This is a genomic window from Pseudomonas sp. S12(2018) (genome assembly GCF_024355235.1).
Lineage (GTDB): Bacteria > Pseudomonadota > Gammaproteobacteria > Pseudomonadales > Pseudomonadaceae > Aquipseudomonas > Aquipseudomonas palmensis.
In genome coordinates this window covers 212,401-268,963 of sequence record NZ_QLAD01000002.1, presented here as the reverse complement: position 1 = coordinate 268,963, position 56,563 = coordinate 212,401, and the positions used below count along the sequence as shown (strand labels likewise).

Here is a 56,563-nt window from a genome sequence, read left to right as displayed (position 1 = left end):
GCCGGGCGGGCCCACCAGCTGCGGCACGATGAAATCGCCCAGGGTCAGCGAGAAGGTGAAGATGGAGCCGGCGGCGATGCCCGGCACCGCCAGCGGCAGGGTCACCTGCACGAACGTCTGGCGCGGGCGTGCGCCAAGGTCGGCCGAGGCGTGCAGCAGCGAGGGCGGCAGGCGCTCCAGCGCGGCCTGGATCGGCAGGATCATGAACGGCAGCCAGATGTACACGAACACCATAAAGCGCCCCAGGTGCGAGGTCGACAGGGTGCTGCCGCCCACCCCGGGAATGCCGAGCAGCCATTGCAGCAGTGGCTCCAGGTTCAGCTGCTGGACGAACCACTGGGCCACCCCGCCCTTGGCCAGCAGCAGGGTCCAGGCATAGGCCTTGACGATGTAGCTGGCCCACATCGGCATCATCACCGCGATGTAGAAGAACGCCTTGGTGCTGCCGCGGGTGTAGCGGGCCATGTAGTAGGCGATGGGAAACGCCAGCACCGCGCTGGCGATCGACACCGCCACCGCCATGCCCAGGGTACGCAGGATGATGTCGAAGTTGGATGGCTGCAGCAGCGCGGCAAAGTTGGCCAGGGTCAGCTCGGGCGTCACCGCCATGGTGAAGTCGTCGAAGGTGTAGAAACCTTGCCACAGCAGCGCCAGCAGCGAGCCCAGGTAGATCGCGCCGAACCAGATCAGCGGCGGTATCAACAGCATCGCCAGGTACAGGTTGGGGCGACGGTAGAGCAGGGTGGCCAGGCGCCGCATCATCTCAGCGGCCCTCGTCGAGCACGGTTTCGCGCAGCGCGGTCATGGCCTCGCGCGGCCAGTGGGCGTGCAGGCGCTGGCCGGGCTGCCAGGGGGCGGCGTCGGCATGCCACTGGCTGTTGGCCTGGCTCACCGCCAGCAACTGGCCGTTGTCCAGCTGCAGTTCGTAACGGGTGGTGCTGCCCTGGTACTGGATATCGTGCAGCACGCCGCTGAGCTGGAGGACGTCGCCCGGGATGGCCGACGCGCTCAGGCGAATGTGTTCCGGGCGGATCGAGAACGGCTGCGGGCTGGCCACCAGGTGTTGGGCCAGCTCGCCGCGCAGCACGTTGGAAGTGCCGACGAACTCGGCAACGAAGGGGGTGGCCGGTTGCATGTAGAGGTTGCGCGGCGTGTCGACCTGTTCGATGCGCCCGCGGTTGAACACCGCCACGCGGTCGGACATCGACAGCGCCTCGGTCTGGTCGTGGGTGACGAAAATGAAGGTGATGCCCAGCTGGCGCTGGAGCTTCTTCAGCTCGCCCTGCATCTGCTCGCGCAGCTTGAGGTCCAGCGCGCCGAGGGGCTCGTCCAGCAGCAGTACCCGGGGACGATTGACCAGCGCGCGGGCCAGGGCCACGCGCTGGCGCTGCCCGCCGGACAACTGCACCGGCTTGCGCTCGCCGTAGCCGGCCAGGGCCACCATGCCCAGGGCCTCTTCGGCGCGGGCATGGCGCTGGGCCTTGGCCACGCCCTTGACCTTGAGCCCGTAGGCCACGTTGTCGCGCACGTTCATGTGCGGGAACAGCGCGTAGTCCTGGAAGACCGTGTTGACGTCGCGCTGGTAGGGCGGCAGGCCGGCGGCTTCCACGCCGTGGATGCGAATCGAGCCGTGGCTGGGTTGTTCGAACCCGGCGATCAGGCGCAGGCAGGTGGTCTTGCCCGAGCCCGAAGGGCCGAGCATGGAGAAGAACTCGCCGTCTTCGATGTCGATGCAGACCCGGTCGACGGCCTTGAACTCGCCGAACAGGCGGGACACTTGGGTGAACTGTACGGCTGGGGGCATGCGAGGTACTCCACGGTTCTGCGAGGGCGGTGCGCTCGCTTCGCCGTCAAGGCCGGCCCCTGCAGGTGTGCGAGTCGCCTGCAGGGGCCGGCCTTGACGGCGAAGAGGCCCTAACGGCCGCCCATGATCGCGATGTAGTCCTGGGTCCAGCGGCTATAGGGCACGAACTTGCCCCCTTGCGCCTGCGGCGTGCGCCAGAACGCGATCTTGTCGAACAGGTCGAAACCGTTGGCCTTGCACCCGTCGGCCCCCAGCAGTTCGCTGCCCGAACACGCCGCCGGCACCACCGGCAACGAGCCGAACCACGCCGCCACGTCGCCCTGCACCTTGGGCTGCAGCGACCAGTCCATCCATTTGTAGGCGCAATTGGGGTGCTTGGCCTCGGCGTGCAGCATGGTGGTATCGGCCCAGCCGGTGGCGCCCTCCCTGGGGATGGTCGAGGCCACCGGCTGCTTGTCGGCCTTGAGCCCGTTGACCATGTAGCCCCAGGAGCTGGAAGCCGCCACGCCTTCGTTCTTGACGTCGCTCATCTGCACGGTTGCGTCATGCCAGTAGCGGTGAATCAGGGGGCGTTGCTGGCGCAACAGGTCGAGCACCGCCTTGTACTGGGTTTCGTTGAGCTCGTAGGGGTTGTCGATGCCCAGTTCCGGCTTGGCCGTCTTCAGGTACAGCGCCGCATCGGCGATGTAGATCGGCCCGTCATAGGCCTGCACACGGCCCTTGTTCGGCTTGCCGTCCGGCAGGTCCTGCGGCTCGAACACCACGCCCCAGCTGGTGGGCGCCTGCTTGAACACCTCGGTGTTGTACAGCAGCACGTTCGGCCCCCACTGGTACGGCGTGCCGTAGACCTTGGCGTCGACCACGTACCAGGGGCCGTCCTTCAGGCGCGGGTCGAGGTGCTTCCAGTTGGGTATCAGGTCGGTGTTGATCGCCTGCACACGCTTGCCGGCAATCAGGCGCAGCGAGGCATCGCCCGACGCGGTCACCAGGTCGTAGCCGCCCTTGGTCATCAGGCTGACCATCTCGTCGGAGGTGGCGGCAGTCTTGACGCTCACCCTGCAGCCGGTGTCCTGCTCGAAACCGCTGACCCAGTCGTAGGCCTTGTCGCTCTCGCCGCGCTCGATGTAGCCGGGCCAGGCCACGATGTCCAGTTGCCCTTCGCCGGCACCCACGGCCTTGAGCGGCTCGGCGGCCTGCAGGCTGGCGCTGGCGAGGATCCCGGCGCCCAGGGCGCCAAGCAATGCGGTGGTGTGCACAAGCATGATGTTCCCTCTTTTATTGGAATTGTGCAGGGGCAGTGATGACGGTGCTGCAGCGGTGCATTCCCTACTAGCGTAGTGCGTTCCCGCGAATGCAACATCCAGAAGCAAATGCGCAGCGTGACGACGCAGGTCAGGCTTTACTCTGGCGTTTCATTTCCTTGTTGAGGACGTTCAGATGAACACCCGAGGTTTGCTCGACCAGTTGCTAAAGTCCGGTCAGGAGCTGCTGCAGAACCAGGCCGGCAAAGGTGCCAGCGCCAAGCCAGGGGGCAGTGGCGGGCTGGGTGGGTTGCTCGGCGGCGCCGGTGGCGGTGGCCTGGGCGGGCTGCTCTCCGGTGCCGGCGGTGGTGCGCTGGCGGCGGGCGCGATGGGCCTGCTGCTGGGCAACAAGAAGGCGCGCAGCCTGGGGGGCAAGGCGCTCACCTATGGTGGCCTGGCCGCCCTCGGTGTGCTGGCCTACAAGGCCTACGGCAACTGGCAGGCCCAGCAGGGCAGTGCGCCGCAGCGCGAACCGCAGACCCTCGATCGCCTGCCTGCCGCCCAGGTCGAATTGCACAGCCAGGCCATCCTCAAGGCGCTGGTGGCTGCGGCCAAGGCCGACGGGCATGTCGACGAGCGCGAGAAGGCGCTGATCGAAGGCGAGTTCGTCAAGCTCGACAACGACCACGAGCTGCAACAGTGGCTGCATGCCGAACTCAACCGACCGCTGGACCCGGCCGACGTCGCCCGCGCTGCCACAACGCCGGAAATGGCGGCCGAGATGTACATCGCCAGCGTCATGCTGGTGGACGAGGAACACTTCATGGAGCGCGCCTACCTCGACGAGCTGGCCAAGCAGCTCAAGCTCGACCCGGCCCTCAAGGCCGAGCTGGAAAAACAGGTTCGCCAGGCCTGAGTCAGCAAATGCGGGCATATGGCCATCGCGCAGGCCATTTTGCCCGAGCCGTCTTGATCCAGAGCGCGTGCAGATAAGGTGCGTGGGCTATAATCTGCGCATTTTTCTGCTCGCGTAGAATCCTTGAGGGCTGACTGTGAAGAACTGGACATTGCGCCAACGCATCCTGGCGAGCTTCGCCATGATCATTGCCATCATGCTGTTGATGGTGGTCGCTGCCTACTCGCGCCTGGTGGCGATCGAGTCCAGCGAGGAGGCGGTGCGTTCGGACAGCATCCCTGGCGTGTACTACAGCTCGATGATCCGCAGCGCCTGGGTCGACAGCTACGTCAACACCCAGCAGTTGCTCGGCCTGAGCAACCACCGCGAGCTGACCAATGCCGACGCCGAGCTGTACAAGAGCTTCGAGGATCGCCTCAAGCAGAACATGGCCGATTACCAGAAGACCATCCAGTCCTCCGAAGACCAGTCCAGCTACGAGGAGTTCGTGCGCCTGGAGCAGGGCTACCTGAAGCTGCTCGACAGCGTGCTGGAGGCCTACCGGCAGAAGAACTACGCCGAGGCCCAGCGCCTGCTGCAGGACAGCATGACCCCGGCCTGGAACGAGGGCCGCAAGCACCTGAACACGGTGATCGAAGGCAACCGGGTGTCGGCCGAGCAGGCCACCGGTGCCATCGTCAGCGCGGTGACCACGGCCAAGGTCAGCATGATGATCTCGCTGGTGCTGGCGATCATTGCAGCCGGCATCTGCGGCCTGATGCTGATGCGCGCCATCACCGGCCCCATGCAACTGATCGTGCGGGCGCTGGACAAGCTGCGCGGCGGTGACCTCAGCGTGCGCCTGAGCCTGGACCGCAAGGATGAATTCGGCGCGGTGGAAACCGGCTTCAACGAAATGATGAGCGAGCTGACCACGCTGGTGTCCCAGGCCCAGCGCTCGTCGGTGCAGGTCACCACCTCGGTGACCGAGATTGCCGCCACCTCCAAGCAGCAGCAGGCCACCGCCACCGAAACGGCCGCCACCACCACCGAAATCGGTGCCACCTCGCGGGAAATCGCCGCCACCTCCCGGGACCTGGTGCGCACCATGACCGAGGTCACCAGCGCCGCCGACCAGGCCTCGGTACTGGCCGGCTCCGGCCAGCAGGGCCTGGCGCGCATGGAAGAGACCATGCACCAGGTGATGGGCGCGGCCGACCTGGTCAACAACAAGCTGGCGATCCTCAACGAGAAGGCCGGCAACATCAACCAGGTGGTGGTCACCATCGTCAAGGTCGCCGACCAGACCAACCTGCTGTCGCTCAACGCCGCCATCGAGGCCGAGAAGGCCGGCGAATATGGCCGCGGCTTTGCCGTGGTGGCCACTGAGGTGCGCCGCCTGGCCGACCAGACCGCCGTGGCCACCTACGATATCGAACAGATGGTGCGCGAGATCCAGTCGGCGGTGTCGGCCGGGGTGATGGGCATGGACAAGTTTTCCGAGGAAGTGCGTCGCGGCATGGCCGAGGTGCAGCAGGTGGGCGAGCAACTGACCCAGATCATCCACCAGGTGCAGGCGCTGGCGCCACGGGTGCTGATGGTCAACGAAGGCATGCAGGCCCAGGCCACCGGTGCCGAGCAGATCAACCATGCACTGGCGCAGCTGGGCGATGCCAGCAGCCAGACCGTGGAGTCGCTGCGCCAGGCCAGTTTCGCCATCGACGAGCTGAGCCAGGTAGCGGTCGGCCTTCGTGGTGGTGTGTCGCGGTTCAAAGTCTGAAGCCCCGATGAGCGACCTTCAGTCACGCCGCGACACTTCGGTGCCTACGCCAGGGCGCCTGTTCCTGGTATTTCGTATCGGCGAGCAGCGCTTTGCCCTGGACACCCATGAGGTAGTGGAGGTGCTGCCGCGCCTGACACTCAAGCCCATCGCCCACACCCCGCGCTGGGTGGCGGGGGTGCTGGCGCATCGCGGTGCGCTGGTACCGGTGATCGACGTGGGCGACCTGGGGTTCGGCACCCCGGCGCCGCTGCGTACCAGCACCCGGCTGGTGCTGGTGCACTACCGGGGCCAGGCGCAGGCCGAGCCGCAGTTGCTGGGCCTGATCCTGCAGCAGGCCAGCGACACCCTGCGTTGCCACCCCGACGAGTTTCGCCCCTATGGCGTCGACAACCTCCAGGCCCCCTACCTGGGGCCGGTGCGCGAAGATGCCCAGGGCCTGATGCAACGCATCAGCGTCCAGGACCTGCTGACCGACCAGGCCCGCGCCTTGCTGTACCCGCCCGTGGAGGTGCAGCCATGAGCGACGAGCAGCGGTTCTTTCGTTTCTTGCAGGAGCGTATCGGCCTGGATGTCGCCTCGGTTGGCGCGCCGATGGTCGAGCGGGCCCTGCGCCAGCGCTGTGCTGCCCTGCAGGCCCGCGACCTGGACGACTACTGGGTGCGCCTGCAGCAGTCGACCCCGGAGCAGCAGGCGCTGATCGAAGCGGTGATCGTGCCTGAAACCTGGTTCTTCCGTTATCCCGAGTCGTTCAGCGCGCTGGCCGGGCTTGCCCTCAGGCGCCTGGCCGAGCTCAATGGCACCCGGCCGCTGCGGGTGCTCAGCCTGCCGTGTTCGACTGGTGAAGAGCCCTATTCGATTGCCATGGCCCTGCTCGATGCCGGTATCGCCGGCCCCGGGTTTCGCGTCGACGGCATCGACATCAGCCCCAACTCGATCGCCCGCGCCGAACAGGCGGTGTATGGCCGCAACTCCTTTCGCGGCAGTGACATCGCCTTCCGCCAGCGCCACTTCAGCGAGGTGGAGCAGGGCCATCGCCTCGACGAGCGGGTTCGCCAGCAGGTCGAGCTGCAGGTGGGCAACGTGCTCGACCCGGCGCTGCGCACCCGCAGGGGCAGCTACGACTTCGTCTTCTGCCGCAACCTGCTGATCTATTTCGATGTACCCACCCAGCAACGGGTGTTCGACGTACTGAAAAGCCTCACCCATGAAGACGGCGTACTGTTCATCGGCCCGGCCGAAGGCAGCCTGCTGGCACGCATGGGCATGCGCCCGCTGGGTATCGCGCAGTCGTTCGCCTATGTACGGCATATCCCGCAGGAGCCGCCCCCAGTGCTTTCGCCGCCGCCCCCGATGCCTGCACCCAGTCCACGGCGGGCGCCTGCGCCGTTGGCGCGCCGTGCGCCAGCCCCGGCACCGCAGCCTGCCCGGGTTGCGCCCCCAGCCGCCGGCAAGCCCGGCGCCGAACAGCTGCTAGCGCAGATCGCCACGCTGGCCAACGAGGGCCGCAGCGACGAGGCACGCGCGGCCTGCGAACGCTACCTGCAGCAGCATGCACCGGATGCGCAGGTGTATTACTGGCTGGGCCTGCTCAGCGATACCGCCGGCGATGCGGCCCAGGCCGTGAGCCACTACCGCAAGGTGCTGTACCTGCAACCCCAGCACCCCGAGGCCCTGGCGCACCTGGCGGCGCTGCTGGCGTCCCAGGGCGATGAGGTGGGCGCCCGGCGCCTGCAGGAGCGTGCGGCGCGCCGAGAGCGCAGCGAGCGGGAGCCTGAACGATGAGCGGCCAGGCAGAGCTGGGCGTGATGGCCGCCACGGTCGAGGCCATCGACGATTGCTGGAACCGTATCGGTGTGCACGGCGACAAGAGCTGCCCGTTGCTGGCCGAGCATATTCACTGTCGCAACTGCCAGGTGTACGCGGCAGCGGCCACGCGCCTGCTGGACCGCTATGCGCTGGCCCAGGACGCCCATGCGCAGATGCATGTGCAGGCACCGGTGAGTGTCGGGCGCTCGCTGTTGCTGTTTCGCCTGGGCGAGGAATGGCTGGCCCTGGCGACCCGCTGCCTGGTCGAGGTGGCGCCGCTGCAGCCGGTGCACTCCTTGCCGCACCAGCGCTCGCGGGTGCTGCAGGGGGTGGCCAATGTGCGCGGTGCGCTGGTGCCGTGCCTGTCGCTGGGCGACCTGCTGGGGCTCGAGCCCGGCAGCCCGGTGGCGGTGTCGGCGCGGGTCATGCCGCGCATGCTGATCCTGGGTGCCAGCGGCGGCGCCGTGGTGCTGCCGGTGGACGAAGTGGACGGTATCCATGCCCTCGACCCCGGGCAGCCGGCCAGCGACACCGCCACCGATGCACGCTTCACCGAAGCGGTATTGCAGTGGCGCGGTCGCAGCGTGCGGGTGCTGGATGAAGAACAGCTGTTGTCTGCCGTGAACCGGAGCCTGTCATGACCCCAGAGCAAATGCGCGACGCTTCGCTGCTCGAGCTGTTCAGCCTGGAGGCCGAGGCGCAGACCCAGGTGCTCAGCGCCGGCCTGCTGGCCCTGGAACGCAACCCTACCCAGGGTGACCAGCTCGAAGCCTGCATGCGCGCCGCCCACTCGCTCAAGGGCGCGGCGCGCATCGTGGGGATCGACGCCGGGGTCAGCGTCGCCCACGTGATGGAAGACTGCCTGGTCGAGGCCCAGGAAGGCCGCCTGCGCCTGCGCCCCGAGCACATCGATGCGCTGCTGCAGGGCACCGACCTGCTGATGCGCATCGCCACCCTGGGCGGTGCGGCCACCGAGGCGGCGGTCCAGGCCTTCGTGGTGCAGATGGCCGTGCTGCTCGATCCGGCCAGTGCGCTGATGGCGACGGGGCCGGCAATCGGCGACGCGCCCGAGCCGACGCAGAATCCTGAACCCGCACCGGCTGCGCCGCAGCTGGTGCCCCCGGCGCCCGAGCCTGAGGCGCTCGCGCAACCGGAGGCGTCTGCCGAGCCCGTGGCCCTTGCGCCGGGCAAGCGCAGCGAAGGCGGCGAGCGGGTGCTGCGGGTCACGGCCGAGCGCCTGAACAGCCTGCTCGACCTGTCCAGCAAGTCGCTGGTCGAAACCCAGCGCCTGAAGCCCTACCTGGCCACCCTGCAGCGCCTCAAGCGCATGCACGGCCAGAGCATTCGCGCCCTCGATACGCTCAAGGCCGAGCTGGACACCGGCGGCCAGCGACCGGAGGTGCAGGAAGCGCTGGCGCAGGCCCAGCGCCTGCTCGGCGAAACCCGCGAGATGCTGCAGCAGCAGGCCGCCGACCTGGACGAGTTCGGCTGGCAGGCCAGCCAGCGCGCGCAACTGCTGTACGACACCGCGCTGGCCTGCCGCATGCGCCCGTTCGCCGACGTGCTCAACGGGCAGAGCCGCATGGTTCGCGACCTGGGGCGGTCGCTGGGCAAGCAGGTGCGCCTGGAGATCGAGGGCGAAAAGACCCAGGTCGACCGTGACGTGCTGGAAAAACTCGAGGCGCCGCTCACCCACCTTCTGCGCAACGCCGTGGACCACGGTATCGAACTGCCCGAGCAACGCCTGCTGGCAGGCAAGCCGGCCGAGGGCCTGATCCGCCTGCGCGCCTCGCACCAGGCCGGCCTGCTGGTGCTGGAACTGAGCGATGACGGTGGCGGCGTCGACCTGCAACGCCTGCGCCACAGCATCGTCGAGCGCCAGTTGTCGCCGGCCGACACCGTGGCGCAGATGAGCGAAGCCGAACTGCTGACGTTTCTGTTCCTGCCGGGGTTCAGCCTGCGCGACAAGGTCACCGAGGTTTCCGGGCGCGGCGTGGGGCTCGATGCGGTGCAGCACAGCGTGCGCCAGTTGCGCGGCTTCATCGACCTCAGCCAGCACAGCGGGCAGGGCAGCCGCTTTCACCTGGAGGTGCCGCTGACCCTGTCGGTGGTGCGTAGCCTGGTGGTCGAGGTGGGGGGCGAGGCCTACGCCTTCCCGCTGGCGCATATCGAACGCACCCTGGACCTGCCCGCCGAGGCCATCGTGCAGATCGAGGGGCGCCAGCATTTCTGGCATGAAGGCCGGCACATCGGCCTGGTGGCCGCCTCCCAGTTGCTCAACCGGCCGCCCAGCCAGGCGGCGGAACAGGCCATCAAGGTGGTGGTCATCCGTGAGCGCGACACCCTGTATGGCGTGGCCGTCGAGCGTCTGATCGGCGAGCGCGTGCTGGTGGTGATGCCGCTGGACGCGCGGCTGGGCAAGGTGCAGGACATCTCGGCCGGGGCCCTGCTCGATGACGGCTCGGTGGTGCTGATCGTGGACGTCGAGGACCTGCTGCGCTCGGTCGAGAAGCTGCTCAGCACCGGCCGCCTGGAACGTATCGAGCGCGGCCAGCGCGCCGCCCGCGAAGCGACGCGCAAGCGCGTGCTGGTGGTGGATGACTCGTTGACCGTGCGCGAGTTGCAGCGCAAGCTGCTGACCAACCGCGGTTACGAAGTGGCCGTCGCGGTGGACGGCATGGATGGCTGGAACGCCTTGCGCAGCGAGGATTTCGACCTGCTGATCACCGACATCGACATGCCGCGCATGGACGGCATCGAACTGGTCACGCTGCTGCGCCGCGACAGCCGGTTGCAGTCTTTGCCGGTGATGGTGGTGTCGTACAAGGACCGCGAGGAAGATCGTCGTCGTGGACTGGACGCCGGGGCCGACTACTATTTGGCCAAGGCCAGTTTTCATGATGATGCCTTGCTGGAAGCCGTGGTGGAGCTTATCGGGGGAGCCCAGGGATGAAGATCGCCATCGTCAACGACATGCCCCTGGCCGTGGAGGCCCTGCGCCGGGCATTGGCGTTCGAGCCGCAGCACGAGGTGATCTGGGTGGCCGGCAATGGCGCCGAGGCGGTGCAGCGCTGCGCCGAGCACACCCCCGACCTGATCCTGATGGACCTGATCATGCCGGTCATGGACGGCGTGGAGGCCACGCGCCAGATCATGGCCCGGACTCCTTGCGCCATCGTGATCGTCACGGTCGACCGCCAGCAGAACGTGCACCGCGTGTTCGAGGCCATGGGCCACGGCGCCCTGGACGTGGTCGACACCCCGGCGGTAGGCGCCGGCAACCCGCGTGAGGCGGCCGCGCCGCTGTTGCGCAAGATCCTCAATATCAGCTGGCTGATCGGCCAGCACGGCAGCAACCGTGTGCGGGCAGTGGCAGCCCCTCAGCGCCAGGGGGCACAACGTCAGCGCCTGGTGGCGATCGGTTCCTCGGCCGGTGGCCCGGCGGCGCTTGAGGTGCTGCTCAAGAGCCTGGAGCAGGATTTCAACGCGGCCATCGTGCTGGTCCAGCACGTCGACCAGGTGTTCGCCGCCGGCATGGCCGAGTGGCTGAGCAGCGCCTCCGGCCTGCCGGTACGCCTGGCCCGCGAGGGCGAAGCACCCCAGCCCGGGCAGGTGCTGCTGGCCGGCACCAACCACCATATCCGTCTGTTGAAGGACGGCACCCTGGCCTACACCGCCGAACCGGTCAACGCGATCTACCGCCCTTCGATCGATGTGTTCTTCGAGAGCGTGGCGCGCTTCTGGCAGGGCGATGCGGTGGGCGTACTGCTGACCGGCATGGGCCGCGATGGCGCACAGGGGCTCAAGCTGATGCGCGAGCAGGGCTTTCTGACCATCGCCCAGGACCAGCAGAGCAGTGCGGTCTACGGCATGCCCAAGGCGGCTGCGGCCATCGATGCCGCCGTCGAGATACGTGCGCTGGAGCGCATTGCGCCGCGCCTGATGGAGATTTTTTCGAAATGACGATGTGTAATGAACCAAACCGGTCGTTCGCCAGGGAGCAGGGCGCGCATGAATGATCTACCGCTCGTGGGGTTCCCGACCACCAATGAAAACTCGGCGATGGTGCTGCTGGTCGACGACCAGGCGATGATCGGCGAAGCCGTGCGTCGCGGCCTGGCCAACGAGGCCAACATCGACTTTCACTTCTGCGCCGACCCGCATCAGGCCGTCGCGCAGGCGATCCGGATCAAGCCCACGGTGATCCTGCAGGACCTGGTCATGCCCGGCCTCGATGGCCTGAGCCTGGTGCGCGAGTACCGCAGCAACCCGGCCACCCAGGACATCCCGATCATCGTGCTGTCGTCCAAGGAAGACGCGCTGGTCAAGAGCGCCGCGTTCGCCGCCGGGGCCAACGACTACCTGGTCAAGCTGCCCGACAACATCGAGCTGGTCGCGCGCATCCTGTACCACTCGCGCTCCTACCTCACCCTGCTGCAGCGTGACGAAGCCTACCGGGCGCTGCGGGTCAGCCAGCAGCAGTTGCTGGACACCAACCTGGTGCTGCAGCGGCTGATGAACTCCGACGGCCTGACGGGGCTGTCCAACCGCCGGCATTTCGACGAGTACCTGGAACTGGAATGGCGCCGGGCCATGCGTGACCAGTCGCAGCTGTCGTTGCTGATGATCGACGTCGACTATTTCAAGGCCTTCAACGACTCGTTCGGCCACCTGGCCGGGGACGAGGCGCTGCGCCAGGTGGCCGAGGCGATTCGTGCCTCGTGCAGCCGCCCCAGCGACCTGCCGGCACGCTACGGTGGCGAGGAATTCGCCCTGGTGCTGCCCAACACTTCGCCGGGCGGGGCGCGGCTGGTGGCCGAGAAGCTGCGCCAGACCGTGGTGGGCCTGGCCATCTCGCACAACATGCCGCAGGCGGGCAGCGTGCTGACCATCAGCATCGGCCTGGCCACCCACACGCCGGCAGTCGGCAGCCATTGCCGACAGTTGATCTCGGCGGCGGACAAGGGCCTGTACCAGGCCAAGAATGGCGGGCGCAATCAGGTCGGGGTGGCCTGACAGACCGCCATCGCGGGTCAAGCCCGCTCCCACGGGCATCGTGCCGCCCTTGTGGGGGCGGCTGATCCGCGATCAGGCGCCGGCTTCTCCAAAGGCCGCCCGACGGGCTGCCGCGCACCTGCAGACTCGTTTATACTCTCCGGCTTTTCACAGAATACGCACGAGAGCTGCCCGCCCATGGAAATCCAACCGATCCTGAACACCATCAAGGACCTGACCGAGCGCTCCGAATCCATTCGGGGGTATCTTTGACTACGATCACAAGCATGACCGCCTGATCGAAGTCAACCGCGAGCTCGAAGACCCGAACGTCTGGAACAAGCCCGAGTACGCCCAGGAACTGGGCCGCGAACGCGCCATGCTGGCGCAGATCGTCGACACCCTGGACGAACTGTCCGGCGGCCTGGTCGACGCCCGCGAGCTGCTCGACATGGCTGTCGAGGAGAACGACGAAGGCGCCGTCAATGACGTCGTCGAAGTGCTCCAGGGCCTGGAAGACTCCCTGGCCCAGCTCGAATTCCGTCGCATGTTCAGCGGCGAGATGGACATGAACAACGCCTACCTGGACATCCAGGCCGGTTCCGGCGGCACCGAGGCCCAGGACTGGGCCAACATCCTGCTGCGCATGTACCTGCGCTGGGCGTCCAAGCGTGGTTTCGACGCCACCATCATGGAACTGTCCGAAGGCGATGTGGCCGGCATCAAGGGCGCCACCGTGCACATCAAGGGCGAGTACGCCTTTGGCTGGCTGCGCACCGAGATCGGTGTGCACCGTCTGGTGCGCAAGAGCCCGTTCGACTCCGGCGCACGCCGCCATACTTCGTTCTCGGCGGTGTTCGTGTCCCCCGAGATCGACGACAAGGTCGAAATCGAGATCAACCCGTCCGACCTGCGTATCGACACCTACCGCTCCTCGGGTGCCGGCGGCCAGCACGTGAACACCACCGACTCGGCGGTGCGTATCACCCACGTGCCGACCAACACCGTGGTCAGCTGCCAGAACGAACGTTCCCAGCACGCCAACAAGGACACCGCCATGAAGATGCTGCGGGCCAAGTTGTACGAGCTGGAGATGCAGAAGCGCAACGCCGCGTCGCAGGCCCTGGAAGACAGCAAGTCGGACATCGGCTGGGGTCACCAGATCCGTTCGTACGTGCTCGACGCCTCGCGGATCAAGGATCTGCGCACCAACGTCGAACGCAGCGACTGCGACAAGGTGCTCGACGGCGATATCGACGAGTACCTGGAAGCCAGCCTCAAGCAGGGGCTGTAAGTTTCGCGACCCGCTACAAGACCCTCGCCTGCGGGCGGGGGCAATGAACCCCTGATGGAAAATGTGACCACATGAGCGACCTCAAACTCGACCCGCAAGACCTGCAACAGGAAGAAAACACCCTGATTGCCCTGCGCAAGGAAAAGCTTGCCGCAGAGCGCGCCAAGGGCAACGCCTTCCCCAACGACTTCCGCCGTGACAGCTACTGCAACGACCTGCAGAAACAGTATGTCGACAAGACCAAGGAAGAGCTGGAAGCTGCAGCGATCCCGGTCAAGGTTGCCGGTCGCATCATGCTCAACCGTGGCTCGTTCATGGTGATCCAGGACATGACCGGGCGCATCCAGGTCTACGTCAACCGCAAGACCCTGCCCGAGGAAACCCTGGCAGCGGTCAAGACCTGGGACCTGGGCGACATCATCAGCGCCGAAGGCACCCTGGCCCGTTCGGGCAAGGGCGACCTGTACGTCGAGATGACCAACGTGCGCCTGCTGACCAAGTCGCTGCGCCCGCTGCCGGACAAGCACCACGGCCTGACCGACACCGAGCAGCGCTATCGCCAGCGCTACGTCGACCTGATGGTCAACGAGGAAACCCGCCACACCTTCCGTGTGCGCTCGCAGGTCATCAACCATATTCGCAACTTCCTCATCCAGCGCGACTTCCTGGAAGTGGAAACGCCGATGCTGCAGACCATCCCCGGTGGCGCTGCGGCCAAGCCGTTCGAAACCCACCACAACGCGCTGGACATGCCGATGTTCCTGCGCATCGCGCCGGAGCTGTACCTCAAGCGTCTGGTGGTCGGTGGTTTCGAGAAGGTCTTCGAGATCAACCGCAACTTCCGTAACGAAGGCGTCTCGACCCGGCACAACCCCGAGTTCACCATGCTCGAATTCTACCAGGCCTACGCCGACTACGAAGACAACATGGACCTCACCGAAGAGCTGTTCCGCGAGCTGGCGCAGCTGGTGCTGGGCAGCACCGACGTGCCGTACGGCGACAAGGTGTTCCACTTCGGCGAGCCGTTCGTGCGCCTGTCGGTGTTCGACTCGATCCTCAAGTACAACCCCGAGCTGACCGCCGACGACCTCAACGACATCGACAAGGCCCGCGCCATCGCCAAGCAGGCCGGCGCCAAGGTGCTGGGCTTCGAAGGCCTGGGCAAGCTGCAGGTGATGATTTTCGAAGAGCTGGTCGAGCACAAGCTGGAGCAGCCGCACTTCATCACCCAGTACCCGTTCGAAGTGTCGCCGCTGGCCCGTCGCAATGACCAGAACCCGAACGTCACCGACCGCTTCGAACTGTTCATCGGCGGCCGCGAGATCGCCAACGCCTACTCCGAGCTCAACGATGCCGAGGACCAGGCCGAGCGCTTCATGGCCCAGGTGGCCGACAAGGACGCCGGCGACGACGAGGCCATGCACTACGATGCCGACTTCGTGCGCGCCCTGGAGTACGGCATGCCGCCCACTGCCGGTGAGGGCATCGGTATCGACCGCCTGGTGATGCTGCTGACCAACTCGCCGTCGATCCGCGACGTGATCCTGTTCCCGCACATGCGCCCGCAGGCCTGAGTGTCTTGAACAAGCCGCCTCTAGGGGCGGCTTTTTCATGTCTGCGACAAGCTGATCGATCAGTCAGCATTCAACGAGGTAGACCCCAGTGACGACTGCAATGGCTCAACAAGGTGCTGCTGGCGTGGCCACAGCGGTAGCCGAAAGTGTTCAGTACCAGGGGCGCAAGGCCAGCCGCCAGGGCAGCGAGCAGCGCCGTCAGCAGATCCTCGACGCGGCCATGCGCATCATCGTGCGTGATGGCGTGCGCGGCGTGCGCCACCGTGCGGTGGCCGCCGAGGCCGGTGTGCCGCTGTCGGCCACCACCTACTATTTCAAGGACATCGAAGACCTGCTCACCGACACCTTCGCCCAGTATGTCGAACGCAGCGCGGCCTACATGGCCAAGCTGTGGGAAAACACCGAGGTGTTGTTGCGCCAGCTGATCGCCAAGGGCGACGGCAGCCCCGGCGCCCGCGCGCAGCTGGCCGACGAAGTGGCGAAGATGGGCGCCGAGTACGTGCAGCGCCAGTTGCACAACCGCCGCGACTTTCTGATGGCCGAGCAGGCGTTTCGCCAGGAAGCGCTGCTGTGCCCGCGGCTGGCCGAACTGGTGCGCCTGCATGCGCAGATCCTGCTGCGCGGCACCTGCCAGCTGTTGCAGGTGGTGGGTTCGCGCCAGCCACAGCAAGATGCCATAGTGTTGACGGCCATCATCGAGCAGATGGAATATCAGGGCCTGCTCGATGCTGCACAACCCCAGGCCGAAGCGCAGATGCTCGCTATCCTTACCCGATACCTGCATCTGGTGCTGGCATCGGCCTGAGGCTCTACCTAATTCAAGGAGTATCGGATGAAAGCCTGGCGTGTGCTGTTGGCCCTGTCGTTTGTGCTGTTGAGTGGTTGCCTGGTGACGTTCAACGAGCCGATCCCGACCAACCAGCCGGCGCCCAAGGCCCTGCTCGGCAAATGGACCAGCAAGGACGCCTGGGGCGAGCCGCTGACGTTGCAGATCAGCCGCAGGGGCGACAACGCCTACAAGGCGGTGGCCACCGCCAAGGGCAAGAAGCCTGAAACCTACGTCTTCACCGTGGCCCGCCATGGCAACCGCTGGTACCTCTCGGCCGGCGTGCCCAAGCGTCTGGGGGGCAACTTCCTGATCGGCGGGTTCGAGGTGATCGACAACAAGCAACTGGTGATCTACAACCTGGATGTCGAGCAGATCAACCAGGCCCTGAAGAACAAGGAACTGAGCGGTCGCGCCATCGAGATACCGGAGGAAAACGGCCAGGGCGTGCTTATCGACAGCCCGGCGGCGCGGGTGCTGGCCTACCTGGACGACCCGGCCAACTCCGACCTGTTCATCGAAGTCGCACGTTTTCAGCGGGCCGGCAAGTAGGCTGGCCAACACAAGGAGTTTCGGGTGGACGAGTACCAGCAGACGATACGCACCCTGTCTGATCGCATTGTCCTGGCGCAAACCCCTATTCGCGTACTCGATGCGGTGAAATGGGACGACAGCATTCGCCAGGGTTTCCTCAAGGCCAAGGGCCGGGAAATGCCGGCCGTGGACCGCGCCTACTACCAGGGCAGGCCCTTGTCGTTCGACTCCAGCGCGGTGAAGCTCGAGTTCCAGAACATCGAGCGCGACATCACCCGCCAGCTCGGCCAGTTCAACCCGGTCGGGCAGATCATGCGGCGCATGTGCAAGGAATACCGCATGGTGGTGCGCATGCTCGAGGCGCGCGGCACGGAAGACTTCGGTCTGATTTCCCAGGAGCTTTACGGCGCCGCCTCCGACGCCTTCCATGCCGGCGACCCGACCCTGGCCGACCTGGGCCTGATGCTCTCGGACTACCTGAACAACATCGACGGGCGCGGCGACCTCAAGGACGAACCCAAGGACCTCACCGCCAAGCAGGCCGTGGAGCTGCTCCAGGGCCGCCTGAACAAGGTGTTCGGCGAGGCCGAGGAAACCATCCGCGTGTTCGAGTCCGACGGTATCGTCGCCGACGCGGCGGCGGGCGCCGACTACATCAAGATCCGCAGCGACGCGATGTTCAACAGCCGCGACGTGCGCGCGCTGGAGGTGCATGAAGGGCTGGTGCACGTGGGCACCACGCTCAACGGCCTCAACCAGCCGATCTGCACCTTCCTGGCCAAGGGCCCGCCCTCGTCGACGGTGACCCAGGAAGGCCTGGCGATCCTGATGGAAGTGATCGCCTTTGCCTCCTACCCCAGCCGCCTGCGCAAGCTCACCAACCGCACCCGCGCCATCCACATGGTCGAGGAGGGGGCGGACTTCATGCAGGTGTACGAGTTCTTCCGTGCCCAGGGGTTTGAAATGGCCGAAAGCTATGGCAATGCCAGCCGCGTGTTCCGCGGCTCGGTGCCCAATGGCCTGCCATTCACCAAGGACTTGTCCTACCTCAAGGGCTTCATCATGGTTTACAACTACATTCAGTTGGCCGTGCGCAAGGGCAAGCTGGAGCAGATTCCGTTGCTGTTCTGCGGCAAGACCACCCTGGAAGACATGCGCACCCTGCGCCAACTGGTCGATGAAGGCCTGGTGGAGCCACCCAAGTACCTGCCCGAGCAGTTCCGCGACCTGAACGCGCTGTCGGCCTGGATGTGTTTTTCCAACTTCCTCAACCACCTGAGCCTGGACCGGATTGAAGCCGATTATTCGAACATTCTCTGAGCACTGGCGGGCCGGGCTGCTGGCCGCGCTGCTGAGCCTGGCCGGCTGCAGTTCGCTGTTGTTCTACCCCGAGCGTGGCCTGCCGTTCACGCCCGAGAAGGCCGGGCTGGCCTACCGCGACGTGAGCCTGACCACCGAGGACGGCACGCGCCTGCACGGCTGGTGGTTGCCGGCCAAGGCCGGGGTGCCGGTCAAGGGCACGGTACTGCACCTGCATGGCAATGGCGGCAACCTGGCCTGGCATCTGGGCGCCAGCTGGTGGCTGCCCGAGCAGGGCTACCAGGTGCTGCTGGTGGACTACCGGGGGTACGGGGTGTCCCAGGGCGAACCGACCCTGCCGGCGGTGTACCAGGACATCGCCGCGGCGATGGACTGGCTGCAGCAGGCTCCCGAAGTGCAGGGCAAGCCGCTGGTGCTGCTGGGGCAGAGCCTGGGCGGGGCGATGGGCATTCACTACCTGGCGCAGCATCCCGAGCAGCGCCAGCGCTTCAAGGCCCTGGTGTTCGACGGGGTGCCGGCCAGCTACCGCAAGGTGGGCCAGTTTGCCCTGAGCACTTCCTGGCTGACCTGGCCGTTCCAGGTGCCGTTGTCGTGGCTGGTACCCGATGGCGACAGCGCCATCGGGTCGATCGACCAGTTGAGCTCGCCGCCCAAGCTGTTCTTCCACAGCATCGACGACCCGATCGTGCCGTTGGCCAACGGCCTGGCGCTGTACCGCGCCGCGCCGCCACCGCGGGTTCTGCAACTGACCCGTGGCGGGCATGTGCAGACCTTCGCCGACAAGACCTGGCGCCAGGTGATGCTGCGCTTTCTGGATGACCCCGAGCATTTCAACGGGCTGCGGCGCTTGGCCGAAGTCCCCAATTACCCTGACGAGAAGTCGCAATGAGTGAAGAACGCAACGCCATCCCGCTGATCATTACCGGTATCTGCAGCATCATCGGTACGGTGGGCGTGCTCTGGTACTACGGCTACCTGCATTTCGCCAAGCCCCAGGATGCACTGTTGCTGGCCGACTACACCATGCTCAAGACGGTGCCGGGGGAGGACTACAAGATCTCGCTCAAGCCGGCGGCGCAGGTGGCGCAGTGCATCGATGGCGTGCTGGTGCTGTTCGACACCGAACAGAAGGGCCTGACCGGCGTGCTGGTGGACAACCGCAAGCAGGCGGTGCGCTGCATGGGGCAGGAGACGCCCCAGCAGGTCCAGCAGTAAGCGGTTCCCGGTACGCCGCGTGAACGCCTGCGGCGTACCGGGCACGCGTCAGCTACGTGACGAAGGGCCCGGGCGCGGCTCGCGCAGAATGGTCCTGGTCAGTTCCATGCGGGCCTGTTCGACCCGTTTCATCAAGGCCTGGTAGGCCGCGCGGTATTCGCTGCTGTTGAGCGACAGCATGTCCGGCAGCGCTTCATGCAGGCCCAGCCGACCACTCAGGTGCAGGATGTCGCGCAGGCGCGCCTGTTCATCCTCGCTCAAGGGCGGTGGCAGTTCTTCATTGCTGACGGCGTCCAGGTATTCGCTGATCCGATCCCGCCAGCGGTTGACCTGCTCCAGTTGCGGTGACGCGGCAAAATCCAGGTAGCGCTGCCAGTAGGCCTGCCCATAGAGGTAGTCGGGCAACTGGCTCATCTGGGAGCGCAACACGGCCTCGCAGGCTTCATCGAGCATGGCCGGGGTAACCCAGCGGGTGTAACCGGTGAAGGCCTGGGTGGCCGGCTGGTCGCGCAGCCCCAGGCGCGTGGTCAACGCGATCCTGAAGTGCAGTTCGATTTCGCTGTAGTCGATCTGGTGCCCCAGGCGGCGCCAGCCCGGCAGGTTGGCGCTGACATGCTCGCGCAGGCGCAGTGCGCGCCAATGGCTGATCGCCATGTCGATCAGTTCGCCCTCGGCTGCCGCATCGCCCACGCTGGCCAGCGCCAGGTCGGCGTGCAGCAGGTTTTCCAGTTGCGAGAACACCACCGCATCGCGGTCGATGCAACTCACCGCCTCGAGCGCCACCTCATACAGGGTTCTGCGCAGGTCCTGGCCGAAAGCACCCCGGATCAATGCCTGGATTCGCGTGCGCATTGCCGTGTGCCTTGGCGGCAAGGCGTGCAGGCGGTCCTGGCGCAGCAGCAAGGCGAAGAACTCGATCACCGCCGAGCCGTTGTCTTCGAGCAATTGCCGGGCCCGTGCCTGATCGTCAGCGGACATGCCTTCGAACAGGCGCGGTGCGTCGCGCAGTGCCGTGGCGTGGCGCACCGAGGCCGGTTCGACGTCGGTGGAGCCCTGCGAGTCGGAGCTCCCGGCGCTGGATGCATCGGAGTCCTGCAGCGTGTTGCCCGTGGCGATCATGTCGTCCTCGAACCGCTGGCGCTGTGATTCGGGCAGGTACTCGTATGCCATGCGCAGGCCGCGTACAAGGCCGGCCCCTTCGGGAACGCTGGCAATGGCCAGGCCGCGCAGGTCGGCGCTGTGCACCCGGGGCAGCCGCTCAAGGCCCGTGGGCCACTGGTCGACGGGCGAGGCCAGGTACGACAGGTCGAGCTCTTCCAGGGCCTGCAGGCGGGTCACGTCCGGCATGCGTGAAAGCGGGTTGGCGGACAGGTCGAGGCTGACCAGGCGCTGCAGGCCACCCAGATCGATGATGTCCTGTTCGCTCAAGCTGATGAGGTTCTGCGCCAGGTTCAGGGTGTGCAGGTGCGTTGCCTGCTGCAGTGCGGCGAAAACGCCCTGTTCGAAGCGCGCGCTCGAGCCCTGCAGGGTCAGAATGCGCAGCGAGTCGCGGGTCAGCAGACGGGTCATGTGCTGGGCCGTCCAGCTGAAGTCGGGCACGTCGATGTCGTTCAGGATCAGGGTCTGCAAGCCGCTCAGGGTGCCCAGTTCGGCCAGGCGGGTCGGGGTCAGCCGGGTACGCGACAGGTTCAGGTGGCTGAGCCGGTGCAGGTTCTCCAGACCTTGCGGCAGCTCGGTCAGGGGCAGGTTGACCAGTTCCAGCCTGTGCAGGTTCGGAAAGCGCTGCACGAAGGCTGCCAGGCCGTCGATGCGCGGTGTATCCAGGACCCTCAGCGCCACCACTGCCGGCAACGTCACCGACAACGGTGGCAACGCCTGCTGGCTGTCGATGCGAACCTCGTCCCGCCGGCGCAGAATGCGGCATTCCCAGGCCCGCACCAGCTGCTGCGCCACCTCTGTGCGCTCGGCGTGGGCCGTGGCGTCGGCACTTTGCTCGACCCACCGATCCAGGCTGCCATCGAGTTGCAGGCGCTCCTGTTCCAGCTGCGTCACGTGCGCGCCGATGGGCTGGTTCTGGCTGAGCAGGTGGGCGATGTAGGCATTGACGTAGCGGCGCGCAATGGGCAGCCGATGGTGGCTGATCAGGCGTTCGAGGCGGGTATGCAGTGGTTCGCGATTGAACATGTTCTGCTCGCCACGGCTGGGACTGCGTTGGGCCGGGGCATTGGCGGTGGTGGTCAACCAGCTTCTTTGCACCGGCAGGCCCAGCAGCAGGCGGGCGCGGGTGGGGCGCGCCAGTGCCATCTCCATCAGGCGCTGGTGCAGGCGCTGCGGCTCGTTGAGTCCGAAGCCCAGGCGGGTGCTGCGCGACTCGCCCAGTGCATGCAGCAATGCGCGGTAGAACCCGAACTCGCTGGTGTCCTGGGCCAGCAGCACCTGGGTCGCGCTGATTGCGTGCCAGCCCTCGTCTTCATCCAGGTACACCGAGGTGGTATCGACATCGGTCTGGCCCAGCGCTGCAAGCGGGGTGCCGAACCGTGCGCCGCTGCGCAACAGCAGCGCGGTACCGGCCGGCCAGTGGTCCAGGTGTTCGAGCAGGCGCACGGCCAGGATGAAGGTGTCCTGGTTGATCGAGGCCGGCTGGGTAAAGCCCTCCAGGGCATTGCTCAGGCGCGCGTCATGGTCGAGGGCACGCGCCTGCTCGGCCACGTCCAGAGGCAGGGGCAGCGGCGGGGTCGCCTGCAGCGGGGCATAGATGCGCTGGCGGTTTTCGTCCAGCAGTCGCTGCGCGACACTCAGTGGCAGGTTCGGATAGCGTTGCTGGAGCTCCAGCACCGCATGATCGGTATCCAATTGTGCCAGTTCGAAGCGGTGCAAGGCGATCGCCCGATTGAGCCGAGGTGACCAGGCATCGTACAGGTCGGCCGGCGGCGGGTTGCAGCCAGTGGTGCAGGGGGGGACGGTGTCGCCGGGGGTAGGGGTCGAATCGCCGCTGCGACGGGTTCGCCTCGATGCCGGTTCCTTGCCCAGATAGACGGCCACGGCCTGGTAGAAGGCCTGCAGCTGGGGCACATCATCGATTGCGGGTACCGCCAGCCCCTGGGCGATCAGGGCCATGCTGCGCGTTACCTGGTCCTGAATGCGTGCCCGCTGCAGCACATGCACCAGCAGCGCGGGCGCGGGTCGGTCGCGCAGGTACATCTGGCGCAGGCTTGAATTGTCAGCCCCGCTGACGCGACCCAGCTCCAGCAGGCGCGCATCGTCGAAGCCGGCCGCGAGCGGCCCCATGCGACGCAGCAGCGACAGGCGTTCCCAGCGCTGGGGCTGCTCGTGGCGATGGTGCCAGGCTCCGGCACCGTTGTGGTACAGAGGCGGGCAGTAGGCATCCTTGTCGGTGGGGTGGCGTATCTGCCAGTGGCCCTCGGGGGCCTGCTCCACCCGGTAGAACGCCTGGTTGATCATGATCGCCTTGTGCGCGCCCTGGGTGTAGAGCCCCATGGCATCCGGTTGCCCGGTCGGGGAGCTGGCGGCGTCAAGGCGGTAACTGCTCAGGTCGGGTAGCCAGCGCCGATAGTCGGCGGGTGCCGGCTTGATCACACGCAGCGGTGTGACCCACTGCGAAGGTGCCTGGCCTTCGTCTTCCTCGGTGCAGCACAGGCCCGCGCCGGCGCCGATCAGCAGATGCGCTTCGAGAGCGCTGGCGAACGGGGTGCACAGGGTGTTCAGGCTGTCGGCCTGCTGCGGTGTGGTCGGGATCAGCAGGCGCGCATCGTCGAGCAGGCGCTCGATCATGTGCTTCTGCACGAACCAGCGCAGCCCCTGGTCCAGGGCGCTGGTGTCCATCGGCAGGTCCAGCATCGCGTCGCTGGCCTGCCAACTGCTCACCACCCGCTGCTGGTGACGCAGGGGGATGAAGCGCAGAAAGTACTGCTGGAAGGTGGTGCTCGCCAGCGCACCACGCAGGTTGGAAAAGAAGTGCGTGCGCGAGGGGTACTGCTTCAGCGGGTGCTGCGGGTGGCCCGGCATGTACGCGACGCACGGGGCATCGTCCACCGGCGGGCCGAGCAGAAGGATGCCGGGCACCAGCAGGTCGTCGAACAGCCTGAGCGATGCGCACACCGTTACATCCGGGCCGAAGTACGGGCCCTGTTGCGGGAACTCCACCGAACCGTCCGGATAGGCGCCGATGATCCACTCGAGCAGTTGCCTGCCTTGCCTGCCCAGGTGGCCCCGGATGTGCGCGATGCTGTATTCCTCGCGCAGGGTCGCCAGGTAGGCATCCTGCTTGGCGTCAAGCAGCGTACGGCGCTGGAGCATGGCCTGCAGGTAGGTCAGGTAGACCTCGTCCAGGCTCCTGCGCTGCTGCACGCGATGGAACACCTGTGCGGTGACGGTGGCGAAGTCCTTTGCAGACAGGTCCAGAAGGTTGTAGGTGTACAGGCTCTGAACCTGCGCGAATGCCTGCGTTGCCCGCCGTCGGGCCAGCCGGCCCAGTACCTGGTACTGGTGCAGCTGGCGTCGTTGCTCGGGGCTGGCCTGCTGCAGCCAGGCCGGTTGCTCCTGGGTTTCAAGCGGCGAGAACAGGGTATCGAATTGACGCACCTGCGCGTCGGTGTTGGAAGTGGGCATGGTGCACAGTCCTGGTGGAGGGGGAATGTGGCATTGATCCAGAGGCCGGGCAGGTGGCGGTGGTAGTTATTTGCGCAAGGGGCAGGCAAAAAAAATCCCGCCCTGTAACAGGCGGGATTCTGCGGGTTGCTCAGCCTGTCAGTAGGCTTTGCTTACCGAGCGTGGCGCTACCGGCTGGTTGTCGTTGGAGATGGTGACCTCCACGCGACGGTTCTGCGCACGGCCCGAGTTGCTGGAGTTGTCAGCCACTGGGAATTCCTTGCCGTAGCCCTGGGCCACGATGCGCGATGGGTCTACGCCGGCACGTACCAGTGCGGTGCGAACCGCGTTGGCGCGACGCTCGGACAGCGACTGGTTGTAGCTGGCAGAGCCCTTGCTGTCGGTGTAGCCCTCGACGATCACCTTGCGGTCAGGGTTTTCCTGAAGGAACTGCGCCAGGGTGGTGATGTTCGGCAGGGCGCTGCTTTTCAGGTTGGCCTTGTCGAAGTCGAACAGCACGTCGCCGAAGGTCACCAGGGTGCCGCGTTCGGTCTGCTTGGCATTGAGGCTGTTCTGCAACTGCTTGATTTGCGCATCACGGGCATCCAGGCGAGCCTGGGCGCGTTTGGCGGCAGCGCTTTTCAGGTTGTTTTCGGCGTCACGCAGGGCGATGGTCTGCTTGGCCACTTCCACGCGCTGGTTGGTCAGGTAGGCGAGCTGGTCGACTTTCTTCTCGTCTTCCTTGTTCATGTAGGCCTGGTCGGCCTTGTTCAGCCAGTCTTGCGCGTCCTTGGTTTCCAGCGCCGCGACCTTGCTCGCCTGCGGATTGCTCTGCAGGGCGGAGAAGTTGGTGCGGGCGGATTCCAGGTTCGGGTTAGGCGGCGTGGAGCAGGCAGCCAGACCAACGCTCAAGGCCAGAAGGGCGGGGATCATCACGTGTTTACGCATAGTGGGTCATCCTTTATCGATTACGAATGCATGGGTCGGTGAGGCAAGCGGCTTACTGCACGCTGCGCATGCCTTCCTCACGCAGGTCCTGCACGCCCTGGTTGGCGTCCTGCACCGCTTTTTCGGCCTTGGCCGCCTGGGCTTTGCGCTCGGCGACGCGAGCGTCCCATTCGGCCTGTTCGGCCAGGCGCTTGGCCTCGTCGTACTTCTTGTCATGCATGGCGATTTCAGCTTGTTTGAGCTTGTCCTGAGCCGCCTTCATTTCCACCGCCGCGAACTCGGTACCGCCCGCGCTGACGGCGGAGTTCACCGCTGACTGCGTTACGGCGTACTGCTCGGTTGGCGGATTGCCTGCGCAGCCGGCCAGAACCAGGCTGCTGCCCAATGCCAGCGCAGCCAGCTTGAGCCCGCGCAGTTGGGTGAAGGAGGTTTTTTCGGTGCGGGTCTTCATGGTGGTCAACTCCATTGGATCACTCCTGATGAACAACGAATTCCGTAACAATCCATCGGCATGGCCCGTCAGCCTGGGGAACACGATATGCCCGTAGCTTAGGGGTTTTGCCGTAATGGCTATTGGCTGTGACCGAAGCGTTTTTTGAATAGTTCAGAAAAAAGTCTCGCCTTATCGTGTTTTTATCTGACTGATCGGTCAGTAGGTTTTCGGGGGAACTTTGCAGCGCGTGCGTAGTACGCGTGCCTGTATGGGTATAGACGGGGTTTGTGGTTCGGGCCATCAAAGGGCCTTGAATGCGGGGTTCTCGAGGCGGCTGCACGGCCCGTTGCAGAGGCCTGCGGGCTGTGGCGCTCCACAGCGCAGCCCGCAGTCGGCCAGCGGATCACTAGTGCGCCGGCCCGTCCTTGCGCTCACTCATGTCGCGCAGGTAACGGCGTGACAACGCCAGAAACCGAGGGGTGGGGCCGACGTCTTCGTAGAGCGGATTGTCTTCCTCGTCGGTGGCGATCACCTGCTGGCCCTTCACATACGGAAAGCTCGCCTCAAGCTCCTCCAGCGCCGCGCCGAGCAATTCGCCCAGCAACTCTTCGGGCCGGCGCTTGGGGTACATTTCGCTCAGCGCCGCCAGGCGCGCCGCCGCTTCGACGTCCAGGTGCAGGACGTGGCCGGTGGCGCTCAACGGGCCCTTGGCGCTGTGTTCCCAATGCTCGGCTAAATCACGGATCTTCATGGTGGCCTCCCACAGGTGGATGTGTTCGTTAGAGCATCGCCACCGCACATAGTTTGGTTGCATCGCCCACCCGGCTTGAAAGCCCAACCTCGACGGGGCACTCTGGACCCAGAGCTGTTTTCCCAGGATGCGGAGGCAAGGCTGATGACCGATATCGATGTGCGCTTGCGAGAAGATGTTCACCTGTTGGGCGAGTTGTTGGGCGACACCGTGCGCGAGCAGTACGGCGAAGCCTTTCTGCAGAAGATCGAAGACATACGTCGCAGCGCCAAGGCCGACCGCAGCGGCAGTGCCGAGCAGCTGAGTTCGACCCTGAACGATCTTGCCGAAGACGAACTGCTGCCGGTGGCGCGGGCCTTCAACCAGTTCCTCAACCTGGCCAACATCGCCGAGCAGTACCAGCTGATTCGCCGTCGTGATGCCGACCAGCCCGCGCCGTTCGAGTCGCGCGTGCTGCCCGAGCTGCTGGCCAGGCTCAAGGCCGCCGGGCACAGCGACGACGCCCTGGCTCGCCAGCTGGGCAAGCTCAGCATCGAGCTGGTGCTGACCGCCCACCCGACCGAAGTCGCGCGCCGTACGCTGATCCAGAAGTACGACGCCATCGCCGCGCAACTGGCCGCCCAGGACCACCGCGACCTGACCCCCGCCGAACGCGACCAGGTGCGCCAGCGTCTGCAACGGCTGATCGCCGAGGCCTGGCACACCGAAGAGATCCGCCGTACCCGGCCGACCCCGGTGGACGAAGCCAAATGGGGCTTCGCGGTGATCGAGCACTCGCTCTGGCACGCCATCCCGCATCACCTGCGCAAGGCCGACAAGGCGCTGCACGAGGCCACCGGCCTGCGCCTGCCGCTGGAGGCTGCGCCGATCCGCTTCGCCTCGTGGATGGGCGGCGACCGTGACGGCAACCCCAATGTCACCGCCAAGGTCACCCGCGAAGTATTGCTGCTGGCGCGCTGGATGGCCGCCGACCTGTTTTTGCGCGACATCGATTCGTTGGCCGCCGAACTTTCGATGCAGCAGGCCAGCGAGGCGTTGCGTGCCAAGGTCGGTGATTCGGCCGAGCCTTACCGCACCCTGCTCAAGCAACTGCGTGATCGCCTGCGGGTGACGCGGGCCTGGGCCCAGAGCTCGCTGGCCAGCCCGCAGCCGGCCCCCGCCGAGGTACTGCACGACAACCGCGACCTGTTCGAGCCGCTGCTGCTGTGCTTCGAATCGCTGCACGCGTGCGGCATGGGCGTGATCGCCGATGGCCCGCTGCTCGACTGCCTGCGCAGGGCCGTTACCTTCGGGCTGTTTCTGGTGCGCCTGGACGTGCGCCAGGACGCCGCCCGGCACGCCGACGCACTCAGCGAGATCACCGAGTACCTGGGCCTGGGGCGCTACGCCGACTGGGATGAAGACGCGCGTATCCGTTTCCTGCAGCAGGAGCTGAGCAACCGCCGGCCGCTGCTGCCTGGCGACTTCAAGCCCCAGGCCGATACCGCCGAGGTGCTCGCCACCTGCCGCGAGGTGGCCGCCGCACCTGCCGCTTCGCTGGGCTCCTACGTGATCTCGATGGCCGGCGCCGCTTCCGACGTGCTGGCCGTGCAACTGCTGCTCAAGGAAGCCGGCGTGCGCCGGCCGATGCGCGTGGTGCCGCTGTTCGAAACCCTGGCCGACCTGGACAACGCCGGCCCGGTGATGGAGCGCCTGCTCGGCCTGCCGGGCTATCGCGCCAGCCTGCACGGGCCGCAGGAGGTGATGATCGGCTATTCCGATTCGGCCAAGGATGCCGGCACCACCGCGGCGGCCTGGGCGCAGTATCGTGCCCAGGAAACCCTGGTGCGCATCTGCCGTGAAGAACAGGTCGAACTGCTGCTGTTCCACGGTCGCGGCGGCACCGTGGGGCGTGGTGGCGGCCCGGCGCATGCGGCGATCCTGTCGCAGCCGCCGGGCTCGGTGGCGGGGCGCTTCCGTACCACCGAGCAGGGCGAGATGATCCGCTTCAAGTTCGGCCTGCCGGACATCGCCGAGCAGAACCTCAACCTGTACCTGGCTGCGGTGCTGGAGGCGACCCTGCTGCCGCCACCGCCGCCGCAACCGGCCTGGCGCGAACTGATGGACCAGCTGGCCGCCGACGGCGTGAAGGCCTACCGTGGCGTGGTGCGCGACAACCCCGAGTTCGTCGAGTACTTCCGTCAGTCCACCCCGGAACAGGAACTCGGCCGCCTGCCACTGGGCAGTCGCCCGGCCAAGCGGCGCGCTGGCGGCATCGAGAGCCTGCGGGCGATCCCGTGGATCTTCGGCTGGACCCAGACGCGCCTGATGCTGCCCGCCTGGCTGGGCTGGGAGGCGGCGCTGAACAATGCGCTGGCCCGTGGCCAGGGCGAACTGCTGGCCGAGATGCGCGAACAGTGGCCGTTCTTCCGCACCCGCATCGACATGCTCGAGATGGTGCTGGCCAAGGCCGACGCCGACATCGCGCGCTTCTACGACGAACGTCTGGTGCAACCGCAACTGCGACCTTTGGGTGCCCATCTGCGCGACCTATTGTCGCAGGCGTGCCAGGTGGTGCTGGGGCTCACGGGGCAGCCGGTGCTACTGGCGCACAGCCCTGACACCCTGGAATTCATCCGTCTGCGCAACACCTATCTGGACCCGCTGCATCTATTGCAGGCCGAGCTGCTGGCACGCTCGCGCGCACGCGAAGCCGCTCTGGACAGCCCCTTGGAACAGGCGCTGCTGGTGACTGTGGCGGGTATTGCGGCAGGTCTGCGCAACACCGGTTGAGGGCGGGGCAGGGGTGGCGCGCCAGTGCCCGGCGCGCGCCCCGAGCACCCGGGCGAAGCGGTTTCGCCCCCGGTTGCGCCGGGCGCAACCCGGGCACGAACGGGCCTCACGCAGTATTTTTTTCCGACTTTCGACCGCTTGTGTGGTCCGGGTGCGCTGTGTATCTTGAGCAGCCTTTTGACCGATTTGCGGTCATCACCCGATTCTTGGGATTGGCCCTGAGTGGCGAATCCATTGATTTGCTTATAAAAAATTGAGGAGCACAAGATGCGCGTAATTCTGCTGGGAGCTCCCGGGGCCGGTAAAGGTACTCAGGCAAAGTTCATCACCGAGAAGTTCGGTATTCCCCAGATTTCCACCGGCGACATGCTGCGTGCCGCGGTCAAGGCCGGCACCCCGCTGGGTCTGGAAGCCAAGGCGATCATGGACGCCGGCAAGCTGGTGTCCGACGAGCTGATCATCAACCTGGTCAAGGACCGCATCGCTCAGGCCGACTGCGCCAAGGGTTTCCTGTTCGACGGTTTCCCGCGCACCATTCCCCAGGCTGAAGCCCTGGTGAGCGCCGGCGTCGAGCTGGATGCCGTGGTCGAGATCGCCGTTGCCGACGAAGAGATCGTCCAGCGTATCGCCGGCCGCCGCGTGCACGAAGGTTCGGGTCGCGTGTACCACGTGGTCTACAACCCGCCGAAGGTTGAAGGCAAGGACGACGAGACCGGCGAGCCGCTGATCCAGCGCAAGGACGACACCGAAGAAACCGTGCGTCATCGCCTGTCGGTCTACCACGAGCAGACCAAGCCGCTGGTGGACTTCTACCAGAAGCTGTCGGCTGCCAACGGTGGCAAGCCCAAGTACAGCCACATCGAAGGCGTGGGCTCGGTCGATGCCATCACCGCCAAGGTGCTGGCCGCTCTGAGCTGATCACCGCTCGGATGTGCACACAACGGCCCGCTTGCGGGCCGTTGTTGTTTATAATGCCGTTCTTTTTTCTTGCCCCCTGGAACCCCCGATGACCACCTTGCTGGCCCTGGATACCGCCACTGAAGCCTGCTCCGTTGCCTTGCTGCATGACGGCAAGGTGCTCAGCCACTATGAGGTGATCCCGCGCCTGCACGCGCAGAAGCTGCTGCCGATGATCCAGACGATGCTGGCCGAAGCGGGCATCGCCCTGTCGGCCGTCGATGCGATTGCCTTCGGCCGCGGCCCCGGCGCCTTTACCGGGGTGCGGATCGCCATCGGCGTGGTGCAGGGCCTGGCGTTCGCCCTCGAGCGCCCGGTGCTGCCGGTGTCCAACCTGGCGCTGCTGGCCCAGCGCGCGTTGCGCGAGCACGGCGCCGAGCAGGTGGCGGCGGCGATCGATGCGCGCATGGACGAGGTGTACTGGGGCTGCTACCAGCAGCAGGCCGGCGAAATGCGCCTGCTGGGCAGCGAGGCGGTGCTGGCCCCCGAACAGGTCAGCCTGCCGCCGGGCGCGGCCGGCGACTGGTTCGGTGCCGGTACCGGCTGGGGCTACGCCGAGCGCCTGCCGGTGGCCGTCAGTGGCCAGGACGCCGGCATGCTGCCCCACGCCCTCGACCTGCTGACCCTGGCGCGGTTCGCCTGGGACCGGGGCGAAGGTATTGCGCCCGATCTCGCCCAACCGGTGTACCTGCGCGACAAGGTGGCCACGCCCAAGGCGCGGTAAACCGCTGGTCGTCTATCGCCGTTGCGCATAAACCTTTTGCTCGATATGTGGTCCAGTTATCAGTCGGGCATTTGCGAAGTCTCTCAGGTGCCGCTAAATTGCCATCATTGCTCCTGAGTAATCGTTCATGCGTGTCGACGGCTTCTCTTCCCAGTCCTATCCGATCAAGCGCCCGCTGCGCAAGCCGCCGGTGCGCGAAGAGGACGTGGACGAAGACCTGCCGGGCGAGTTCGAGGCGCAGCCGTCGCCATCAGGTGCTGCAGGCGGCGCCAGCCGCAGCGGCTTGCCGGTGCGCCAGCAGGACATGATCTTCCCGCGGGCGCGCAACAAGCGCACCGCCCAGGCCCTGGCCAGCTACCTGACCACTGCCGGCTTCGTGGACTGGGAGATGGAAGTGCTGGGGTTGGACCTGTACATTTGAGGCATGACGCCTTTACCTTACTTTCTCGGTTGCCCGTCCTGGAGTGAAAACGCCTGGCGCGAGTACCTGTACCCCGCCGAGGCCAGACCCAGCGACTTTCTCGGCCTCTACTGCCAGGTGTTCAATGCGGTGGAGGGCAACACCACCTTCTATGCGCGCCCCGCGCCCGCCACCCTCGAACGCTGGGCGCAGATCATGCCCGCGCACTTTCGCTTCACCGCCAAGTTCCCCGGCGACATCAGTCATGCAGACGACCTGCGTCAGCAATGCGTGGCCGCGCACACCTTCATCAACCTGCTAAAGCCGCTTGGCGCCCGTGTGGCGCCCTACTGGTTGCAGCTGCCTGCCAGCTTCGGTCCAGCACGCCTGGGCGAGCTGGTGGCATTTATCGACGAGGTGGACGTGCCGCTGGCGGTGGAGGTGCGCAACAAGGCCTTCTTCGCCAAGGGTGAGGAGGAACGTCTGCTCAATCGGCTGTTGCTCGATCGCGGCGTCGAACGCATCTGCCTGGACCCGCGTGCCCTGTTCAGTTGCACCTCGCGCGATCCGGGCGTGCTGCATGCCCAGTCCAAGAAACCGCGGGTGCCGCCACGCCCTGCCGCCTTCAGCCAGAGCCCGCAGGTGCGCTTCATCGGCCACCCGGAACTGGCGGCCAACGAGCCGTTTCTGTTGCCGTGGCTGGACAAGGTCGCGGCCTGGATCGAGGAGGGGCGCACCCCGTACGTTTTCCTGCATACTGCCGACAACCGCCTGGCAGCCGCGCTGGCGCAGCGTTTTCATCAGGGCCTGATGGAGCGCCTGCCCGGCTTGCCGGCCTTGCCTGAACTGCACAGGGCGCCCGCAGCCGAGCAGCTTGGCCTGCTCTGACCGCCCCGTACCGCCTGCTCTGGAGTCGTGATCATGGATGTGCAAACCCTGCGTGCCGAAGCCTTCAAGGCGCTGCATGAACGTGATGGCGCCTTTGTCATCCCCAACCCCTGGGATGCAGGCTCGGCCAAGCTGCTGGCCAGCCTCGGCTTCGAGGCGCTGGCCACCACCAGCGCCGGCCTGGCGTTCTCGCTGGGGCGCCCCGATGCCGAAGGCGCCATGAGCCTGGAGGAAACCCTGGGCAACGCGCGCAGCATCGTCGATGCCACCGCCCTGCCGGTGGCTGCAGACCTCGAGAACGGCTTCAGCGATACGCCCAAGGGCTGCGCCGAGGCCATCCTGCAGGCCGCCGCTGTGGGGCTTGTAGGCGGCTCCATCGAGGATGCCAGCGGCAACCCGCAAGAGCCGATCTATGGCTTTCATCAGGCAGTGGAGCGCGTCGAGGCAGCCGTTGCGGCGGCGCGCAGCCTGGAGTTCCCGTTCACCCTGTGTGCCCGCGCCGAAAACCTGCTGCACGGGCGCCTGGACCTGGACGACACCATCAAGCGCCTGCAGGCCTTTGCCGAGGCCGGTGCCGATGTGCTGTACGCGCCGGGCTTGCGCAGCGCCGAGGAGATTCGCCAGGTGGTGCAGGCCGTGGCGCCCAGGCCGGTCAACGTGCTGATGGGACTGAGCGGGGTGGACCTGAGCGTAAGCGACCTGCAGGCGCTCGGGGTCAAGCGCATCAGCGTCGGCTCGTCGCTGGCGCGTGCGGCCTACGGCGCGTTCTTCCACGCCGCCGAACGGATCCAGCAGCAGGGCCGCTTCGACTATGCCGAACAGGCGCTGCCGTTCGACCAGCTCAACCAGTTGTTCAGGCGCTGATCGTCCATGCGGGGAGTGGGCATTTTCCTGGTGATAGCGATGGCTGCGGGGTTGGTGGCCTGGCAACAGGGCTGGCGCCTGCCGGCTGCCTGGAACCCGTGGGCGGTGCTGGACGTCAAGGCGCCCCCGAACCTGCTGACCCCCTACAAGCTGAGCCGCCTGCAGGATGACCCCAGGCTTTGCGAACAGGCCCTGGCCACCTCGACGCTGCGCTACAGCAAGCAGGCCGACAGCGCGCCAGATGTGGCCTGCCCGCTGCACAACGTGGTGCGGGTGCAGGGCTCGGGCGTGCGCCTGAGCAGCAGTTTTCTGGCCAGTTGCCCAGTCGCGGTGGCCTTCGCGCTGTTCGAGCGCCACGGCCTGCAACCGGCCGCGCAGCGTGCATTCGGCCAGGCGGTGGTGCAGGTCGATCACCTGGGCAGTTTTGCCTGTCGCAATATGTACGGGCGCAAGGAAGGGCGGCGCAGCCAGCATGCCAGCGCCAATGCGCTCGACATCGCCGGGTTCAGGCTGGCCGATGGGCAGCGCATCGAGGTGCTGCGCGACTGGCCGGGTGAGGGGGTGAAGGCGAAGTTTCTACGCGAGGTGCAGGCTGGCGGCTGCGACAGTTTCAACACGGTGCTGGGGCCTGACTACAACGCTGCCCACCGCAACCACTTCCACCTGGATATGGGCTTCTGGCAGATCTGCCGTTAGGCGGCGATGCGCACGTTGTTCAGTACCACCGGACGGGCCCAGCTGAGGTCGAACTCCAGGTCCGACTGCTGCTTGAGCAGCGTGGCCTGGTCGAACGGCTCCGGCGCCGGGTCGAGCAGGCTGGCTTCCAGCTCCGCGATCGGCAGGTGCAGCGGGTAGGGTTGCGGCGCCGGGCCTGGCTGCGGCAGCGGATGACCCTGGCTCATCACCACCGGGCGCACCCAGTTGTTGCTGATGTCCAGCTGGCGCTGCTGCTCCACCAGTTCCAGCGCGCTGAATGGCGGCGCAGGCTTGTCCAGCAGGTCCAGTTCGAATTCGGCAATCGGCAGGAACAGCGGCTCGGGCGGGGCGACGATGGTGTCGTGCACGTCGCACAGGCGCTGGCTGTGGATCTGCGCCAGGGTCTGGCTGCCGGCAATCGGTTCGCCGGTGACGGTGTCGACCTCGGGGACCGCCAGCTGACCTTCCTGCGCACCTTCACCCTGCTGCTCTGCCAACGCCTGGGCAAAGAAGTCCTGCCACAGGTGGCTGACGCCGCCGAGGGTCTGGGTGTTGTGCCGGGCAAAGTCGCCGACGGGCGACAAATAACCGGAAGGGAGCTGAAGAATGTCTGACATGGCAGTCGAAGGCTGTCCGGGTCTGGCAAAATAGCGATTACTGCGGTTATCGGCACAGGCCGGCAATCATTTAATTTTTTTGTGTGGGGAAGGTGAGCGGTGGAGCAACTGGCGGACGGCGGTATCCGGGTCGAGGCGTTGGCTGCCGAGTATCAGGCACAGGCCGAGCACTGGGCGGTGCGCCTGGGCTTGCCGCTGCAGGATGCGTCGGCGGCCTTTGCCGTGCAGGTGGGCGAGACCGGCCTGCAGATCCAGCAGTTGGGCCCGCAGGCACCGGGCCCGGTGCGGGTGGATTTCGTCGAGGGCGCGGCGGCCCATCGTCGGGTGTTCGGCGGGGGCAGCGGGCAGATGATCGCCAAGGCGGTCGGCATCGCCCAGGGCGTGCGTCCACGGGTGCTGGATGCCACGGCAGGGCTGGGCAAGGACGCCTTCGTGCTGGCCAGCCTGGGCTGCCAGATGCAACTGATCGAGCGCCAGCCGTTGGTGGCGGCGCTGCTCGAGGATGGCCTGGCGCGTGCGGCAGCGGATGCCGAGGTGGGCCCCATCGTGGCGCGCATGCAGCTGCTGGCAGGCAACTCCATCGAGCGCATGCGCGACTGGCAGGGCGAACCGCCGCAGGTGATCTACCTCGATCCGATGTTCCCGCACCGCGACAAGAGCGCCCTGGTGAAAAAGGAGATGCGCGTGTTCCGCCCGCTGGTGGGCGATGACCTGGATGCCCCGGCACTGCTGGAGGCCGCCCTGGCCCTGGCCAGCCACCGGGTGGTGGTCAAGCGCCCGCGCAAGGCGCCGATCATCGACGGGCCCAAGCCCAGCCATAGCCTGGAAGGCAAGTCGAGCCGCTACGACATCTACCCCAAGAAAGCCCTCAAGCCCTGACTAGGGGCGGTAGGCCCGCAAAAACACCGCCACCACGTCCTGCACATGTGCCTCGGCAGCCTCGGCGTCCAGCGCCGGGGAGTAGCCGAGCAGCAGGCGATAGTTCGGCGCCCCCTTGAGCAGGCAGAAGAAGTGCTCGGCCGCCCTGGCCGGCTGCTCGATACGCAGCAGGCCATGCTGGTCGACGCGCTGCAGCAGTGCCTCCATCTCGCGCAGCACGCGCAACGGGCCGGCTTCGAAGAAGATCTGGCTGAGCTTGGGGTCCTGGGTGCCCAGGGCCATGATCAGGCGGCTGAGCTTGACCGATTGATCGCTGTTGATCAGCGCCTGGAAGCCGCGCCCGATGTTCAGCAGGACCTGCTCCACCGACGTGCCTTCGGTCAGTTCGAAGAACAGTTCGGGCAACTGGGCCGTGCAGGTGGCCACGATCGCCGAGGAGAACAGTGTCTCCTTGTCGTTGAAGTGGCTGTAGACCGTCAGTTTCGAAACCCCTGCCGCATTCGCGACCGCATCCATGCTGGTGTTGGCGTAACCGTGGGTGAGAAACAGGGCTTTGGCCGCCTCGAGGATGGCCTGGCGCTTGGCGAGGTCCTTGGGCCGGCCGGGGCCGTTGGGGGCGCTGGTTTCGTTTGGCATGAATGACACGTACAGGTTCGTTAAGGGGTACAGGGTACACCGTGGTCGCCACCGGGGGGCTGCAATCTGCGCTTTGAACGCCTATCAGCGCCAGTGATGGCGGGTGGAGGTGGCTTTTTCGGCTCCACGGAGGACCCAAGCGGCAGGTCCAGGTGTCAGTTCGATGCGTGCGACGACCCTGAAATTTCTGTCCGACAATCGCTTCCCGGCGCCGTTGCGCTGATTTACTATACCCGTCGGTATAAATATTAGATGCGCTACTCACGGAAGGTTCTCGATCATGTTGCGCCATGCCTTGCCCCTTGCATTCCCGCTTACCCTTGCCTTGCTGCTGAGCGGCTGCGGGCAGGAGAGTCCCCCGCCAAGCACCCTGCGCCCGGCCATGGTGGTGCAGCCGCAGTTGTCCACGGCGGCGGTCGACAGCTACCCCGGCGAAGTGCGCGCCCGGCTCGAGCCGGAGTTGGCGTTTCGTATTCCCGGCAAGGTCAGCAAGCGCCTGGTGGAGGAGGGCCAGCGGGTCAAGGCCGACCAGCCATTGGCCGAGCTCGACCCGCAGGACGTGCGCCTGCAGCTGGAGGCCAGCCGCGCGCAGATGGCAGCGGCCCAGGCTAACCTGAGCCTGGTCAAGGCCGAGCGCGACCGCTACCAGACCCTGCTGGAGCGCCAGATGGTCAGCCGCTCGCAGTTCGACAACGCCGAAAACCTGTACCGCGCAGGCCTGGCGCGAGCCAACCAGGTGCGCGCCGAATTCGATGTGGCCGGCAACCAGGCCGGCTATTCGGTGCTGCGCGCGCCACAGGACGGGGTGGTGGCCAAGCGTCAGGTCGAGGTGGGCCAGGTGGTGGCTGCCGGGCAGACCGTGTTCACCCTGGCCGCCGATGGCGAGCGCGAGGTGCTGATCAGCCTGCCGGAGCAGAACTTCGGCCGCTTCAAGGTCGGCCAGCCGGTGTCGGTGGAGCTGTGGTCGCAACCGGATACGCGCTTCGAGGGTCGCATCCGCGAGCTGTCGCCGGCCGCCGACCCGCGGTCACGTACCTTCGCTGCGCGCATCGCGTTCGCGGCCGGCAAGGTGCCCGCAGAACTGGGGCAGAGCGCTCGGGTGTTCATCCAGCACGCCGAGCAGGTGCCGCTGGCGGTGCCGCTGTCGGCCCTGAGCGCCGAGAACGGCCAGACCTACGTGTGGCGGGTGGAACCTGACAATACGCTCAAGCGCACCGTGGTGCGGGTTGGCGCCTACGGCCAGGCCAGCGTGCCGGTGCTCGAAGGCCTCAAGCCCACCGATTGGGTGGTGGCGGCTGGCGGCCATGTACTGCACGAAGGGCAGCAGATACGACCGGTGGACCGGTCCAATCGCGTGGTGAATCTGGCGGCCAAGGAGTAAGTCCCGATGGGTTTCAACCTTTCCGCCTGGGCGCTGCGCAATCGCCAGATCGTGCTGTTCCTGATGGTGCTGCTGGCCCTGGTCGGCACGCTTTCGTATACCAAGCTGGGCCAGAGCGAAGACCCGCCGTTCACCTTCAAGGCCATGGTGATCAAGACCAACTGGCCGGGGGCGAGCGCCGAGGAAGTCTCGCGCCAGGTCACCGAACGCATCGAGAAGAAGCTGATGGAGACAGGCGAGTACGAGAAGATCGTCTCGTTCTCGCGCCCTGGTGAGTCCCAGGTCACTTTCATGGCCCGCGACTCGATGCATTCCAAGGATGTTCCCGAGCTGTGGTACCAGATCCGCAAGAAGGTCGCGGACATTCGCCACACCTTGCCGCCGGGTATCCAGGGGCCGTTCTTCAACGACGAGTTCGGCACCACCTTCGGCAATATCTATGCACTGACCGGTGAAGGCTTCGACTACGCGGTGCTCAAGGACTACGCCGACCGCGTGCAGATCCAGCTGCAACGGGTAAAGGATGTGGGCAAGGTCGAGCTGCTCGGCCTGCAGGACGAGAAGATCTGGATCGAGCTGTCGAACCTCAAGCTGGCGACCCTGGGCCTGCCGCTCGAAGCCGTGCAGCAGGCGCTGGAGGAACAGAATGCGGTGACCACCGCAGGCTTTTTCGAAACTCCCAGCGAGCGCCTGCAACTGCGCGTGAGCGGGCGTTTCGAGACGGTGGAGCAGATCGAGCAGTTCCCCATTCGGGTGGGCGAGCGCACCTTCCGTATCAGCGATGTGGCCGATGTGCGCCGCGGTTTCAACGATCCGCCCGCGCCACGCATGCGCTTCATGGGCGAAGACGCCATCGGCCTGGCGGTATCGATGAAGGCCGGTGGTGACATCCTGGTGCTGGGCAAGGCCCTTGAGGTCGAGTTTGCCCGTATCTCGGCCAATCTGCCGGCCGGCATGCAGCTGCGCAAGGTGTCCGACCAGCCGGCCGCCGTGAAAACCGGGGTAGGCGAGTTCGTGCAGGTGCTGGTGGAAGCACTGGCCATCGTGCTGCTGGTGAGCTTCTTCTCGCTGGGCATGCGCACCGGCCTGGTGGTGGCGCTGGCGATTCCGCTGGTGCTGGCGATGACGTTTGCCGCGATGTATTACCTCGGGATCGGCCTGCACAAGATTTCCCTGGGGGCACTGGTGCTGGCGCTGGGGCTGTTGGTGGATGACGCGATCATTGCGGTGGAGATGATGGCGATCAAGATGGAGCAGGGCTTCGATCGCTTCAAGGCCGCCAGCTACGCCTGGACCAGCACCGCCTTCCCGATGCTCACCGGCACCCTGATCACCGCGGCGGGCTTTCTGCCGATTGCCACGGCGCAGTCGGGCACGGGCGAGTACACCCGCTCGATCTTCCAGGTGGTGACCATTGCCCTGATTGCCTCGTGGATCGCTGCCGTGGTGTTCGTGCCGTACCTGGGCGAGCGGCTGCTGCCAGACCTGGCCAAGCTGCACGCGGCCAAGCACGGCACCACCGATGGCGCCACCGACCCCTATGGCACGCCGTTCTACCAGCGTGTACGGCGGCTGGTGGGCTGGTGCGTGGCGCACCGCAAGACGGTGATCGTGGCGACCCTGGGCCTGTTCGTGCTCAGTGTGCTGTCGTTTCGCTTCGTGCCCCAGCAGTTCTTCCCGGCCTCCGGACGGCTGGAGCTGATGGTCGACCTGAAGCTGGCCGAGGGCGCCTCGCTGAGCAACACCGCCGAGCAGGTCACGCGCCTGGAGGCCCTGCTCAAGGAGCGCGCCGGCATCGACAACTATGTGGCCTACGTGGGCACCGGCTCGCCGCGCTTCTACCTGCCCCTGGACCAGCAGTTGCCGGCAACCAGCTTCGCCCAGTTCGTGGTGCTGGCCAAGACCATCGAGGAGCGCGAGGCGCTGCGCAGCTGGCTGATCGAGACCCTGAACGAGCAGTTCCCGGACCTGCGTTCGCGGGTCACGCGCCTGGAAAACGGCCCCCCCGTGGGCTATCCGGTGCAGTTCCGGGTCACCGGCGAGCACATCGAGGAGGTGCGTGCATTGGCGCGCAAGGTGGCGGCCCGGGTGCGCGAGAACCCGCATGTGGTGAACGTGCACCTGGACTGGGAAGAGCCGAGCAAGGTGATCTACCTGAGTATCGACCAGGACCGTGCCCGGGCCCTGGGGATCAGCACCGCGCACCTGGCCAAGTTCCTGCAAAGCTCGCTGACCGGTTCGTCGGTCAGCCAGTTCCGCGAAGACAACGAGCTGATCGAGATCCTGCTGCGCGGCACGCGCCAGGAACGCACCGAGCTGACCAACCTGTCGAGCCTGGCGGTGCCCACCGAGAATGGGCGCAGCGTTGCGCTGTCGCAGGTGGCGACGCTGGAGTACGGCTTCGAGGAAGGCATCATCTGGCACCGTAATCGCCTGCCGACGGTGACGGTACGTGCCGACATCTATGGCAAGGAGCAGCCGGCGACCCTGGTCAAGCAGATACTGCCGACCCTGGAGCCGGTGCGTGCCGAGCTGCCGGATGGCTACCTGCTGGAAGTGGGCGGTACGGTGGAGGATTCGACCCGCGGGCAGAACTCGGTGAATGCCGGGGTGCCATTGTTCATCGTGGTGGTGTTGAGCTTGCTGATGGTGCAGTTGCGCAGCTTCTCGCGCACGGTGATGGTGTTCCTCACCGCGCCATTGGGGCTGATCGGGGTGGTGCTGTTCCTGATGGTGTTCCGCCAGCCGTTCGGCTTCGTGGCGATGCTGGGCACCATTGCGCTGTCGGGGATGATCATGCGCAACTCGGTGATTCTGGTGGACCAGATCGAGCAGGACATCGCGGCCGGGCTGGACCGTTGGCAGGCGATCATCGAGGCCACGGTGCGGCGCTTCCGGCCGATCGTGCTGACCGCGCTGGCGGCGGTGCTGGCTATGATTCCGTTGTCGCGCAGCGTGTTCTTCGGGCCGATGGCGGTGGCGATCATGGGCGGGCTGATCGTGGCCACGGCGTTGACGCTGCTGTTCCTGCCGGCGCTGTATGCGGCGTGGTTCAAGGTGCGCAAGCCCTGAGAAGGCGTTCGCCGGCAAGGCCGGCTCCTACGGGGGCACTGCGCATCCTGTAGGAGCCGGCCTTGCCGGCGAAGGGCCCTAGAGGGCGCCGAAGACCTTCTTGGCCAGGCTGGTAGCCGCGGCCGCCGGGTTCTGGCGGATCGTCGCTTCCTGCTTGCCGATCATCTCGAACAGGCCATCCAGCGCTTGTTCGGTCACATAACCCTCGACGTTGGCGTTTTTGCTGTCCAGCAGGCCCAGCGACGAGGCCTGCCCGGCAAAGCTGTTGTACTGCTTGGCCAGGCCGACCTGGTCGGTGGCCTGCTTGACGATGGGCAGGAACTTGGCACGGATCTGCTCGCGGCTGGTCTTGTTCAGGTACTGGGTGGCCGAATCGTTGCCACCGCTGAGAATACCCTTGGCATCGGCCACGCTCATCTTCTTGACCGCATCCACCAGCAACGCCTGGGCCTGCGGTACTGCCGCCTCGGCCGCCTTGTTCATGCTGGCTTCGAGCTGGTCGACCTCGGCGCCCATGCCGAATTTCTTCATGGCCTTGGCAGCCTTGCCCAGGTTGCCCGGCAGCTCGATGCGCACGTCCGGGTTGTTGCTGAAGCCGCCTGGGGTGCCCAGTTGCTTGACGGCAATCTGCGCACCCTGGGTCAGGGCATCCTTGAGGCCGCCGGTGGCGTCCTTCTGCGACAGGTCGCCGAGTGATAGGGCCAGCGCACTGGCCGACAACAGCAGGCCGGCACACAGGCCGGTAAAGGTAAGAGCAGGGCGGAACATGGCAGCATCCTTATCCAAAGGCAAAAAGGGGATCAGCGAACGGCGTCGACCTTGATTCGTACAGGCTGGGCGTCGCTACCGTCCAGCTGCACGCCGTGGTGTTCGGTGTTGATGAACAGCAGCTTGCCGTCCAGCTCGATGCGCGCGCTCACGGCATAGCGGTGGCCCGGCTTGACCTGTGCCGGGTCGTAGCTCAGGTGAAACGGCAGGGGCACCTGGCCTTTTACCGGGCCGCTCTGGTTGGCCAGGGTGACGGCTGGCGCATCGGCCAGCGACACGTCCTGCAGGCTGACGCTCAGGGTGGCTGCCGGTGGCAGGGCGATGCGCTGCAGGTAGAACACCTCGCCGTCCAGGCTGGCCTTGGAGGGTGACGGGGTGCTGCTGCAGGCGGCCAGCAGGCTGCCCAGCACAGCCAGGGTCAATTTCTTCATCGTGTACTCCTGTTCAGACTTGTTGCTCGGTGTGTTCGGTGGTTTCGTCGCTGCGCTGCAAGGCCACCTGGCGGATCGACAGGCGCACCTCGGCCGACAGCACGCGCTTGGCGGCGCCTTCGGCCAGCTCGCTGAGTTTTTCATGGTAGCCGAGCTTGCCCGCCGCATCCGGGCGCAGCACGCCCTGTTCGATCTGGGTCTGGATGAAGTGGCGGAACAGGCTCTTGTCGAAGAATTCCGGGGCGTTCAGGCCATGCAGGATCGACAGGCGCTGGGCCATGACCACGCACAGGTCTTCCAGCTCTTCGGCGCTGAGGGTGTGCTGGCCGCTGTTGAGCAGCAGCGCGGTGGCCATGTAGAAGCGCTGCAGGGTCTGGGTGATGGCCCGCGCCAGCAGGGTCAGCAGCACGAACTGGCGCGAACTCGGGGCCGGGCGCAGGTACACGCCGTTCTCGAAACGCAGCAGGCCCTGTTCGACGAATGCCTCCAGCCACTGGTCGATCACCCCGTCGAGCTCCTGGGCATCCCAGCGGATGAACAACTCCGACTGCAGATACGGGTACAGCGCGTGGGTGTAGCGGCCGATCAGTTCGCGGCTGATGCGCGAGCTGCTCTGGAAGAAGCTTGCCAGCAGCGCCGGCAGGGCGAAGATGTGCAGTACGTTGTTGCGGTAGTAGGTCATCAGTACCGCGTTGTTTTCATCCAGGTACAGGATGCGCCCCAGCGCGTCCTGCTGCTCGGCCAGCAGGTCCATGCCGCGCACGTGGCCGATCAGCGCCAGGCCGTCGCCTTCGGGCAGGGTGGTATGGGCCGAGTAGGGCACCTGGCGCAGCAGCGCCAGGTACAGGTCCAGTACCCGCGCCAGGGCGCGTTCGTCCAGGGCCAGGCGGCTGGTGGACAGCAGCGCCAGGGCCACCAGGTTGACCGGGTTGATCGCGGCGGCCTCGTTCAGGTGCTGCGCGACCTTCTCGCCCAGGCGCGAGGTGGTTTCGTTGAGCCAGGCCGGTCGGAACTGCGGGCTGTGGTCCTGTTCGCGCCAGCCCGGTTGCTGCTGGTCGAGGAAGCTGGCCAGGCGGATCGGCTCGCCGAAGTTCACGGCCACCTGGCCAAAGCGCTGCTTGAGCGCGCCGATGACCTTGAAGATGTCGAAGATCGATTCCTTCTTCTTGCTCGCCCCGCGCAGCTCGCCCAGGTAGGTGCGGCCTTCGAGCACGCGCTCGTAGCCGATGTACACCGGCACGAACACGATCGGGGTGCGCGAGGAGCGCAGAAAACTGCGCAGGGTGATCGCCAGCATGCCGGTCTTGGGCTGCAGCATGCGCCCGGTGCGCGAGCGCCCGCCCTCGACGAAGTACTCCACCGGGAAGCCCTTGGTGAACAGGGTGTGCAGGTACTCGTTGAACACCGCGGTGTACAGCGGGTTGCCCTTGAAGGTGCGGCGCATGAAGAACGCACCGCCGCGGCGCAGCAGGCTGCCGATCACCGGCATGTTGAGGTTGATGCCGGCGGCGATGTGCGGCGGCGTCAGGCCGTTGCGAAACAGCAGGTACGACAGCAGCAGGTAGTCGATGTGGCTGCGATGGCAGGGCACGTAGATCACCTCGTGCCCCGGCGCGATGCCTTGTACCTGTTCGATATGGTTGACCTTGATGCCGTCGTAGATCTTGTTCCAGAACCAGCTCAGCACCACTTCGAGGAAGCGGATGGCGGTGTAGGTGTAGTCCGAGGCGATCTCGTTGCCATAGCGCAGGGCCTGGGCCTCGGCCTTGGCCAGCGGGATGTTCTCGCGCTGGGCCTCGTCGCTGATGGCCTGGCGTACCAGCGGGTCGTGGATCAGGCCCTTGACCAGGTTGCGCCGGTGCGAGATGTCGGGGCCGATGACGGCGGTCTTGAGGTTGCGAAAATGCACCCGCAGCAGGCGCTGGGCCATGCGCACGGTGCGTTCGTGGCCCTTGTTGTGCTCGACCAGCTCACGCAGATGGATCGGCGCGGAAAACTGCACGCGGGTCTTGCGCCCCAGGATCAGCACGGTAAGCAGCCGGCGCAGGCGCCCGGTGACGGCCCAGCTGTCGGCGAACAACAGCTTCCACGGGCTCGATTCGCTGGCCGGCGACTGGCCCCAGAACACGCTGACCGGAATGATCTGCGCGTCCTGTTCGGCGTGCTGGCTGACCAGGTTGACCAGGCGCGTCAGCGTCGGCGGTGCGCCGCGCTTGTCGTGGCGGCCCAGCCAGTCGGGTTCGGGGGTCAGGTAGAAGAACGCCGCCGGCTCCATCATCGGGCCTACCGCCACGGGCAGCACCGGGCGCGGAAGCCCGGCTTTGGTGCATTCGCGGTCGAGCACGGCCAGATCGGTGAGCGCGGGTGATTGCAGCACGTAGAACACCGGACGGCTGCGGTCCAGGTTCAGCGAGAAGGATGACTGGTTGATGGTTTCGGAGCGCACCCACAGGTACAGCAGTCGGCGCAGGGCGCCGAAGATCAGGCGGCGCAAGGGGGAACGGGTCATTCGGTAGGTGCCCTGGGTAATGGGATTCGAGCAGATGCTCAGTAGGTTAGTGTGCCGTATCCGCGCAAGTTCAGCAAAAAGCGCCCCGGTCATGAAAATTGTTGAATGGCTGCGTTATAGTCGGTCCGCCACTTGCAGGACAAATCCGCAAGCGGCGTAGGTGGGGCCTGGTGAGGCCCTGCCGACAAGGCGATTCCAAAATAAAAATCCGGAGTAGTTCAGATGTCGTCTCGTGAGACTGGAAGTGTGAAGTGGTTCAATGACGCCAAGGGATATGGCTTCATTCAGCGTGAGGGCGGTGCGGATGTGTTCGTGCATTACCGCGCGATCCGCGGTGAAGGGCATCGCACCCTGCTGGAAGGGCAACAGGTCGAGTACAACCTGACCCAGGGCCAGAAAGGCCTGCAGGCCGAAGACGTAGTGGGGCTGTAAAGCGGCAGGCGCCAGCCTTGCTGGCGATGGGCTGTGCAGCAGCCCCTTGGCCCGGCGATGCCGGGCTTCGCCAGCAAGGTTGGCGCCTAAGCAAAGCCGGTCAACGGCTCAACTGGTACGCCAGGTGATTTCTTCCTCGCCATCGGCGCTGATGCGGATCCAGCGGTCGGCGTCTTCTTCACCTTCCTCTTCCACCCAGCTACCCGGCGCGCAGCGTACTTCGACATTGAGTGCGGCGAATGCGGCGCGGGCGCAGGCGATGTCGTCCTCCCACGGGGTCTGGTCGCTTTCCAGGTACAGGCTGTTCCATTTGCCCACAGCCTTGGGCAGCCAGGTAACAGGTACGTTACCGGCCTTGCACTTGTAGGTCTGGCCCTTCTGCTGCCAGTCGCTGCACGGGCCGAGGGCCTGGCCCAGCCAGGCGGCGATCTGCTTGTGATCGACGTCGGCGTCCTTCAGGTAAATCTCGATATCGGGTTGGCGCATGGGGCTCTCCGGGTGCGGCTCAGTCTTGGCGCACAAAGTAATCGTAACGCATCGATACCGTCACCTCTAAGGGCTCGGGGTGATCGATGACGGCCGCGCGTCTTTCTGCGCTGGCGCGCCAGCCATGGGGGGTCATGGCCAGCAGGTTGGCGCGGTCGGCCGGGGCCGCCAGGCTCAGGCGAAACTCCAGCACTTCGCCGTGGGCGTGGTGCATGCCCTCGGGCACCAGGGCCAGGTGCTTGTCGTCGGCATAGTCGCGCACTTCATCGTACAGCCGTTCGCGCAGCTCCATCAGGTGGCCGCGGGTGGGGCCGACGCGCATCAGGCCGCCGCCGGGGCTGAGCAGGCGCCTGGCTTCCTGCCAGTCCAGCGGGCTGAACACGCTGGCCAGGAACTGGCAGCTGGCATCGGCCAGTGGCACCCGGGCCATGCTCGCCACCAGCCAGGTGAGTGCCGGGTTGCGCCGGCACGCACGCTTGACCGCCTCGCGGGAGATGTCCAGGGCATAGCCGTCGGCCTGGGGCAGGGCGTCGGCCAGTTGCGCGGTGTAGTAGCCTTCGCCGCAGCCGATGTCCAGCCAGCGCGCGGGGGCGCGCTCGGCCGCAAGCTGGGCCAGGCGCCGTGCCACCGGGGCGTAGTGCCCTGCATTGAGGAAGTCGCGACGTGCCTCGACCATGGCCTGGTTGTCGCCAGGGTCACGGCTGTTCTTGTGCTGCACCGGCAACAGGTTCAGGTAGCCCTGGCGCGCCCGGTCGAAGCGGTGCCCGGCAGGGCAGCCGACACCGTTGTCCAGGGCGCCGAGCGCGGCGCTGCAGATGGGGCAGATGAGCATCAGACGAGCAACCGGGTCAGGGTCTGGTAGTAGATCTCGGTCAGCACGTCCAGGTCGCTGGCCAGGACCCGCTCGTTGACCTGGTGAATGGTGGCGTTGACCGGGCCCAGTTCGACCACCTGGGTGCCCAGGGTGGCGATGAAGCGCCCGTCGGAGGTGCCGCCGCTGGTGGAGGCCTGGGTGTCGCGGCCGGTCACGGCCTTGATGCTGGCCGACACCGCGTCGAGCAGGTCGCCCGGTTCGGTGAGGAACGGCAGGCCCGACAGCGCCCAGTCCACCTGCCAGTCCAGGCCGTGCTTGTCGAGGATCGCCGCCACGCGGGCCTGCAGCCCTTCGACGGTCGACTCGGTGGAGAAGCGGAAGTTGAACAGTGCGGTCAGCTCGCCTGGCACCACGTTGGTGGCGCCGGTCCCCGAGTTGAGGTTGGAGATCTGGAAGCTGGTGGGGGGAAAGAAATCGTTGCCCTCGTCCCAGTGCTCGGCGGCCAGTTCGGCCAAGGCCGGGGCGGCCAGGTGGATCGGGTTCTTCGCCAGGTGCGGGTAGGCCACGTGGCCCTGCACGCCACGCACGGTGAGCCTGGCGCCAAGCGAGCCGCGACGGCCGTTCTTGACCACGTCACCGACCAGGGTGGTGCTCGACGGCTCGCCGACGATGCACCAGTCCAGGCGTTCGTTGCGCGCCGCCAGGCGTTCGACCACGGCCTTGGTGCCGTGATGGGCCGGGCCTTCCTCGTCGCTGGTGATCAGGTAGGCGACCTTGCCCTTGTGGTTCGGGTAGTCGGCGACGAAGCGCTCGGTGGCCACGATCATGGCGGCCAGGCTGCCCTTCATGTCGGCCGCGCCGCGCCCGCAGAGCATGCCGTCGGCGTCGATCAGGGCGTCGAACGGGTCGTTGGCCCAGGCCTGTACCGGGCCGGTGGGCACCACGTCGGTGTGGCCGGCGAAGCACAGTACCGGGCCGTCGTCGCTGCCGTGGGTGGCCCAGAAATTGTCGACGTCTTCGATGCGCATCGGTTCGAGCATGAAGCCGGCATCGCCCAGGCGCTGCATCATCTGTTTCTGGCAGTCGAAGTCCAGCGGGGTCACCGAGGGACGACGGATCAGGTCGCAGGCCAGTTCAAGGGTAGGCGAGAGGTCGGCTGGGGCCGTCATGAAGGACTCCGGGGTGCAAGGCTGGGGCAAAAAGAAGGGGCGTTATCTTATAGCAAAAGTGCGGGGAAGGGACTGTGGATCTGTGCTGTCTGTGCGGGCCTATCGCGGGTCAAGCCCGCTCCCACAAGGTACTGCGCAATCCCTGTGGGAGCGGGCTTGACCCGCGATGGCGGTTTATCAGGCGGCAGGTGCGGGCTGCGTGACATCCGCGGGCTTGGGCAGCGACGACAGCATGGCCATGATCAGCGCCGCCAGGTACGGCAGCGATTGCACCAGCAGCATGGTCACCCAGAAGCGCATGTCGTTGCTCGGCAGGCCCTGCACCAGGTAGATGCCCAGCGCCGCGCCCCACAGCAGCAGCATGATGAACAGCTCCTCGCGGGCCTCTGCCAGTGCCACCAGCAGCCCGTGGCTGTCGGCGTTCTTCGGCGTGCGGAAGAACGGAATGCTGCTGGTGAAGAACCCGTACAGTACCGCCTTGGCAATGGTGTGCGACAACGCCAGCCCTGCCAGCGCCGCCGAGAACGCGTCCTTGAGGTTGACCCCTACCGCGCGGCGGTACAGGAACACGATCTTGCCCACCTTGAACACGAACAGCGCCAGCGGCGGGATCGCGAAGATCAGCAGCGGCGGGTCGACCCGCTGCGGCACGATGATCATGGCCGCCGACCACAGCAGCGCACCCACGGTGAAGAAGATGTTCATGCCGTCGGCGATCCACGGCAGCCAGCCGGCCAGGAAGTGGTAGCGCTGGCCGCGGGTCAGTTGGGTGTCCTTGCCGCGCAGCAGGCTGGAGGTGTGGCGCTTGATGATCTGGATCGCGCCGTAGGCCCAGCGAAAGCGCTGCTTCTTGAAGTCGATGAAGGTGTCGGGCATCAGGCCCTTGCCGTAGCTCTCGTGGGAATAGGCTGCCGAGTAACCCTTCTCGAACACGCGCAGGCCCAGTTCGGCATCTTCGCAGATGCACCAGTCGGCCCAGCCGAGCTCTTCGAGCACCGAGCGCCGGGTCATGGTCATGGTGCCGTGCTGGATGATTGCGTCACGGTCGTTGCGGGTGACCATGCCGATATGGAAGAAGCCCTTGTACTCGGCGTAGCAGAGCTTCTTGAAGGTGCTTTCGTTCTGGTCGCGGTAGTCCTGCGGCGATTGCACCACGGCGATCTTGGGGTCGGCAAAGTGCGGCACCATGTGCTTGAGCCAGTTGCGGTCGACACAATAGTCCGAGTCGATCACCGCGATCACTTCGGCGTCCTTGGCGGTGTGCGGGATCAGGTAGTTCAGCGCACCACCTTTGAAACCTGCCAGCGGTGCCACATGGAAGAACTTGAAGCGCTCGCCCAGCAGCTCGCAATGGGCCTTGAGCGGTTCCCACACGGCCGGGTCCTTGGTGTTGTTGTCGATGATCAGCACTTCGAAGTCCGGGTAGTCCAGCGCCGCGAGGGCATCGAGGGTCTGCTTGACCATCTCCGGGGGCTCGTTGTAGCACGGCACATGCACCGACACCTTGGGCCGATAGGCGCTGTCGGCCTCCACCGGCAGGAACAGCCGGCGGCGCTTGTGCGTCCATACCGCCTCGGCCAGTTCATGGGCCTCGGTCAGCAGCACGATGAACACCCCCAGCGCGCCGAGCGCCAGCAGGAAACCCACGGTGAGGCTGAACCAGGTGCTGTACTGCTGGCTGTAGTCATAGCCGATCCATACCAGCACCGAGCCGCACAGGAACGCGATGAAGGTCAGGAAGGTGCGCCCGCGCTGGCGCAGCGCCGAGCCGTCGATCAGCAGCAGGGTCAGCGACAGCATCGCCAGCACCACCGAGCCCACGGCCAGCACGCGCCACTGCGGAATGGCCACCACCGGGCCCTCGAAGTTGAATTTCTGCTGGCGCGCGGCATTGAACACACCCCAGTAGGCGCCCACCGAACCTTCGTCACTGGCTTTCCAGGGCTGGTCGTAGGCTTCGATCACGAAGTAGTTGTAGCCCTGGCGGTTGAGCAGGTTGACCAGGCTGCGCAGGTAGATGGCCTGATCCGCCTGGGTGGCGTCGGCACCGCCGCGCATGCGGCCATTGCTGGGCCAGCCGACCTCGGACAGCAGCAGCGGCTTGCGCGGGAACAGTTGCTTGAGCTCGCGGGCGCGGTCGAGCACGAACTGCTCGGCCTGGCTCACCGGGATGAATTCCCAGTAGGGCAGGATGTGCGCGGCGATCAGGTCGGCGTGCCCGGCAAGCTCGGGGTTTTCCTTCCAGATGTGCCACTGTTCGCTGGTGGTGACCGGCACCTTCACTGCGGCGCGCACGCGGTCCATGTAGTCCATCAGGGCCTGGGGGGTGACCTCTTCGCGAAACAGCGCCTCGTTGCCGACCATCACCCGCACCACGCTGCGCGAGGTGTTGGCCAACTGGATGGCGGTCTCGATTTCGCGCTCGTTGCGTTCCAGGTCGGGGCTGATCCACACACCCAGGGTCACGCGCAGGCCGAACTCTTCGGCCAGACGCGGGATCAGCGCCTGGGTGCCTTCCACCGTATAGATGCGGATGCTGTCGGTCAGCTTGCTCAGTTGCTCGAGGTCTTCGCGCAGCTCGGCTTCGGTCGGGTACTGGCCCTTTTGCGGGCTTTCGCCCAGGCGGAAAGGCGAATACGAGAAGCCGGAGATCTGCTCCGGCCAGTCGGGGGCGGACACCGGGCGGTTGATCAGTGCCCAGAACCCGGTGAATAGCGCGGCAATCGCCATGACGACCACCAGGTTGATACCAAATTTACGCGATGACATAGATATTTCGGGTTCCGAAAAGTGGAACGGGCAAGCGCCGGCGGGCACGGATCCTACGCACCAGGCAGGTAGCGTGGTATAGGAAACGGGTGCATGTAGCGCTTGGATTTTCCTCAGATGCTGAAGTTCTGAAGCCCGTACAATTGCCGTCCAAAGCAGGGTTTGCACCGGTCATTAAAGCAGGGTTGGCGCCAGGTTTACCAATTCATGGCAATCAGTGCGTCGGTTGCGGGCTGTCATCCTGCGTTGTGGGGCCTATAATGCGCGCCGGTTTTTTCAGGGTTGGGCCATGAGTACAGAAGATCCACGCTTTGCCGGTGTTGCCCGGTTGTATGGCCAGCAGGGCTTGCAACGCCTGCGCGAGGCGCATGTGGCGATCGTCGGCATCGGCGGTGTCGGCTCGTGGGCGGCCGAGGCCATGGCCCGCAGCGGCGTTGGCGAAATTTCGCTGTTCGACCTGGATGACGTGTGCGTGAGCAACACCAATCGCCAGTTGCATGCGCTGCAGGGCAACGTGGGCAAGCCCAAGGTCGAGGTGATGGCCGAGCGCCTGCGCGCAATCAACCCGGACTGCAAGGTGCACGCGGTGGTGGACTTCGTCACCCGCGACAACCTGGCCCAGACCATCACCGACCATATCGACTGCGTGATCGACTGCATCGACAGCGTGATGGCCAAGGCTGCGCTGATTGCCTGGTGCAAGCGGCGCAAGATCCAGGTGATCTGCACCGGCGGTGCGGGCGGGCAGCTCGACCCCACGCAGATCCAGGTGGCCGATCTCAACCGCACGGTCAACGACCCGCTGGCCTCCAAGGTGCGTTCGACGCTGCGCCGCGACCACGGGTTTTCGCGCAACGTGAGCCGCAACTACGGGGTGCCGTGCGTGTTCTCCACCGAGCAGTTGCGCTATCCGCTGCCCGATGGCGGTATCTGCCTGCAGAAGAGCTTCGTCGGGGACGGGGTCAAGCTCGACTGCTCGGGCGGTTTCGGCGCGGTGATGATGGTGACGGCGACCTTCGGCATGGTCGCTGCCAGCAAGGCCGTGGAGAAACTGGTGGGTGGCAAGCGCCGCCCGGCCGATCGCGTAGCGGCTCAGGCGCCGTCGGTGAGCTGAGCCATGCGCTGCAGCACGGCGTTCAGGCCGTTGCTGCGGGACGGCGAGAGCTGTCGGCCAAGGCCCAGGGCGGTGAACCAGGCGGGCAGGTCCAGCTGCTGCAGCTGGCTGCCGGTCAAGCCTTCGGCCCGCACCAGCAGCAGCGCCAGCAGGCCGCGCAGCAGCCGCGCATCGCTGGCGGCCTTGAAGTGCCAGCGACCTTCGACCTGCTCGGCCACCAGCCACACCTGACTTTCGCAACCGTGCACGCGGTTGGCCTCGCACTGCTGCGTCGCGTCCAGGGGGGCCAGGCGCTCGCCCCATTGCATCAGCAGGCGGGCGCGCTGCTCCCAGCCGGCAGCCTGTTCGAATACATCCAGCGCCTCGCGGGCGGCGTCGGGCAGGCTCATCGCAGCAGCTCCAGGGCCTGGTCCAGGGCGCTGAAGAAGCGCTCCAGGTCGTGGGAATCGTTGTACAGCGCCAGCGACACGCGGATCGCGCCGTCCAGGCCCAGGCTGTTGACCAGCGGCATGGCGCAGTGATGACCGGCGCGCACGGCGATGCCCTGTTCGGTCAGCAGGTGCGCAAGGTCGGCATTGTGCACGCCCTCGACCACGAAGCTGGCCAGGGCCAGTTGCGGCGCGCCCAGTATCCGCACCCCTTCACGATCGTTGAGGCCGCGCAGCAGATGGCGGTGCAGGGCGGCTTCATGTTCGACCACGCTGGTAGCGTCGAGGCTGGCCAGGTAATCCAGGCTGGCACCCAGCCCGATCACGCTGGCGATCGGCGGCGTGCCGGCCTCGAAACCCAGCGGGGCGGGGCGAAAGCTCGACTGCTGGTAGCCGGCCAGTTGCACCATCTCGCCGCCGAACTGCCAGTGACGCAGCAGGCCCAACGCCTCGCGGCGGCCATAGAGCACGCCAAGGCCGTCCGGGCCATACAGCTTGTGACTGGAAAACACATAGAAGTCGCAGCCCAGTTGCTGTACATCGTGACGCCCGTGCACCACGCCCTGGGCGCCATCGACCACGCTGAGGGCGCCCTGGGCGCGGGCGTGGTCGAGCAACGGTTGCAGCGGCTGCCAGGTGCCGAGCACATTCGACAACTGGCTCACCGCCAGCACGCGGGTACGCGGGCCGATCAGTTGCAGGGCCGCCTCCAGGTCGATATGCCCGTTGGCGTCGAGCGGCAGGATCACCAGCCTGAGGCCGCGGCGCTGGGCCAACTGCTGCCAGGGCAGCAGGTTGGCGTGGTGCTCCAGGGCGCTGACGGCGATCTCGTCGCCCGCCTCCAGGCGCCATTCCAGGCCATAGGCCAGCAGGTTGAGCGCCGAGGTGGCGCCATGGGTGAACACGATCTGCTGCGCATCGGCGGCATTGAGCCAGGCGGCGACTTTTTCGCGGCTGGCCTCGAAGGCCTGGGTGGCAAGTGCGCCAGGCAGGTGCTGGGCCCTGTGCACGTTGGCCGCACCCTGGGTGTAGTAGTGGCTCAGGGCGTCGAGCAGGTGCTGGGGTTTCTGCGTGGTGGCAGCGCTGTCCAGGTAGGTCTGGTGCTGGCGTTGCAGGGCGGCGATGGCAGGGAAGTCTGCGCGCCAGGGAGAGGGCTGGAACATGATGTGTAGGGCCTGATATCGGGTCTGGCAGAGGGCCAGACCCGATCGTACCACTTAGTTGTGGGCGTGCAGCGCTTCGTTCAGCTCGATGGCCGACTTGTGGGTCTTGCACTCGACCGCGCCGTTTAGCGAATTGCGGCGGAACAGCAGGTCGGTCTGGCCAGCCAGGTCGCGGGCCTTGACCACCTTGACCAGCTCGTTGTTCTCGTCGAGCAGGTTCACCTTGGTGCCGGCGGTGATGTACAGGCCGGCTTCGACGGTGTTGCGGTCGCCCAGCGGGATGCCGATACCGGCGTTGGCGCCGATCAGGCAGCCTTCGCCGACCTTGATGACGATGTTGCCGCCGCCCGACAGGGTGCCCATGGTGGAGCAGCCGCCGCCCAGGTCCGAACCCTTGCCGACGAACACGCCCGCCGAAACGCGGCCTTCGATCATGCCCGGGCCTTCGGTGCCGGCGTTAAAGTTGACGAAGCCTTCGTGCATGATGGTGGTGCCTTCGCCGATATAGGCACCCAGGCGCACGCGGGCGCTGTCGGCGATACGCACGCCGCTCGGCACCACGTAGTCGGTCATTTTCGGGAACTTGTCGACCGAGAACACTTCCAGCAGCTCGCCCTTGAGGCGGGCTTCGAGTTGCTGCTCGGCCAGTTCGGCCAGGTCGATGGCGCCCTGGCTGGTCCAGGCCACGTTCGGCAGCAGCGGGAAGATGCCGGCCAGGCTCAGGCCGTGGGGCTTGACCAGGCGGTGCGACAGCAGGTGCAGCTTGAGGTAGGCCTCAGGGGTGGAGCTCAGGGTGGCGTCTTCGGCCAGCAGTGTGGCCACCAGCGGCTTGTTGCTTTCGGCCAGGCGGGTCAGCAGTGCAGCCTGGGCGGCGTCGACGCCCTTGACGGCCTCGGCCAGTTGCGCGGCCTGGGCGTTGCTGAACGCGATGGCCTGGTTGCCGCCTTCATAGCCCAGGATCGGGGCGACGGCTGCGACCAGCTCGGCGCTCGGGGCGAGCAGTGGCTGCGCGTAGAAGACTTCCAGCCAGGCGCCTTGACGGTTTTGAGTGCCGACGCCGAAGGCCAGGCTGAACAGTGAAGTGGACATGCGGTTACCTCTTGCGAAATTGAGTGAAGGCGTCGCGGTTCAGCGCAGGGCTGCCGCGTACAGGTCCGGTTTGAAACCGACCAGGGTCTTGCCGCCCAGGTCGAGCACCGGGCGCTTGATCATCGAGGGTTGTGCCAGCATCAGCTCGACGGCCTTGGCCTGGTCGAGGTCGGCCTTCTGCGCGTCATCGAGCTTGCGGAAGGTGGTGCCTGCGCGGTTGAGTACCACCTGCCAGCCGTGCTCGTCGCACCAGCGGTTCAGGTGGTCCCGGTCTATACCCTGGGTCTTGTAGTCGTGAAAGTCGTACTGGATGTGGTGTTCTTCAAGCCAGGTACGGGCTTTCTTCATCGTGTCACAGGCTTTGATGCCGAAGAGAATATAAGCCATTGAACGTTAAGGGCGCGCGGGTGTTCCCGCAGCCGCCCCGAAACTCCTCGAAGAATGGGTGGGCTGGATTATGCGACAACATCGGGCAGGGCGCCACGGCTGGCGCCGCCCAGTTGCCGCGCCTGAATGAACTGCACCCCGGCAGCCTGCATCTGTGCCATCGCCGCCGCGCAGGAGCCTGCGGTATCGATGGCGCGGCAGGCGTCCAGCACCACATAGGTGGCGAACCCTTCGCGGCGTGCGTGCAGTGCCGTCCAGGCCACGCAGAAGTCCAGGGCCAGGCCGCACAGGAACAGCGTGTCGATGCCGCGCTCGCGCAGGTTGCCGGCCAGGCCGGTGGGGGTGGTCTGGTTCGCTTCGGTGAACGCCGAGTAGCTGTCGACCTGGCGGTTGCCGCCCTTGCGCACGATCAGCTGTGCGTGGGCAATGTTCAGGTCCGGGTGAAACTGTGCGCCGGGGCTCCCTTGAATGCAGTGGTCGGGCCAGAGTGTCTGCGGCCCGTATGACAGTTCGATGACCTCGAACGGATTCTTGCCCGGGTGGCTCGAGGCGAACGAGGCGTGCCCGGCCGGGTGCCAGTCCTGGGCCAGCACCACGCGCTCGAACTGGCGGCCGAGCTGGTTGACCAGCGGCACGATCTCGTCGCCACCGGGCACCGCCAGGGCGCCGCCGGGGATGAAATCGTTTTGCACATCGATGACCAGCAGCGCACGGTTGGGGCTATCGTGGGTCAATAGGGTCGACGCGGGGGTGATCATGCGAGGCTCCTCATTTGTAGCATTGTGTTACAGATTGCCGGCGGGTCTGCGACTTAGGTGGAGCGGTTGTGTTCATGCAGATCCCGGTAACATGTTGTTTCAATGGCATAACCCTGGCCGTTGAGCGTATTTGAAACTGAACAGGAAAAACACGCCGTATGCAGTCAGCCTATACCGTTCTCATCCTGCTGATGCTGGTCAGTGTCTCGAAACTGGTGGGGCGATTGATCCCGCTTCCACTGCCGCTGGTGCAGATTGGTGCCGGTGCGCTGCTGGCCTGGCCGACTCTGGGCCTGCACGTGGCCCTGGACCCTGAGCTGTTTCTGTTCCTGTTCTTGCCCCCGTTGCTGTTCTCCGATGGCTGGCGCATGCCCAAGCGCGAGTTCTGGCGCCTGCGCGGGCCGATCCTGACCCTGGCGGTGGGGCTGGTGCTGTTCACGGTGGTGGGGGCCGGCTATTTCATCCACTGGATCCTGCCGAGCATACCGCTACCGGTGGCCTTTGCCCTGGCCGCCGTGCTGTCGCCCACCGACGCGGTGGCGGTGTCGGCAATCAGCCAGGATCGCCTGCCCACCCCGTTGATGCACATGCTGCAGGGCGAGGCGCTGATGAACGATGCCTCGGGCCTGGTGACGTTCAAGTTTGCGCTGGTGGCGGCGATCACCGGGGTGTTCTCGCTGGCCGAGGCCAGTGTGACCTTCGTGCTGGTGGCCGTGGGTGGCCTGGCCATCGGCGTGGCGCTGAGCTGGTTGGTGGGGCGCCTGCGGGTGTGGATGATCGCGCGCGGCTGGGACGACCCGGCCACCCACGTGGTATTCATGCTGTTGCTGCCGTTCGCCGCCTATGTGCTGGCCGAGCGCCTGGGCGCCTCGGGCATTCTCTCGGCGGTGGCGGCGGGCATGATGCAGAGCTGGCTTGACCTGCTGCCGCGCCAGACCAGCACGCGCCTGCTCAACCGCAGTGTGTGGTCGCTGCTGGAGTTCGCCTTCAACGGCCTGATCTTCCTGCTGCTGGGCCTGCAACTGCCCGATATCGCCAAGGCGGTGACCAGCCATGAGGCATCGCTGTGGCCAACCCTGCTGTACCGCTGCCTGGATGTGGTGGCGATCTTCCTGGTGTTGCTGGCGCTGCGGTTCATCTGGGTGCAGAGCATCTGGCGCCTGATCGGGGTGATCCGGCGCTGGCGCGGCAAGGAAGACCTGGTGCTGGTGCCCAACGCGCGTTCGTGCTGGCTGCTGACCGTGGGCGGCGTGCGCGGGGCGGTGACCCTGGCGGGCGTGATGTCGGTGCCGCTGCTGATCGGCGCGGGCAAGGCGTTCCCCGAACGCGACCTGCTGATCTTCATTGCCGCAGGGGTGATTCTGCTGTCGCTGGTATCGGCCTGCATTGCCTTGCCGTTGCTGCTGCGCGGGGTGGAGAAGAGCCCCGATGATACCCTGCGCCAGGAGGCGCGCGAGGCCTGGCGGCGCACCGCCGAGGCGGCGATCCATGCGTTGGAGGCCGAGGAACTGGTGGAGCCCGGCGCGCCCCAGGATGCCTCCCAGGCCGCACTGGCCGCCGAGTTGAAGGCGCGCCTGATGGCCGAGTACCGGCAGCAACTGGACGTGTTCAACGACAGTGCCGAGGCCCAGGCGCTGGCCGCGCAGATGGATCAGCTGGAGCGACGCCTGCGCCTGCGGGCGCTGCGGGCGCAGCGCCTGGAGCTGTACAGCCTGCACCGCCAGCACCAGATCGGTGATGACGTGGTGCGCCAGGTGCTGGGTGAGCTGGACATGAGCGAGGCCAACCTGGGGCCGGTCAAGTGAAGTGCTCGGGGTCGCATGGCGGCCCCGCGCTGGGGGTCAGTCGCGCGGACAGGTCAGGCGCATGCTGGCGCCTAGGTCTCGCCCGCTGCCGGGCTGGGCGGGGTGTACTTCACGGGTGTACCGGGGTGAAGGGGTAGGCCTTGCCCGCCAGCGCCTTGTCGCCGTCACTGAGCTGCGCCGAGCCGGTGAAAGCCACATTGTTCAGGGTGAAGGTGGCCGGAATCGGGTAGTGCATGACCGAACCCGGGTCGTAGGCGTTGTGCAATGCCTGCGTGCGTTCGATCCTGTTGAGGAAGTTTTCAGCAATCTCTTCCATGGGCATGCCGACCTGTTCGGCGTATTCCAGCAGCTTGGCCAGGTTCCACTGGATGTCCGCATCCGGGTGCTGATGCTCATGGTCCAGGCCCAGCGCGTGCCCGAACTCATGCAGCACGCTGCGCTGGAACTGCTCATCGCCAGGCCAGTCGCTGAGGGTCATGGTGCTGTCTTCGCGGAGCAAGGCGTCGGTACCGACCAGTGAATGGTTGA

Annotated in this window: 50 protein-coding genes (2 of these 50 running past the window's edge); 28 read left to right on the top strand and 22 right to left on the bottom strand. The window is 66.1% G+C overall.

Annotated elements, in window-relative coordinates; genetic code table 11:
• From DN388_RS05130 to ydcS, 3 genes are all read right to left on the bottom strand, one after another.
• Positions 1-762, bottom strand: partial view of an ABC transporter permease gene (locus DN388_RS05130; RefSeq protein WP_054915022.1) — the 5' portion only. 144 nt of this gene lie to the left of the window's left edge; the window shows 762 of its 906 coding nt (coding positions 1-762); it begins with the start codon at positions 760-762; the stop codon falls past the left edge of the window.
• Between the two features lies 1 nt (position 763).
• Positions 764-1,804 (bottom strand): ABC transporter ATP-binding protein, encoded by a 1,041-nt coding sequence (locus DN388_RS05125; protein WP_254997251.1) that lies wholly within the window; start codon positions 1,802-1,804, stop codon positions 764-766.
• Positions 1,805-1,914: 110 nt separating this feature from the next.
• Positions 1,915-3,066, bottom strand: a complete 1,152-nt coding sequence (gene ydcS / locus DN388_RS05120) for a putative ABC transporter substrate-binding protein YdcS (protein ID WP_254997249.1) — start codon at positions 3,064-3,066, stop codon at positions 1,915-1,917.
• A 175-nt stretch (positions 3,067-3,241) separates the two neighbouring features.
• Here ydcS and DN388_RS05115 point away from each other — a divergent pair, with 175 nt between their 5' ends.
• From DN388_RS05115 to DN388_RS05045, 15 genes are all read left to right on the top strand, one after another.
• Positions 3,242-3,961, top strand: a complete 720-nt coding sequence (locus DN388_RS05115; RefSeq protein ID WP_054915019.1) for a tellurite resistance TerB family protein — start codon at positions 3,242-3,244, stop codon at positions 3,959-3,961.
• 136 nt (positions 3,962-4,097) lie between these two features.
• Positions 4,098-5,720, top strand: coding sequence for a methyl-accepting chemotaxis protein (locus DN388_RS05110; protein ID WP_043863205.1), 1,623 nt, complete (start codon positions 4,098-4,100; stop codon positions 5,718-5,720).
• Positions 5,721-5,727: 7 nt separating this feature from the next.
• Complete coding sequence (locus DN388_RS05105) at positions 5,728-6,243, top strand: chemotaxis protein CheW (RefSeq protein WP_254997244.1); 516 nt, start codon at positions 5,728-5,730, stop codon at positions 6,241-6,243.
• Complete coding sequence (locus DN388_RS05100; protein ID WP_078480084.1) at positions 6,240-7,505, top strand: CheR family methyltransferase; 1,266 nt, start codon at positions 6,240-6,242, stop codon at positions 7,503-7,505. The genes DN388_RS05105 and DN388_RS05100 overlap by 4 nt, the downstream gene beginning before the upstream one ends.
• Positions 7,502-8,170, top strand: a complete 669-nt coding sequence (locus DN388_RS05095; protein WP_054915016.1) for a chemotaxis protein CheW — start codon at positions 7,502-7,504, stop codon at positions 8,168-8,170. The genes DN388_RS05100 and DN388_RS05095 overlap by 4 nt, the downstream gene beginning before the upstream one ends.
• Positions 8,167-10,482, top strand: coding sequence for a hybrid sensor histidine kinase/response regulator (locus tag DN388_RS05090; RefSeq protein WP_254997241.1), 2,316 nt, complete (start codon positions 8,167-8,169; stop codon positions 10,480-10,482). The genes DN388_RS05095 and DN388_RS05090 overlap by 4 nt, the downstream gene beginning before the upstream one ends.
• Positions 10,479-11,492, top strand: coding sequence for a chemotaxis response regulator protein-glutamate methylesterase (locus DN388_RS05085; protein ID WP_043863210.1), 1,014 nt, complete (start codon positions 10,479-10,481; stop codon positions 11,490-11,492). Before DN388_RS05090 ends, DN388_RS05085 begins: the two co-directional genes overlap by 4 nt.
• A gap of 48 nt (positions 11,493-11,540) precedes the next feature.
• Positions 11,541-12,545, top strand: coding sequence for a PleD family two-component system response regulator (locus DN388_RS05080; RefSeq protein ID WP_196932096.1), 1,005 nt, complete (start codon positions 11,541-11,543; stop codon positions 12,543-12,545).
• Positions 12,546-12,722: 177 nt separating this feature from the next.
• Positions 12,723-13,818, top strand: a protein-coding gene (prfB, locus tag DN388_RS05075) for a peptide chain release factor 2 (RefSeq protein ID WP_100633065.1) whose coding sequence is annotated in 2 segments (ribosomal slippage) — positions 12,723-12,794 and positions 12,796-13,818 — 1,095 coding nt in all. Because the reading frame shifts where the segments join, the coding sequence is not laid out codon by codon here.
• Positions 13,819-13,889: 71 nt separating this feature from the next.
• Complete coding sequence (gene lysS / locus DN388_RS05070) at positions 13,890-15,392, top strand: lysine--tRNA ligase (protein WP_043863213.1); 1,503 nt, start codon at positions 13,890-13,892, stop codon at positions 15,390-15,392.
• A 100-nt stretch (positions 15,393-15,492) separates the two neighbouring features.
• Positions 15,493-16,197, top strand: a complete 705-nt coding sequence (locus DN388_RS05065) for a TetR/AcrR family transcriptional regulator (protein ID WP_043863214.1) — start codon at positions 15,493-15,495, stop codon at positions 16,195-16,197.
• A gap of 27 nt (positions 16,198-16,224) precedes the next feature.
• Complete coding sequence (locus DN388_RS05060; protein ID WP_100633066.1) at positions 16,225-16,770, top strand: hypothetical protein; 546 nt, start codon at positions 16,225-16,227, stop codon at positions 16,768-16,770.
• A 24-nt stretch (positions 16,771-16,794) separates the two neighbouring features.
• Positions 16,795-18,072, top strand: coding sequence for a flavohemoglobin expression-modulating QEGLA motif protein (locus DN388_RS05055; RefSeq protein WP_043863216.1), 1,278 nt, complete (start codon positions 16,795-16,797; stop codon positions 18,070-18,072).
• Positions 18,044-18,961, top strand: coding sequence for an alpha/beta hydrolase (locus DN388_RS05050; protein WP_210015395.1), 918 nt, complete (start codon positions 18,044-18,046; stop codon positions 18,959-18,961). The genes DN388_RS05055 and DN388_RS05050 overlap by 29 nt, the downstream gene beginning before the upstream one ends.
• Positions 18,958-19,287, top strand: a complete 330-nt coding sequence (locus tag DN388_RS05045) for a hypothetical protein (RefSeq protein WP_043863218.1) — start codon at positions 18,958-18,960, stop codon at positions 19,285-19,287. Before DN388_RS05050 ends, DN388_RS05045 begins: the two co-directional genes overlap by 4 nt.
• A 48-nt stretch (positions 19,288-19,335) precedes the next feature.
• Here DN388_RS05045 and DN388_RS05040 read toward each other — a convergent pair whose 3' ends face one another.
• From DN388_RS05040 to DN388_RS05025, 4 genes are all read right to left on the bottom strand, one after another.
• On the bottom strand, positions 19,336-23,916 hold the full coding sequence (locus DN388_RS05040) for a protein phosphatase 1 regulatory subunit 42 (protein ID WP_254997228.1): 4,581 nt from the start codon (positions 23,914-23,916) through the stop codon (positions 19,336-19,338).
• A gap of 138 nt (positions 23,917-24,054) precedes the next feature.
• Positions 24,055-24,843 carry an OmpA family protein gene (locus DN388_RS05035; protein WP_043863220.1) on the bottom strand — a complete coding sequence of 263 codons (789 nt, stop codon included), beginning with the start codon at positions 24,841-24,843 and terminating at the stop codon, positions 24,055-24,057.
• Positions 24,844-24,895: 52 nt separating this feature from the next.
• On the bottom strand, positions 24,896-25,309 hold the full coding sequence (locus tag DN388_RS05030; protein WP_043863221.1) for a DUF4398 domain-containing protein: 414 nt from the start codon (positions 25,307-25,309) through the stop codon (positions 24,896-24,898).
• 373 nt (positions 25,310-25,682) lie between these two features.
• The gene (locus DN388_RS05025; RefSeq protein ID WP_043863222.1) at positions 25,683-26,027 is read right to left on the bottom strand and encodes a hypothetical protein; all 345 of its coding nucleotides are present in this window, start codon (positions 26,025-26,027) and stop codon (positions 25,683-25,685) included.
• A gap of 144 nt (positions 26,028-26,171) precedes the next feature.
• On the opposite strand from DN388_RS05025, the gene ppc reads away from it, so the two are divergent.
• The 7 genes from ppc (at position 26,172) to DN388_RS04990 (ending at position 33,328) form a co-directional block, all read left to right on the top strand.
• Positions 26,172-28,799 (top strand): phosphoenolpyruvate carboxylase, encoded by a 2,628-nt coding sequence (gene ppc, locus DN388_RS05020; RefSeq protein ID WP_043863223.1) that lies wholly within the window; start codon positions 26,172-26,174, stop codon positions 28,797-28,799.
• A gap of 267 nt (positions 28,800-29,066) precedes the next feature.
• The gene (gene adk, locus DN388_RS05015) at positions 29,067-29,717 is read left to right on the top strand and encodes an adenylate kinase (RefSeq protein WP_043863224.1); all 651 of its coding nucleotides are present in this window, start codon (positions 29,067-29,069) and stop codon (positions 29,715-29,717) included.
• Between the two features lie 88 nt (positions 29,718-29,805).
• Positions 29,806-30,480, top strand: a complete 675-nt coding sequence (gene tsaB, locus DN388_RS05010) for a tRNA (adenosine(37)-N6)-threonylcarbamoyltransferase complex dimerization subunit type 1 TsaB (RefSeq protein WP_043863225.1) — start codon at positions 29,806-29,808, stop codon at positions 30,478-30,480.
• 127 nt (positions 30,481-30,607) lie between these two features.
• Positions 30,608-30,901 carry a hypothetical protein gene (locus DN388_RS05005; RefSeq protein WP_043863226.1) on the top strand — a complete coding sequence of 98 codons (294 nt, stop codon included), beginning with the start codon at positions 30,608-30,610 and terminating at the stop codon, positions 30,899-30,901.
• Between the two features lie 3 nt (positions 30,902-30,904).
• Positions 30,905-31,768 (top strand): DUF72 domain-containing protein, encoded by an 864-nt coding sequence (locus DN388_RS05000; RefSeq protein WP_213607016.1) that lies wholly within the window; start codon positions 30,905-30,907, stop codon positions 31,766-31,768.
• A gap of 33 nt (positions 31,769-31,801) precedes the next feature.
• Positions 31,802-32,632, top strand: a complete 831-nt coding sequence (locus tag DN388_RS04995) for an oxaloacetate decarboxylase (protein ID WP_043863228.1) — start codon at positions 31,802-31,804, stop codon at positions 32,630-32,632.
• A 6-nt stretch (positions 32,633-32,638) separates the two neighbouring features.
• Positions 32,639-33,328: an extensin family protein gene (locus DN388_RS04990; protein WP_104571834.1), complete on the top strand. Its 690-nt coding sequence runs from the start codon at positions 32,639-32,641 to the stop codon at positions 33,326-33,328.
• Here the strand turns inward: DN388_RS04990 and DN388_RS04985 are convergent.
• Positions 33,325-33,945 carry a hypothetical protein gene (locus DN388_RS04985; RefSeq protein WP_058541478.1) on the bottom strand — a complete coding sequence of 207 codons (621 nt, stop codon included), beginning with the start codon at positions 33,943-33,945 and terminating at the stop codon, positions 33,325-33,327. The genes DN388_RS04990 and DN388_RS04985 overlap by 4 nt on opposite strands.
• A gap of 99 nt (positions 33,946-34,044) precedes the next feature.
• On the opposite strand from DN388_RS04985, the gene DN388_RS04980 reads away from it, so the two are divergent.
• Positions 34,045-34,824, top strand: coding sequence for a class I SAM-dependent methyltransferase (locus DN388_RS04980; RefSeq protein WP_043863231.1), 780 nt, complete (start codon positions 34,045-34,047; stop codon positions 34,822-34,824).
• Here DN388_RS04980 and DN388_RS04975 read toward each other — a convergent pair whose 3' ends face one another.
• Positions 34,825-35,460: a TetR/AcrR family transcriptional regulator gene (locus DN388_RS04975; RefSeq protein WP_043863232.1), complete on the bottom strand. Its 636-nt coding sequence runs from the start codon at positions 35,458-35,460 to the stop codon at positions 34,825-34,827.
• Positions 35,461-35,740: 280 nt separating this feature from the next.
• Between DN388_RS04975 and DN388_RS04970 the strand changes: the two genes are divergently transcribed.
• Both DN388_RS04970 and DN388_RS04965 read left to right on the top strand, forming a co-directional pair.
• Complete coding sequence (locus tag DN388_RS04970; RefSeq protein WP_043863233.1) at positions 35,741-36,841, top strand: efflux RND transporter periplasmic adaptor subunit; 1,101 nt, start codon at positions 35,741-35,743, stop codon at positions 36,839-36,841.
• A 6-nt stretch (positions 36,842-36,847) separates the two neighbouring features.
• A complete protein-coding gene (locus DN388_RS04965; protein WP_043863234.1) occupies positions 36,848-39,913 on the top strand; it encodes an efflux RND transporter permease subunit in 3,066 nt (1,021 codons plus the stop codon).
• Between the two features lie 78 nt (positions 39,914-39,991).
• On the opposite strand, the gene DN388_RS04960 is transcribed toward DN388_RS04965, so the two are convergent.
• Genes DN388_RS04960 through plsB form a run of 3 tightly spaced genes read right to left on the bottom strand, consistent with a single transcriptional unit; the run spans position 39,992 to position 43,621 of the window.
• Positions 39,992-40,681, bottom strand: a complete 690-nt coding sequence (locus DN388_RS04960) for a DUF4197 domain-containing protein (RefSeq protein WP_043863235.1) — start codon at positions 40,679-40,681, stop codon at positions 39,992-39,994.
• 32 nt (positions 40,682-40,713) lie between these two features.
• Complete coding sequence (locus DN388_RS04955) at positions 40,714-41,112, bottom strand: YbaY family lipoprotein (protein ID WP_043863236.1); 399 nt, start codon at positions 41,110-41,112, stop codon at positions 40,714-40,716.
• 13 nt (positions 41,113-41,125) lie between these two features.
• Entirely contained in the window at positions 41,126-43,621 is a 2,496-nt protein-coding gene (gene plsB / locus DN388_RS04950; RefSeq protein ID WP_043863237.1) for a glycerol-3-phosphate 1-O-acyltransferase PlsB, read from the bottom strand.
• Positions 43,622-43,843: 222 nt separating this feature from the next.
• Here plsB and DN388_RS04945 point away from each other — a divergent pair, with 222 nt between their 5' ends.
• On the top strand, positions 43,844-44,053 hold the full coding sequence (locus DN388_RS04945) for a cold-shock protein (protein WP_038996759.1): 210 nt from the start codon (positions 43,844-43,846) through the stop codon (positions 44,051-44,053).
• Positions 44,054-44,161: 108 nt separating this feature from the next.
• On the opposite strand, the gene DN388_RS04940 is transcribed toward DN388_RS04945, so the two are convergent.
• The 4 genes from DN388_RS04940 to DN388_RS04925 form a co-directional block, all read right to left on the bottom strand.
• Positions 44,162-44,539: a hypothetical protein gene (locus DN388_RS04940; RefSeq protein ID WP_043863238.1), complete on the bottom strand. Its 378-nt coding sequence runs from the start codon at positions 44,537-44,539 to the stop codon at positions 44,162-44,164.
• Between the two features lie 19 nt (positions 44,540-44,558).
• Positions 44,559-45,371: a putative RNA methyltransferase gene (locus tag DN388_RS04935; RefSeq protein WP_088514548.1), complete on the bottom strand. Its 813-nt coding sequence runs from the start codon at positions 45,369-45,371 to the stop codon at positions 44,559-44,561.
• Positions 45,371-46,522 carry a succinyl-diaminopimelate desuccinylase gene (gene dapE / locus DN388_RS04930; protein ID WP_043863240.1) on the bottom strand — a complete coding sequence of 384 codons (1,152 nt, stop codon included), beginning with the start codon at positions 46,520-46,522 and terminating at the stop codon, positions 45,371-45,373. The genes DN388_RS04935 and dapE overlap by 1 nt, the downstream gene beginning before the upstream one ends.
• A 177-nt stretch (positions 46,523-46,699) precedes the next feature.
• On the bottom strand, positions 46,700-49,291 hold the full coding sequence (locus DN388_RS04925; RefSeq protein ID WP_043863241.1) for a glycosyltransferase: 2,592 nt from the start codon (positions 49,289-49,291) through the stop codon (positions 46,700-46,702).
• Between the two features lie 289 nt (positions 49,292-49,580).
• On the opposite strand from DN388_RS04925, the gene tcdA reads away from it, so the two are divergent.
• Entirely contained in the window at positions 49,581-50,405 is an 825-nt protein-coding gene (gene tcdA / locus DN388_RS04920) for a tRNA cyclic N6-threonylcarbamoyladenosine(37) synthase TcdA (protein ID WP_054915008.1), read from the top strand.
• Here tcdA and DN388_RS04915 read toward each other — a convergent pair.
• From DN388_RS04915 to pncA, 5 genes are all read right to left on the bottom strand, one after another.
• The gene (locus DN388_RS04915; protein ID WP_236176919.1) at positions 50,384-50,794 is read right to left on the bottom strand and encodes a SufE family protein; all 411 of its coding nucleotides are present in this window, start codon (positions 50,792-50,794) and stop codon (positions 50,384-50,386) included. The two genes, tcdA and DN388_RS04915, sit on opposite strands and share 22 nt — an antisense overlap.
• The gene (locus DN388_RS04910; protein WP_054915006.1) at positions 50,791-51,996 is read right to left on the bottom strand and encodes a cysteine desulfurase; all 1,206 of its coding nucleotides are present in this window, start codon (positions 51,994-51,996) and stop codon (positions 50,791-50,793) included. The genes DN388_RS04915 and DN388_RS04910 overlap by 4 nt, the downstream gene beginning before the upstream one ends.
• A gap of 54 nt (positions 51,997-52,050) precedes the next feature.
• A complete protein-coding gene (dapD, locus tag DN388_RS04905; protein WP_043863245.1) occupies positions 52,051-53,085 on the bottom strand; it encodes a 2,3,4,5-tetrahydropyridine-2,6-dicarboxylate N-succinyltransferase in 1,035 nt (344 codons plus the stop codon).
• Positions 53,086-53,124: 39 nt separating this feature from the next.
• A complete protein-coding gene (locus DN388_RS04900) occupies positions 53,125-53,472 on the bottom strand; it encodes an ArsC family reductase (RefSeq protein ID WP_043863246.1) in 348 nt (115 codons plus the stop codon).
• Positions 53,473-53,540: 68 nt separating this feature from the next.
• Positions 53,541-54,230 (bottom strand): bifunctional nicotinamidase/pyrazinamidase, encoded by a 690-nt coding sequence (pncA, locus tag DN388_RS04895; RefSeq protein WP_078480073.1) that lies wholly within the window; start codon positions 54,228-54,230, stop codon positions 53,541-53,543.
• A gap of 158 nt (positions 54,231-54,388) precedes the next feature.
• Here pncA and DN388_RS04890 point away from each other — a divergent pair, with 158 nt between their 5' ends.
• Positions 54,389-56,035: a Na+/H+ antiporter gene (locus DN388_RS04890; RefSeq protein ID WP_043863248.1), complete on the top strand. Its 1,647-nt coding sequence runs from the start codon at positions 54,389-54,391 to the stop codon at positions 56,033-56,035.
• Between the two features lie 109 nt (positions 56,036-56,144).
• On the opposite strand, the gene DN388_RS04885 is transcribed toward DN388_RS04890, so the two are convergent.
• Positions 56,145-56,563 carry the 3' portion of a M12 family metallopeptidase gene (locus DN388_RS04885; protein WP_052504292.1) on the bottom strand. 325 nt of this gene lie beyond the right edge of the window, so only the last 419 of its 744 coding nucleotides appear in the window; its start codon lies off the right edge, out of view — the gene reads right to left on this strand; the stop codon is at positions 56,145-56,147.

Coding starts and splice junctions, on each gene's coding strand:
- DN388_RS05125 (WP_254997251.1), bottom strand. CDS start 1,804: ATGCCCCCAGCCGTACAGTTCACCCAAGTGTCCCGCCTGTTCGGCGAG.
- ydcS (WP_254997249.1), bottom strand. CDS start 3,066: ATGCTTGTGCACACCACCGCATTGCTTGGCGCCCTGGGCGCCGGGATC.
- DN388_RS05115 (WP_054915019.1), top strand. CDS start 3,242: ATGAACACCCGAGGTTTGCTCGACCAGTTGCTAAAGTCCGGTCAGGAG.
- DN388_RS05105 (WP_254997244.1), top strand. CDS start 5,728: ATGAGCGACCTTCAGTCACGCCGCGACACTTCGGTGCCTACGCCAGGG.
- DN388_RS05100 (WP_078480084.1), top strand. CDS start 6,240: ATGAGCGACGAGCAGCGGTTCTTTCGTTTCTTGCAGGAGCGTATCGGC.
- DN388_RS05095 (WP_054915016.1), top strand. CDS start 7,502: ATGAGCGGCCAGGCAGAGCTGGGCGTGATGGCCGCCACGGTCGAGGCC.
- DN388_RS05090 (WP_254997241.1), top strand. CDS start 8,167: ATGACCCCAGAGCAAATGCGCGACGCTTCGCTGCTCGAGCTGTTCAGC.
- DN388_RS05085 (WP_043863210.1), top strand. CDS start 10,479: ATGAAGATCGCCATCGTCAACGACATGCCCCTGGCCGTGGAGGCCCTG.
- DN388_RS05080 (WP_196932096.1), top strand. CDS start 11,541: ATGAATGATCTACCGCTCGTGGGGTTCCCGACCACCAATGAAAACTCG.
- lysS (WP_043863213.1), top strand. CDS start 13,890: ATGAGCGACCTCAAACTCGACCCGCAAGACCTGCAACAGGAAGAAAAC.
- DN388_RS05065 (WP_043863214.1), top strand. CDS start 15,493: ATGGCTCAACAAGGTGCTGCTGGCGTGGCCACAGCGGTAGCCGAAAGT.
- DN388_RS05060 (WP_100633066.1), top strand. CDS start 16,225: ATGAAAGCCTGGCGTGTGCTGTTGGCCCTGTCGTTTGTGCTGTTGAGT.
- DN388_RS05045 (WP_043863218.1), top strand. CDS start 18,958: ATGAGTGAAGAACGCAACGCCATCCCGCTGATCATTACCGGTATCTGC.
- DN388_RS05040 (WP_254997228.1), bottom strand. CDS start 23,916: ATGCCCACTTCCAACACCGACGCGCAGGTGCGTCAATTCGATACCCTG.
- DN388_RS05035 (WP_043863220.1), bottom strand. CDS start 24,843: ATGCGTAAACACGTGATGATCCCCGCCCTTCTGGCCTTGAGCGTTGGT.
- DN388_RS05030 (WP_043863221.1), bottom strand. CDS start 25,309: ATGGAGTTGACCACCATGAAGACCCGCACCGAAAAAACCTCCTTCACC.
- DN388_RS05025 (WP_043863222.1), bottom strand. CDS start 26,027: ATGAAGATCCGTGATTTAGCCGAGCATTGGGAACACAGCGCCAAGGGC.
- ppc (WP_043863223.1), top strand. CDS start 26,172: ATGACCGATATCGATGTGCGCTTGCGAGAAGATGTTCACCTGTTGGGC.
- adk (WP_043863224.1), top strand. CDS start 29,067: ATGCGCGTAATTCTGCTGGGAGCTCCCGGGGCCGGTAAAGGTACTCAG.
- tsaB (WP_043863225.1), top strand. CDS start 29,806: ATGACCACCTTGCTGGCCCTGGATACCGCCACTGAAGCCTGCTCCGTT.
- DN388_RS05005 (WP_043863226.1), top strand. CDS start 30,608: ATGCGTGTCGACGGCTTCTCTTCCCAGTCCTATCCGATCAAGCGCCCG.
- DN388_RS05000 (WP_213607016.1), top strand. CDS start 30,905: ATGACGCCTTTACCTTACTTTCTCGGTTGCCCGTCCTGGAGTGAAAAC.
- DN388_RS04995 (WP_043863228.1), top strand. CDS start 31,802: ATGGATGTGCAAACCCTGCGTGCCGAAGCCTTCAAGGCGCTGCATGAA.
- DN388_RS04990 (WP_104571834.1), top strand. CDS start 32,639: ATGCGGGGAGTGGGCATTTTCCTGGTGATAGCGATGGCTGCGGGGTTG.
- DN388_RS04985 (WP_058541478.1), bottom strand. CDS start 33,945: ATGTCAGACATTCTTCAGCTCCCTTCCGGTTATTTGTCGCCCGTCGGC.
- DN388_RS04975 (WP_043863232.1), bottom strand. CDS start 35,460: ATGCCAAACGAAACCAGCGCCCCCAACGGCCCCGGCCGGCCCAAGGAC.
- DN388_RS04970 (WP_043863233.1), top strand. CDS start 35,741: ATGTTGCGCCATGCCTTGCCCCTTGCATTCCCGCTTACCCTTGCCTTG.
- DN388_RS04965 (WP_043863234.1), top strand. CDS start 36,848: ATGGGTTTCAACCTTTCCGCCTGGGCGCTGCGCAATCGCCAGATCGTG.
- DN388_RS04960 (WP_043863235.1), bottom strand. CDS start 40,681: ATGTTCCGCCCTGCTCTTACCTTTACCGGCCTGTGTGCCGGCCTGCTG.
- DN388_RS04955 (WP_043863236.1), bottom strand. CDS start 41,112: ATGAAGAAATTGACCCTGGCTGTGCTGGGCAGCCTGCTGGCCGCCTGC.
- plsB (WP_043863237.1), bottom strand. CDS start 43,621: ATGACCCGTTCCCCCTTGCGCCGCCTGATCTTCGGCGCCCTGCGCCGA.
- DN388_RS04945 (WP_038996759.1), top strand. CDS start 43,844: ATGTCGTCTCGTGAGACTGGAAGTGTGAAGTGGTTCAATGACGCCAAG.
- DN388_RS04940 (WP_043863238.1), bottom strand. CDS start 44,539: ATGCGCCAACCCGATATCGAGATTTACCTGAAGGACGCCGACGTCGAT.
- DN388_RS04935 (WP_088514548.1), bottom strand. CDS start 45,371: ATGCTCATCTGCCCCATCTGCAGCGCCGCGCTCGGCGCCCTGGACAAC.
- dapE (WP_043863240.1), bottom strand. CDS start 46,522: ATGACGGCCCCAGCCGACCTCTCGCCTACCCTTGAACTGGCCTGCGAC.
- DN388_RS04925 (WP_043863241.1), bottom strand. CDS start 49,291: ATGTCATCGCGTAAATTTGGTATCAACCTGGTGGTCGTCATGGCGATT.
- tcdA (WP_054915008.1), top strand. CDS start 49,581: ATGAGTACAGAAGATCCACGCTTTGCCGGTGTTGCCCGGTTGTATGGC.
- DN388_RS04915 (WP_236176919.1), bottom strand. CDS start 50,794: ATGAGCCTGCCCGACGCCGCCCGCGAGGCGCTGGATGTATTCGAACAG.
- DN388_RS04910 (WP_054915006.1), bottom strand. CDS start 51,996: ATGTTCCAGCCCTCTCCCTGGCGCGCAGACTTCCCTGCCATCGCCGCC.
- dapD (WP_043863245.1), bottom strand. CDS start 53,085: ATGTCCACTTCACTGTTCAGCCTGGCCTTCGGCGTCGGCACTCAAAAC.
- DN388_RS04900 (WP_043863246.1), bottom strand. CDS start 53,472: ATGGCTTATATTCTCTTCGGCATCAAAGCCTGTGACACGATGAAGAAA.
- pncA (WP_078480073.1), bottom strand. CDS start 54,230: ATGATCACCCCCGCGTCGACCCTATTGACCCACGATAGCCCCAACCGT.
- DN388_RS04890 (WP_043863248.1), top strand. CDS start 54,389: ATGCAGTCAGCCTATACCGTTCTCATCCTGCTGATGCTGGTCAGTGTC.